Genomic DNA, 55,954 nt, shown 5'->3' with positions numbered 1-55,954 from the left:
TGAGATTCCGGGATTGAGCATCGTCAGCGTCGGGCATCGCAGCAGCCTGAAGCGCTTCCATCCACGGCATGTTCGTATCGAGAATGGCCATCTGGTGGATCAAACAGTGACCGCCTGAACACTTCTGTTGGTTTTACGATTAACCAAAACTCACATCGTTGTCAGCACCAGCTCAGATAGAGAATTCTCTATCTGAGCCGGTATTGGCTTGGTCAAGGGTTGATTTTCAGACCACGGATAGCTGATACGCCTAACGACACGGTGCCTCTCTTGACTTCATATAAAACTTTCACGGACTTATCCAGGTGATCTTGAAAAACCTGTTTGAGAACTTCGATGGTGATGGTTTTTCCAACGTTTTCGTTGGTGATTACGTGTTCAAAATGCTCGCTGTCGTCAGGGTAGGGAAACTCTAAACTCAACCTGATCAGGTCTCCGGCAGTCATATCTCGGTATGACGGAATTAAAACACCAACAGATTTTCCAACTTCGCTTAAGTAGAGGTCAGAACTTTGGGTTTCTCTAATGCCAGGTCTTTCAAAAATTAGTTGTTGGCTTTTCATGGCTTAAGTCCTTTGGATTCTGCACACCTGATTGAGAAGTGATTGACGTCTAGAAGAGTCGGCGGCTTAACTCCTGATAAGTAGATCTTCCGCATGCACAAGCGGCTACTGTCATAAATGACAGTTCAGACAAGTGGTAGTTTGAAGGTTGGCTGCTGTCTTATGTTGCCGGGGTGATCGTACAACCGCGTTGAGCTATGATGCGGTTTCAGCCGCAACTTTCGAGAAAGACGTTCACCATGGAAAACCCGATCGACGCACCACGCCTCCCTCGCAAGCGCCGCAGCCTCGCTCAGGAACTGGTGACGGTGCTGTCCGAGCAGATCCGCGACGGTCACCTCAAGCGTGGCGACAAGTTGCCCACCGAGTCGGCGATCATGGATGCCCATGGCGTCAGCCGCACCGTGGTGCGTGAAGCGATTTCCCGTTTGCAGGCGGCAGGCCAGGTTGAAACCCGCCACGGCATCGGTACCTTCGTGCTCGACACCCCGAGCCCGAGCGGTTTCCGTATCGACCCGGCGACCGTGGTCACGCTGCGGGATGTACTGGCGATTCTGGAACTGCGCATCAGCCTTGAAGTGGAATCCGCCGGCCTCGCCGCGCAACGCCGCAGCCCCGAGCAACTGGCATTGATGCGAGCGGCGCTGGATGCATTGAATGAAAGTGTTTCCCATGCCAGCGATGCGGTGGCGTCCGACTTCCAGTTCCACCTGCAAATCGCCCTGGCGACCGGCAACCGCTATTTCACCGACATCATGACCCACCTGGGTACCAGCATCATTCCGCGCACGCGCCTCAACTCCGCGCGCCTGGCCCATGACGACCAACAGCACTACATGAATCGCCTGAGTCGTGAGCACGAAGAGATTTACGACGCGATTGCGCGTCAGGATTCGGATGCGGCGCGGGCGGCGATGCGGTTGCATCTGACGAACAGTCGCGAGCGGCTGCGTCATGCGCATGAAGAGGCTGAAGCTCAGCGAGGATAAGTTTTCTGTCTGCGGATGATTTATTGCCTGACAGACCGCTTTCGTCGGAACGCCGCCCGGACCAAGCCCGCTCCCACACTAGATCGTCTGTGAACACAAAATGAGTGAACACTAGACATCAAATGTGGGAGCGGGCTTGCTCGCGAAGGGGCCAGCAGCCGTTACGCTATGGCTTCAGCCTGACCTGAGAATCGAGCGATCCACCCTCACGGCCCACTCAGAAACCCCAGCCTTGGCATCGAATGCCACATGCCCATGCTCATCCACCACCGCCCGAGCAATCGGCACTCCCTTGGCCAACAACTCCAACGGCGCACCCTTCAGCGATTGGCCCGAGGCCAGTTCCAGTTTCAATTTGATAGTCATCATCGATCTCCTTATCAGGCAACGTTGCCGGTGGGTTTGTAATCCTTGAGCAGCAAATAAGTGCTCCAGCCCCACCAGTCATCCACGGTGGCGGTGTCGTTCAGGTTGTTGACGTCCTTGCGTCGCAGCACCTTGTTGCCCTCGACCCTGAACAGCGGTGAGAAGTTGGTCGCCAGGTTCAGTACGGCTTGCAGATCAGGCAGCTTTTTCAAGGCGGCGAAATTGGCGGCCGACGGGGCGATTCCGCTGAGATAAGCCGCGAACACTTCATCCGCAGACACCTGAACCGCCTGATTCACTTGGGTGCGATTGGCGCTGGAAAGGTCGTCGAAGTAGCGTTTGTCCCCATACGCGCGCCATTGATCGCCGTTGCCATTGCGCACGTTGAGGCCGAATTTGCTGTCTTCGTCGTGCATGAACCGCGTGATCAACGAACCCAGATCGCTCGGCGTGACCACCGCTGCCAATTGTTTGCGCGGCACTCGCAGGTGGCCGGTGGAAAACAGGTCGGTCAGGTAGTGATCGGCAAAAGCGTTCATCGCATAGGCCAACTCCAACTGCTTTTCATTGCCGCTGGCGTGGGCCAGCACCGCTTGTTGCACCGCCGCGGTGTGCCCGGCGATATAGGCCAGCAGCGCCCATTCGGCGAAGTGATCGGCATTGTTGGCAGCCAGTTTCAGGTAGCGGCCAAATGGGAACAACGCCGAAACGACACTGCCGCCGCCGGTGATCTTGTTCCACTCTTCTGACAACGTATCACCGAGGGCGTCATAAGCCTCGTGAGGTTGTTTACCGTCCTTGATCGCCTGCTTGATCGCGGCGATTTCCTTTTGCATCACACCGAGGATCAGCTTGGCTTCAGCGTTAGCAGCAGGCAGCACGGCCAGCGAGTTGAAGGCATTGGTAAAACGCTGGATTCGGTCGGCGGCTGTTGCGCCTTCGCTGATCGGTTGATCGGGAATTCCATAGAAATCACCCCCCAGCGCAATGACCTGGCCATAGGTCAGCGCCAGCCCGTTGGGCAGATGCAGTTCCACCTGCGAAGCGGGAATAGCTGGTGCGTCCTTGATGAAGCGCAGCAGCGTGCTGTCGCCGATGGCGGTGTGTTCGCCACCCTCGAACCTCAGCTGTGGCTTGCCATTCAGGGCATTGCCGGAGGTTGTGGGCAGAGGCGCGGGAAGAGGAATCGTAGAGCTGTGATGATCAGCAATCTGCAAGATCACATGTGGGTTATTCCCGATGAGAGGAATGCCATGCTCGGTAAAAAGATCATCCAGTTCGGCAATGACCTGTTTCGGTTTTTCCTTCGGTTGTGCGTGTAGACCTGACATTTCTATCTCCTTGATATGTCGTCGGTACGATCAAAAAATAACTGTATGCATATACAGTCATCTGGATCATAGGTGAGAATTTTCCTACGTCAAGAAAATACCTTTCCGACTCAAAATCTGCGGTTGGCGATGAAATGCAGTTGACGGTTATTATTTAAGTTGTACGATGACCTACAACTTCGGCGAAGGCTGAACGGTTTTCTCACACACATACGTCGCTATCCAGGGTGTTCGAATAATGAATCCACAAGAACTGAAGTCCATCCTCTCTTCCGGTCTGCTGTCTTTCCCGGTTACCGATTTCAATGCTCAGGGCGATTTCCATCGCGCGGGCTACATCAAACGTCTCGAATGGCTGGCCCCATACGGCGCCTCGGCATTGTTCGCCGCGGGCGGCACCGGTGAGTTCTTCTCTCTGGCGGCCAGCGAATATTCGGAAATCATCAAGACCGCCGTCGACACCTGCGAAACCAGCGTGCCGATTCTGGCCGGCGTTGGCGGTTCGACTCGTCAAGCCATCGAATACGCACAGGAAGCCGAGCGCCTGGGCGCCAAAGGCCTGTTGCTGTTGCCGCACTACCTGACCGAAGCCAGCCAGGACGGCGTTGCCGCCCACGTTGAAGCCGTGTGCAAATCGGTGAAAATCGGCGTGGTGGTTTACAACCGCAACGTCTGCCGCCTGACCGCGCCGTTGCTGGAACGTCTGGCCGAGCGCTGCCCGAACCTGATCGGCTACAAGGATGGCCTGGGCGATATCGAGTTGATGGTGTCGATCCGTCGCCGCCTCGGTGATCGCTTCAGCTACCTGGGCGGTTTGCCGACCGCCGAAGTCTACGCCGCAGCCTACAAGGCACTGGGCGTACCGGTTTACTCCTCGGCGGTGTTCAACTTCATCCCGAAAACCGCGATGGATTTCTACCACGCCATTGCCCGCGAAGATCACGCCACCGTCGGCAAGATCATCGACGACTTCTTCCTACCGTACCTGGACATCCGTAACCGCAAAGCCGGTTACGCGGTGAGCATCGTCAAGGCCGGGGCAAAAATTGTCGGCTATGACGCAGGTCCTGTGCGTGCGCCGCTGACCGATCTGACGGGCGAAGAGTACGAAATGCTCGCCGCGCTGATCGACAAGCAAGGTGCGCAGTAACACATCCGATTAAACAAGGCCGCTGAGTATTCAGCGGCCTTTTGCGTGAGGAGAACATTCCGTGGCAAATGCAAAGCGTTTTGATAACTACATCAATGGTGAATGGGTTGCGGGTAGCGAATACTCCAACAACATCAACCCGTCCGAACTGACCGATACCATCGGCGAGTACGCCAAGGCTGATCTGGCTCAGGTTCACGCCGCCATCGACGCTGCTCGCGCCGCGTTCCCGGCCTGGTCCACGTCGGGCATTCAGGCACGTCACGATTCGCTGGATAAAGTCGGCAGCGAAATACTCGCCCGTCGCGAAGAGCTCGGCACCTTGCTGGCCCGGGAAGAGGGCAAGACCCTGCCTGAAGCTATCGGCGAAGTGACCCGCGCCGGCAACATCTTCAAGTTCTTCGCCGGTGAATGCCTACGTCTGTCCGGCGACTATCTGCCGTCGGTGCGTCCGGGTGTGAACGTCGAAGTGACTCGCGAAGCGCTGGGTGTGGTTGGTCTGATCACACCATGGAACTTCCCGATCGCAATTCCTGCGTGGAAAATCGCCCCGGCGCTGGCCTACGGTAACTGCGTCGTGCTGAAACCGGCGGATCTGGTGCCGGGTTGCGCTTGGGCGCTGGCCGAAATCATCTCCCGCGCAGGCTTCCCGGCCGGTGTGTTCAACCTGGTGATGGGCAGCGGTCGAGTGGTGGGCGATGCGCTGGTGCAGAGCCCGAAAGTCGACGGCATCAGCTTCACCGGTTCCGTGGGCGTCGGTCGTCAGATCGCGGTCAACTGCGTGTCGCGCCAGGCCAAGGTTCAGCTGGAAATGGGCGGCAAGAACCCGCAGATCATTCTCGACGACGCCGACCTCAAGCAAGCGGTCGAGCTGTCGGTACAGAGCGCGTTCTACTCCACCGGCCAGCGTTGCACTGCTTCGAGCCGCTTCATTGTCACCGCCGGGATTCACGACAAGTTCGTTGAAGCCGTGGCTGAGCGCATGAAGTCGATCAAGGTCGGTCACGCGTTGAAAGCCGGCACCGACATTGGTCCGGTGGTCTCGCAAGCGCAGCTTGAACAGGACATGAAGTACATCGACATCGGCCAGTCCGAAGGTGCACGTCTGGTCAGCGGCGGTGGTCTGGTGACTTGCGACACCGAAGGCTACTACCTCGCGCCAACCCTGTTTGCCGACAGCGAAGCCGCGATGCGCATCAGCCGCGAAGAGATCTTCGGCCCGGTGGCCAACGTGGTTCGCGTAGCGGATTACGAGGCTGCGCTGGCCATGGCCAACGACACCGAATTCGGTCTGTCGGCGGGCATCGCCACCACGTCGCTGAAGTACGCCAACCACTTCAAGCGCCACTCCCAGGCCGGGATGGTGATGGTCAACCTGCCGACGGCGGGCGTGGATTACCACGTTCCATTCGGTGGGCGTAAAGGTTCATCCTATGGCTCACGTGAGCAAGGTCGCTACGCGCAAGAGTTCTACACCGTGGTGAAGACCTCTTATATCGGTTCCTGATACACCGCAATACCTGTGGGAGCTGGCCTGTCGGGTCGCCGCATGGCAGCGATGGCATCACCGCGGTATGACTGACATACCGAGGTGCCCGCATCGCCGGCAGGCCAGCTCCCACAAAAACAACACCGTTATTACCCGCATAAAAATAATCAGTGGGAGTACATCTACATGCAAGCGACCAAGCCGACCCACGTCCGCTATTTGATTTTGCTCATGCTTTTTCTGGTGACCACGATCAACTACGCCGACCGGGCTACCATCGCCATCGCGGGCTCCAGCCTGCAAAAAGACCTCGGCATCGACGCGGTCACTCTCGGTTATATCTTCTCCGCATTCGGTTGGGCCTACGTGGCCGGGCAAATTCCAGGTGGCTGGCTGCTGGACCGTTTCGGCTCGAAAAAAGTGTATGCGCTCAGCATCTTCACCTGGTCGCTGTTCACCGTGCTGCAGGGCTATGTCGGTGAGTTCGGCATGTCCACGGCGGTGGTTGCGCTGTTCATGCTGCGCTTCCTGGTGGGCCTGGCCGAAGCGCCATCCTTCCCCGGTAACGCGCGCATCGTAGCCGCCTGGTTCCCGACGGCTGAACGCGGCACCGCCTCGGCGATCTTCAACTCGGCGCAATACTTCGCCACGGTACTGTTTGCGCCGCTGATGGGTTGGATCGTCTACAGCTTTGGCTGGCAGCACGTGTTTATCGTCATGGGTGTGATCGGCATCATCTTCTCGGGGATCTGGCTGAAGGTTATCCACAGCCCGCGTCAGCATCCGATGATCAACGACGCCGAGTTCAAGCACATCGCCGACAACGGCGGCATGGTCGACATGGACCAGGACAAGGGCAAAGGCAAAAAAGTCGACGGTCCAAAGTGGGACTACATCCGCCAGTTGCTGACCAACCGCATGATGCTCGGCGTGTACCTGGGCCAATACTGCATCAACGGCATCACCTACTTCTTCCTGACCTGGTTCCCGGTGTACCTGGTGCAAGAACGCGGCATGACCATCCTCAAAGCCGGTTTCATCGCCTCGTTGCCGGCGATCTGCGGCTTCATCGGTGGTGTGCTCGGCGGGGTGATTTCCGACTACCTGCTGCGCAAAGGCCACTCGCTGACCTTCGCCCGCAAGGCACCCATCATTGCTGGCTTGCTGGTCTCCAGCAGCATCGTCGCGTGTAACTACGTGGACATCGAATGGATGGTGGTTGGTTTCATGGCCTTGGCGTTCTTTGGCAAAGGCGTCGGCGCATTGGGTTGGGCCGTGGTGTCCGACACCTCGCCGAAACAGATTGCCGGTTTGAGTGGCGGCCTGTTCAACATGTTCGGCAACATCGCCTCGATCACCACCCCGATTGTCATCGGCTACATCATCAGCTCCACCGGTTCGTTCAAATGGGCGCTGGTGTTTGTCGGTTGCAACGCCCTGGTCGCGGTGTTCAGCTATCTGGTGATCGTCGGTCCGATCAAACGTGTGGTACTCAAGGAACCGCCCGTCAGCGGTCCTGAAGCCAATAACAAATTGTCTCAAGCGCATTCCTGAGGAGCGGCGTCATGCAGTTGATTGAACATTCCGACTCGCCGCGCTACATCCGCCTGCACGAGCGGGACAACGTAGTGATCGTGGTCAATGATCAAGGCGTGCCGGCCGGTACCGAGTTTCCGGACGGCCTGGTCACCGTGGATTTCGTGCCACAGAGCCACAAGGTCACCCTGGAAGACATTCCCGTGGGTGGCCAGGTGATTCGTTACGGACAGACCATCGGCTACGCGTTGCAGCCGATTCCGCGCGGCAGTTGGGTCAAGGAAGATCAACTGCGCATGCCCACCGCGCCACCGCTGGACAGCTTGCCGCTGTCCACCGAAGTGCCGGCGGCGCAGGCACCGCTGGAAGGCTTCACGTTCGAAGGTTATCGCAACGCCGACGGCACCGTCGGCACGCGCAATATTCTCGGGATTACCACGACGGTTCAGTGCGTCACTGGCGTTCTGGACCATGCGGTCAAACGCATCAAGGACGAGTTGCTGCCCAAGTATCCGCACGTCGATGACGTGGTCGCGCTGACTCACAGCTACGGCTGTGGTGTAGCGATTACCGCGACTGACGCGTACATCCCGATCCGTACCGTGCGCAACCTGGCGCGTAACCCGAACCTGGGTGGCGAAGCGTTGGTGGTCAGTCTGGGCTGCGAGAAACTGCAGGCCGGGCAGGTGATGCACGAGAACGACAGCTCGGTGGATTTGAGCGATCCGTGGTTGTACCGCTTGCAGGATTCCAGTCACGGTTTCACCGAGATGATCGAGCAGATCATGGCGTTGGCCGAGACCCGTTTGAAGAAGCTCGATCAACGTCGCCGAGAAACCGTGCCGGCGTCCGAGCTGATTCTGGGCATGCAGTGCGGCGGCAGCGATGCGTTTTCCGGGATCACCGCCAACCCGGCGCTGGGTTATGCCTCGGACCTGTTATTGCGGGCCGGTGCGACGGTGATGTTTTCCGAAGTCACCGAAGTGCGCGATGCGATTTACCTGCTGACTTCCCGTGCGGAAACCGAGGAAGTCGCTCAGGAACTGGTGCGCGAGATGGACTGGTACGACCGTTACCTGGCCAAGGGCGAAGCGGATCGCAGCGCCAACACCACGCCGGGCAACAAGAAGGGTGGGTTGTCGAACATTGTCGAGAAGTCGCTTGGGTCGATCGTCAAATCCGGCAGCAGCGCGATTAACGGGGTGCTGGGTCCTGGCGAGCGCTTCAAGCGCAAAGGCCTGATTTTCTGTGCGACCCCGGCCAGTGACTTTGTCTGCGGGACGTTGCAATTGGCGGCGGGGATGAACCTGCACGTGTTCACTACCGGGCGTGGTACGCCATATGGTTTGGCGATGGCACCGGTGGTGAAGGTGTCGACCCGAACCGAGCTGGCGCAGCGTTGGCCGGACCTGATCGACATCGATGCCGGGCGGATCGCGACCGGGCGGGCGTCGATTGAGGACCTTGGCTGGGAGTTGTTCCACTACTACCTGGATGTGGCCAGCGGCAAGAAGCAAACCTGGGCCGAGAAGCACAAGCTGCATAACGACATCACCTTGTTCAACCCTGCCCCCATCACCTGAGACCGCGTCGCCTGTTTCGCGAGCAAGCCCGCTCCCACAGTGATCTTCAGTGTTCACGCAATTTGTGCAACAAAGAAGATCCCCTGTGGGAGAGGGCTTGCTCGCGAAGACGGTCTACCAGACGCCGGGGGACTTGCTGGCTTATCATTAGCCCCCTAACGACGCTCACCCAAGGTTATCCCCGGCATGCTGGCTATCTTCCTCGAAACCCTGAACATCACCGCGCCGGTGTTTGCCATGCTGTTTCTGGGGGTGCTGCTCAAGCGCATCGACTGGATCAACGACAACTTCATCCACACTGCGTCGGCCCTGGTGTTTAACGTCACCATGCCGGCGTTGCTGTTTCTGGGCATCCTGCATGCCGACCTGCACGCCGCGTTGCAACCGGCGCTGCTGATCTACTTCTCGCTCGCCACTCTGGTGTGTTTCGCCATCGCCTGGGGCTGGGCGATCTGGAAGTGTCCGCGGGAGGACCGGGGGATTTACACCCAGGGCGCCTTTCGCGGCAATAACGGGGTGATTGGCCTCGCACTGGCTGCGAGCATGTACGGCGACTACGGGATTTCCCTCGGAGCGATTCTCGCGGCGTTGGTGATCCTGTTTTACAACACGCTCTCGACCATTGTGCTGGCGGTGTACAGCCCGGTAATCAAGTCCGACCCCTGGAGCATCTGCAAAAGCGTGATGGCCAATCCGCTGATCATCAGCGTGTTTGCCGCGGCGCCGTTTGCCTACTTCAAGATCAGCTTGCCAGGATGGCTGGAGACGTCCGGCCAATACCTGGCGCAAACCACCCTGCCGTTGGCGTTGATCTGCATCGGCGGCACGCTGTCGCTGGCGGCACTGCGTAAAAGCGGCAGCATGGCGCTCAGCTCAAGCCTGGTGAAGATGATCGGCCTGCCGGTTCTGGCGACGCTGGGTGCATGGCTCTGGGGCTTTCGTGGTGCGGAGTTGGGGATTTTGTTTCTGTACTTCGGCAGCCCGACCGCCGCGGCCAGTTTTGTCATGGCCCGTCAGGCCAATGGCAATCATGAACTGGCGGCGGCGATCATCGTGATCACCACGTTGATGGCGGCGGTCACCACCAACATCGGGATCTTCCTGTTGCAGTGGGGCGGGTGGATTTAGCCTCGGGTTTTGCGGTGGTTTATAGGGCCTCTTCGCGAGCAAGCCCGCTCCCACATTTGGAATGCATTCCCCTGTGGGAGCGGGCTTGCTCGCGAAAGCAATCTCACTGTCACTGCCAAAGCCAGGCTGTTACTCGGGCTTCTGATAAGTATCAATTACTTCCTGTGCCGCCCGAAACGCATCGATTGCCGCCGGCACACCGGCATACACCGCGCAATGCAGCAGCGCTTCACGAATCTCTTCCACGGTGCAGCCATTGTTCAGCGCACCACGTACGTGGCCTTTCAATTCCTGCGGGCACTTCAACGCGGTCAGCGCGGCGAGGGTGATCAGGCTACGGGTTTTCAATGGCAAACCTTCGCGGTTCCAGACGCCGCCCCAGGCGTGCTCGTTGACGAAATCCTGCAGCGGTTGAGTGAACTCGGTGGCATTGCCCAGCGCGCGGTCGACGAAGGCGTCGCCCATTACTTGGCGCCGGACTTCAACCCCAGGCTTTTTATCATCGGTCATGGCAATTCCTTATTGTGGTGTTGGCGACGCCAGGCGCGCAGCGACGTGAGCAGCAAAAACGCCATCAGCGCCGGCAGGACAAAAAACAGCATCAGGTGTTCAAGCTTGTCGGCCAGCGGCATGCCGGTGGTGAATGACACCACGTGCAGACCGTAAGCCAGATACAAACCCAAAAACAGCAGACCTTCGGCGCGGGTCACCCGGTAACCGGAATAGAACACCGGCAGGCACAACACCGCGACGCCGAGCATGACCGGCAAGTCGAAATCCAGGGCGTTGGGCGACACCGACAGCGGCGATGGCGCGACCAACGCGGTGAAGCCCAGCACGCCCAAGAGGTTGAACAGGTTGCTGCCAATCACGTTGCCCACGGCGATGTCGCGCTGACCGCGCAACGCGGCGATCAACGAGGTGGCCAGTTCCGGCAGGGATGTGCCGACAGCGACGATGGTCAAGCCGATGATCCGCTCCGACAACCCCAGATCAGTCGCGACCGAAACCGCCGCGCCCAACAGCAGGTGCCCGGCGTAGACCAGCATCGCCAAACCCACGACGATCATCAGCAGGCTGCTGATCCATGGTGCTTGCGGGACTTCGTGGGTCGTCGATTGCGGGCGGGTCGAGTGCCGCGACTGGCGCAGCAGCAGGCCCAGATACAGCGCCAGCGCCGCCAGCAGCATCACGCCATCGGTGCGGGTCAGTTCTTCGTTCCACGCCAATACGAACACCAACAGACTGGCGCCGATCATCAGCGGGATATCCAGGCGCACCAGTTGCCGTGAAACCCGCAGCGGGATGATCAGCGCCGAAAGCCCGAGGGTGACGAGGATGTTGAAGATGCCACTGCCGATCACGCTGCCGACGGCGATGTCGGCGTTCTGCGTCAGGGTTGCTTGCAGGCTGACCGCCATCTGCGGTGCGCTGCTGCCGAGGGCTACGATGGTCAAGCCGATAATCAGCGGTCGTACATGCAAGCGTGCGGCGAGGCGCACGGCGGCGCGCACCATCAGCTCGGCGCCGGCGATCAGCAACAGCAAGCCGCTGAGCAATTCAATCACGCTGATCAGGGGTAAATCGGCAAGTCCGAAAATGGTCGGCGCTCCATCGGTCAGTCGTCGAGGGCTTGCACGCGAACCCGTGCAGTGCCGCTTCTGAGCATACCCAGTTGTTCGGCGGCTTCGTGTGAAACATCAATCAGACGCCCACGGGTATGTGGCCCGCGATCGTTGATGCGAACCACACAGGACTTGTCGTTGTTCAGATTGGTGACCTTCACCCGCGTGCCAAAGGGCAACTGGCGATGGGCGGCGGTCAGGGAATTCTTGTTGAAACGCTCGCCACTGGCGGTGCGTTTACCTTGGTGTTTGGCGCCGTAATACGAGGCAACGCCGGTTTTGTCATAGCCGTGCGGATCGATGACATCGTTGCTGGCGCAACCGGCCAGCAGGGAGAGCAGGGCGCAGGCACTGAGGAAGCGTTTCATTCGAAGGTTTCCACATACAAATGTGGGAGCGGGCTTGCTCGCGAAGGGGGCATCACATCCAACATCAATGTTGACTGATACACCGCTTTCGCGAGCAAGCCCGCTCCCACAAGGGGTAGAGCCAGGCTTTAAAACTGGCTCCATTGCGATCAGCCTTCGAGCTTGCTTTTCAGCAGTTCGTTAACCTGTTGCGGGTTGGCCTTGCCTTTGGAAGCTTTCATGGCTTGGCCGACGAAGAAGCCGAACATCTTGCCGCGTTTGGCTTCGTCTGCCGCGCGGTACTGTTCAACCTGTTCGGCGTTGGCCGCGAGCATTTCGTCCAACACTGCCGAGATCGCACCGGTGTCGGTCACTTGCTTCAGGCCGCGCTTGTCGATGATCTCGTCCGCGCTGCCTTCGCCGTTGGCCATGGCTTCAAACACCACTTTGGCGATTTTGCCGGAGATGGTGTTGTCGGTGATGCGCAGCAGCATGCCGCCCAGTTGTTCGGCCGAGACCGGCGACTGATCGATGTCCAGGCCCTGTTTGTTCAACAGGCTGCCCAATTCAACCATCACCCAGTTGGCCGCCAGCTTGGCGTCGCCGCCAATGCTCACGACTTTCTCGAAGTAATCGGCTTGCTCGCGGCTGGTGGCCAGGACGCTGGCGTCGTAGACCGACAGACCGAACTGCGCCTGGAAGCGCTCGCGTTTCTGCGGTGGCAATTCCGGCAGGGTAGCGCGCACGTCGTCGAGGAACGAGTCTTCGATGACCACCGGCAGCAGGTCCGGATCGGGGAAGTAACGGTAGTCGTTGGCTTCCTCTTTGCTGCGCATCGGACGGGTTTCGTCCTTGTTCGGATCGTACAGACGGGTCTGCTGGATCACCCGGCCGCCGTCTTCGATCAGCTCGATCTGACGTTGCACTTCGGTGTTGATCGCCTTCTCGATGAAACGGAACGAGTTGACGTTCTTGATCTCGCAGCGAGTGCCGAATTCAACCTGGCCTTTCGGACGGATCGACACGTTGCAGTCGCAACGCAACGAGCCTTCGGCCATGTTGCCGTCGCAGATGCCGAGGTAACGCACCAGCGCGTGGACAGCCTTGACGTAAGCCACGGCTTCCTTGGCGCTGCGCATGTCCGGCTCGGACACGATTTCCAGCAGCGGCGTGCCGGCACGGTTCAGGTCGATGCCGGTGGCGCCGCTGAATTCTTCGTGCAGGCTTTTACCGGCGTCTTCTTCCAGGTGCGCGCGGGTGATGCCGACGCGCTTGACCGTGCCGTCTTCCAGCGCGATGTCCAGGTGGCCTTTGCCAACGATCGGCAATTCCATCTGGCTGATCTGGTAGCCCTTGGGCAGGTCCGGGTAGAAATAGTTTTTACGGGCGAACACGTTGTGCTGGCCGATCTCGGCATCAATCGCCAGACCGAACATTACCGCCATGCGCACCGCTTCCTGGTTCAGCACCGGCAATACGCCAGGCATACCGAGGTCAACCAGGCTGGCCTGGGTATTCGGCTCGGAACCGAATGTGGTGGAGCTACCGGAAAAGATTTTCGACCGGGTGGTGAGCTGGGTGTGAATCTCCAGCCCGATCACGACTTCCCATTGCATGTGTTTCTCCTCAGAAGCCGGTTGGGGTGCGGGTGTGCCAGTCAGTGTTCAACTGATACTGGTGCGCAACGTTGAGCAAACGGCCTTCCTGGAAATACGGAGCGAGCAATTGCACGCCGACCGGCAGACCATCGACAAAACCGGCTGGCATGGACAAGCCCGGCAGACCGGCGAGGTTGGCGGTGATGGTGTAGACGTCTTCCAGGTACGCAGCAACCGGGTCGCTGCTCTTGGCGCCAAGCTTCCAGGCCGGGTTTGGCGTGGTTGGGCCGAGGATGATGTCGACCTCATTAAAGGCTGCCATGAAGTCGTTCTTGATCAGGCGACGAATTTTCTGCGCCTTCAGGTAGTAGGCGTCGTAGTAACCGGCCGACAACGCGTAGGCACCGACCATGATCCGGCGCTGCACTTCCGGGCCGAAACCTTCGCCACGGGAACGCTTGTACAGGTCGATCAGGTTTTTCGGGTCTTCGCAGCGATAGCCGAAACGTACGCCATCGAAACGCGACAGGTTGGAAGACGCCTCTGCCGGGGCGATCACGTAGTACGCAGGGATCGCGTGCTGCATGTTCGGCAGGCTGATTTCCTTGACCACGGCACCGAGCTTTTCCAGCTCCTTGACGCTGTTGTGGATCAGCTCGGCAATGCGCGGGTCGAGACCGGCGCTGAAATATTCTTTAGGAACGCCGATGCGCAGGCCTTGCAGCGAACCGTTGAGGCCGGCGCTGTAATCCGGCACGGGCTCGTCGATGCTGGTGGAGTCTTGCGGGTCGAAACCGGCCATGCCTTGCAGCAGGATCGCGCAGTCTTCGGCTGTGCGGGCCAATGGGCCGCCCTGATCGAGACTGGATGCGTAGGCGATCATGCCCCAGCGCGAAACGCGACCGTACGTCGGTTTCAGGCCGGTCAGGTTGGTCAGCGCGGCGGGTTGACGGATCGAACCGCCGGTGTCGGTGCCCGTTGCCGCTGGCAACAGACGAGCGGCAACCGCAGCAGCCGAACCACCAGACGAGCCGCCGGGCACGTATTCCAGGTTCCACGGGTTTTTCACTGCGCCGTAGTAGCTCGACTCGTTGGCCGACCCCATGGCGAATTCGTCCATGTTGGTCTTGCCCAGGGTCACGGCCCCGGCAGCAGCCAGTTTGGCGACCACGGTGGCGTCGTACGGTGCTTTAAAGTTGTCGAGCATCTTCGAGCCGCAACTGGTGCGGATGCCTTGGGTGCAGAACAGGTCTTTGTGGGCGATCGGCGCACCGAGCAGGGCGCCGCTCTCACCATTGGCCCGGCGTGCGTCAGCGGCTTTCGCCTGCTGGAGCGCCAGGTCTTCGGTGAGGCTGATGAAACTGTTGAGCTGCGGATCGAGCTGGGCGATACGCGCCAGCAGGGTTTTGGTCAGCTCTTCGGAAGAAAACTTTTTATCGGCGAGACCGCGGGCGATCTCGGCCAGAGTCAATTGATGCATTGCAGGCTCTTTCCCTTTAGTCGATGACTTTCGGAACCAGGTACAGGCCGTTTTCGACCGCTGGTGCGATGGACTGATAGGCCTCGCGATGATTGGTCTCGGTCACGACGTCTGCGCGCAGGCGCTGGCTGGCTTCCAGTGGGTGGGCGAGCGGCTCGATACCGTCGGTATTGACCGCCTGCATTTCGTCGACCAGTCCCAGAATGCTGTTCAGGGCCGAAGTGATGTGTGGAAGATCGGCATCATTAAGGCCCAGACAGGCCAGATGAGCGATTTTTTCCACGTCGGAGCGTTCAAGCGTCATGGGATTCTCCAGTGGAAGGAAAACAGAACGGATGCTATCCGTGTGTTAGATTGTCGGAACACTACCGCATTTCTACGGTCATAAGGCCGCGATTGTGGGGGTTGGTGCACAGAAAAGCGGCCAATTTAACATATTGGCGCCTTGCCCAAAATCCCTGTCGTTGTTAGAGTTTGCCGCACTTTTTTACCCACGCGTTGCCTAGGGTCCTTTCCCCATGTTCAAGAAACTGCGTGGCATGTTTTCCAGCGATCTCTCCATTGACCTGGGCACTGCCAACACCCTTATTTACGTGCGCGAGCGCGGTATCGTCCTGAATGAGCCCTCGGTTGTGGCTATTCGGACACACGGTAACCAGAAAAGTGTCGTTGCTGTCGGCACCGAGGCCAAGCGCATGCTCGGCCGTACGCCGGGCAACATTGCTGCCATTCGTCCGATGAAGGATGGCGTGATCGCCGACTTCAGCGTTTGCGAAAAGATGCTGCAATACTTTATCAACAAGGTTCACGAAAACAGCTTCCTGCAGCCTAGTCCTCGTGTGTTGATCTGCGTTCCATGCAAATCCACCCAGGTTGAGCGTCGTGCCATCCGTGAGTCGGCCCTCGGTGCCGGTGCCCGTGAAGTGTTCCTGATCGAAGAGCCAATGGCGGCTGCGATCGGTGCCGGCCTGCCGGTTGAAGAAGCTCGCGGCTCGATGGTTGTCGATATCGGTGGTGGTACCACTGAAATCGCGCTGATCTCCCTGAACGGTGTGGTTTACGCTGAATCCGTGCGGGTTGGCGGCGACCGCTTCGACGAAGCGATCATCACTTACGTGCGTCGCAACTACGGCAGCCTGATCGGCGAATCCACTGCCGAGCGCATCAAGCAGGAAATCGGTACTGCCTACCCGGGCGGCGAAGTGCGTGAAGTCGACGTTCGTGGCCGTAACCTGGCCGAAGGCGTTCCGCGCGCATTCACCCTGAACTCCAATGAAGTGCTGGAAGCTCTGCAAGAGTCCCTGGCCACCATCGTTCAGGCTGTGAAAAGTGCACTGGAGCAATCGCCTCCGGAACTGGCTTCCGACATCGCCGAGCGTGGCCTGGTACTGACCGGTGGTGGCGCCTTGCTGCGTGACCTCGACAAGTTGCTGGCCCAGGAAACCGGTCTGCCGGTAATCGTTGCCGAAGACCCGCTGACCTGCGTTGCTCGCGGCGGTGGCCGTGCGTTGGAAATGATGGATAAACACACCATGGACCTGCTCTCCAGCGAGTGATCTCGCCGGTTGCATCTATGCTGTTGGCGCGCAGGCAGCACTTTGCAGTGCTGCCTGTTGGCGTTTATCTTCTGTCAGTCTGCATCCAGGCCGGTTTGATGCCGTATGAATAAAGAGAACATTTGCCTGGGAGGAGCGGCTTATTAAACCGCTTTTCACCAAAGGGCCTTCACTGGGCGTGCGCTTGTTGGTGCTGGTCGTGCTATCGGTCGCGCTGATGGTGGTCGATGCCCGCTTCACACTGCTCAAGCCAGTGCGTAGCCAAATGTCGCTGGTGCTGATGCAGTCTTACTGGATCACCGACCTGCCGCAGCGGCTATGGCAGGGTGTGGCCAGCCAATTTGGCAGCCGTACCGAGCTCGTCGCCGAAAACGAAAAACTCAAAACCGAGAACCTGCTGTTGCAGGGCCGCATGCAAAAGCTTGCCGCCCTCACCGAGCAGAACGTTCGGCTGCGCGAGTTGCTCAACTCCTCGGCGCTGGTCAACGAGAAAGTCGAAGTGGCCGAGCTGATAGGCATGGACCCCAATCCCTTCACCCACCGCATCATCATCAATAAAGGTGAGCGCGACGGTGTGATCCTCGGTCAGCCGGTGCTCGATGCCCGTGGCTTGATGGGCCAGGTGGTCGAGTTGATGCCGTATACCTCTCGTGTGCTGTTGTTGACCGACACCACTCACAGCATTCCGGTGCAGGTGAACCGCAACGGCCTGCGGGCGATTGCCAGCGGCACCGGCAACCCGGAACGCCTGGAGCTGCGTCACGTAGCCGATACCGCCGATATCAAGGAAGGCGATCTGCTGGTCAGCTCGGGTCTGGGGCAGCGGTTCCCGGCGGGTTACCCGGTAGCGACGGTCAAGGAAGTGATTCACGATTCCGGTCAGCCGTTCGCGATTGTGCGCGCCGTGCCGACCGCCGCCTTGAACCGCAGCCGTTACCTGTTGCTGGTGTTCACCGACGGCCGCACAGCCGAAGAGCGCGCCAACGAAGCTGCCCAGGCTCAAGAAGCCTTGGACCAGCACGGTGGTGGCCCGATCATTCCAGCGACAGTACCGAAAACAGGCATCGTCCCGGCTGCTGTTGCTGCACCCGTGACTCCGGTTGCACCGACGGTTGCCCCTGCTGCCACAACCCCGCCCAAGCCTGCGGTAACTCATCCTGCTGCTGCGAAACCTGCCGCCAGCAAGCCGCCCGCGGCGCAACCTGCTGCCGCTAAACCGCCGGCCACGCAACCTGCTGCCGTGAAGCCTGCTGCCAAGCCGCCTGTCTCTGCGCCGGCTACCACTGGGGGACGAGAATAATGGTTGGTGCTACTGCCTCCCGAAACGGCTGGATGGTCTGGCTGACATTCGCCATAGGCATGCTGCTCAGCGTTTCGCCGCTGCCACAATTCATGGAAATCCTGCGTCCACTGTGGCTGGCCTTGCTGCTGGCATTCTGGGCGTTAGCCATGCCGCAGCAAGTCGGGATGGTCACCGCGTGGTGCCTGGGCCTGGCCGAAGACGTGCTCTACGGCACGCTGCTGGGGCAGAACGCATTGATCCTGACGCTGATCACGTACCTGGTGCTGGCGCTGCAACAGCGTCTGCGCATGTTTCCGATGTGGCAACAGAGCCTGGTGATCCTGGTGATCTTTGGCCTCGCGCAGCTTGTTCAACTATGGCTCAGCGCCCTGACCGGCAATCGTCAGCCGACACTGGCGCTGGTCTTGCCGGCACTGGTCAGCGCATTGCTCTGGCCATGGATCAGCTACGGTTTGCGCGGCTTGCGTCGACGCTACAAAATCAATTAATTCGGTCAGGCATTTGCCCGCACCTCGACAGGGAGATGTCTTGATGAAACAGCTGTACCTCGCCTCAGGCTCGCCGCGTCGACGTGAACTGCTCACGCAGATCGGCGTGCCGTTCACCGCCATCAGCGCGGACATCGATGAAACCCCTTTAAACAATGAATCCCCGTCGGCCTATGTCGAACGCCTGGCGCGCGGCAAAGCCGAGGCCGGACGCGGCGCGGTCGTGTCCGACGCAGACTCTTGCGTGCTGGGTGCCGATACCGCCGTGGTGCTGGACGGGAAAATTCTCGGCAAGCCGGTGGACGAAGCCGAGGCGTGCGCCATGCTTATGATGTTGTCCGGGTGTGAACATGAAGTCCTGACGGCGATTGCGGTGCGAGACGGTGAGCGTTGCGAGTCTCGGGTGGTGCGCAGTCTGGTGCGCTTTCGCCACATCAGTCGCGAAGAAGCGGTGGCCTACTGGGCCAGCGGCGAGCCGCAGGACAAGGCCGGCGGCTATGGCATTCAAGGGCTCGGCGCGGTGTTTGTCGCCGGACTCAATGGCAGTTACTCGGCGGTGGTCGGGTTACCGCTGTGCGAAACCGCTGAGCTGCTCGGCCATTTCGGCATACCCTGTTGGCAAACCCTTAACGCGCGTTGAGCGTCGTACTGACAAGATGCGGCCATTATCGTGAACATGCCTGAACGAGACCCTGCCATGAGTGAAGAGATCCTGATCAACATCACGCCGATGGAATCGCGCGTGGCGGTGGTTGAAAACGGTGTTCTGCAAGAGGTCCACGTCGAGCGCACGCAAAAGCGCGGGATCGTCGGCAACATCTATAAAGGCAAGGTCGTGCGGGTATTGCCCGGCATGCAGGCGGCCTTCGTCGACATCGGTCTGGACCGCGCCGCGTTCATTCATGCCTCGGAAATCTCCCTGCGCGAAGGCCCGGCGGTCGAGAGCATCAGCGCGCTGGTTCACGAAGGTCAGAGCCTGGTGGTGCAAGTCACCAAGGACCCGATCGGCTCAAAAGGCGCACGCCTGACGACTCAGTTGTCGATTCCATCGCGTTATCTGGTGTACATGCCGCGCACCGCACACGTTGGCATTTCGTTGAAGATCGAAGACGAAGCCGAGCGCGAACGTCTCAAACAAGTGGTCACTGATTGCGTGGCCAAAGAAGGCATTCAAGAGGCGGGTGGCTTCATCCTGCGTACCGCTGCCGAAGGTGCCGGTGCCGATGAAATCCTCATGGACATTCGCTACCTGCGTCGTCTCTGGGATCAGATCAACGAGCAGATCAAAACCATCAGCGCGCCGAGTGTGATCTACGAAGACCTCGGCCTGGCACTGCGCACCTTGCGGGACCTGGTGAGCCCGAAGATCGAGAAGATCCGGATCGACTCCCGGGAAACCTTCCAGAAAACCACGCAGTTCGTCGCCGAGCTGATGCCGGAAATCGCCGATCGTCTTGAGCATTACCCGGGCGAGCGGCCTATCTTCGATCTGTACGGCGTCGAAGACGAAATCCAGAAAGCCCTGGAACGTAAAGTCCCGCTGAAATCCGGCGGTTACCTGGTGGTCGATCCGGCGGAAGCCATGAGCACCATCGACGTCAACACCGGGGCGTTCGTCGGTCATCGCAACCTCGAAGAAACCATTTTCAAGACCAACCTCGAAGCCGCGACCGCCATTGCTCGCCAGCTGCGCCTGCGCAACCTGGGCGGGATCATCATCATCGACTTCATCGACATGGAAGATGAAGAGCACCAGCGTCAGGTGCTGCGCACGCTCGAGAAGCAACTGGAGCGCGATCACGCCAAGACCAATATCATCGGCATCACCGAATTGGGCCTGGTGCAGATGACTCGCAAGCGCACCCGCGAAAGTCTTGAACAAGTACTGTGCGAACCGTGCAGCAGCTGTCAGGGGCGCGGCAAGCTCAAGACGCCGGAAACCGTTTGCTACGAGATTTTCCGCGAAATCCTCCGAGAAGCTCGCGCCTATCAGGCCGAAGGCTATCGTGTATTGGCAAACCAGAAAGTGGTCGACCGATTGCTCGATGAAGAATCGGGCAACGTCGCCGAGCTCGAAGGTTTTATCGGACGCACCATCCGATTCCAGGTGGAAACCATGTATTCCCAGGAACAATACGACGTGGTGCTGCTCTGAATCGGTATGTTTCAACCCTGTTAGAACGGCTGGCCTCAGCTTTTTGCAGTATTTTTGCCATGGGAGCCAACTGACATGGAACGTCTGACACGCATTTTGGCCGCACTGACCCGCTGGGGGCTGGGGCTGTGTGCGTTGGTGTTGGTGTTGTTGGCGTTATACGTCAGCCTCGGCCGAGAGCTGACCCCGCTGGTAGCCGAGTACCGTGCCGAAGTCGAAGCCAAAGCCAGTGCTGCCTTGGGTATGCCGCTGAATATCGGTGAACTGGAAGGTAACTGGAGCGGATTTGCTCCAATCATGCTGGCTCACGACGTGATGGTCGGCGAGGGCGCCAATGCCTTGCGTCTGGATCAGGTGCGCGCAGTGCCGGATCTTTGGGCCAGTCTGATGGCGCGTGAAGTGCGCATCGCTCACCTGGAACTCAGCGGCCTGAAGATCAGCCTCAAGGAGAGCGAGGACGGCCATTGGGCGCTGGAAGGTTTGCCGGTGCAGCAGGATCAGCCGCTGGATCCTGAGCAATTGCTCAATCGCATGCAGATGGTTCAGCAACTGTCGGTACTCGATAGCCAAGTCACTTTGCAGCCACTGCAAGAGCAGCCGCTGACCCTGACTTACGTCGGCTTGAATCTGAAAACCGGGGCCTCCCGTCAGCGACTCGACGCCCGTTTGACCCTGCCCGATGGACAACCGGTGGCCCTCAGTCTGCGTACCCGCCTGCGTGCCAGCGAATGGAAAGACGGCGAGGCTGAAGCTTATTTGAGCCTGCCGCAAAGCGACTGGTCGAAATGGTTGCCTGAGCGCCTGACCCAACAATGGAATTTTTCCGAGCTCAAGGCTGGCGGCGAGCTGTGGGTGAACTGGAACAAGGGCGACCTGCAGAGTGCTGCGATTCGCTTGAACGCGCCGCAACTCAAGGGTGCGTACGCCGAGCGCAAGCCGATCCAGATCAACAATCTGGCGCTCAATGGCTATTTCCAGCGCAGTTCCGAAGGCGCCCTGATCACCCTGGATTCGCTGGCCATGAGCCTTGGCGAGACCCGCTGGGAATCGCATCTGCAACTCAAACAAAACGCGGCGACCGACAAGACTGAAGAGCTTTGGCATCTGCAAGCCGACCGTCTCGACCTCACCCCGATCACCCCGATACTGAATGCCTTGGGGCCGCTGCCCGAAGGCGTTGCTACGGCCGTCGATCGACTCAAAGTGACCGGTGGCCTGCGCAATGTGCTGATCGATTTCCGGCCTAATGCCACCGACGACAGCAAGTTCAGCTTTGCCGCCAATCTGGATCGGGTCGGCTTCGATGCCTATCACGGCGCTCCGGCGGCGCGAAATGTCAGTGGCAGCATCAGCGGTGATCTGGGCGGTGGTGAGCTGCGCATGGACAGCAAGGATTTTTCCCTGCACCTGGACCCGATCTTCGCCAAGCCATGGCAGTACATTCAGGCCAATGCCCGGCTGACCTGGAAACTCGATAAAGAAGCCTTCACTTTGATCGCGCCGTACCTGAAGGTGCTGGGCGAGGAGGGCAAGATTGCTGGCGACTTCCTGATCCGACTGCATTTCGACCACACCCAGGAAGACTACATGGACCTACGGGTCGGTCTGGTGGACGGCGACGGTCGTTACACCGCCAAGTATTTGCCGACAATGCTCAGCCCGGGGCTGGACGAGTGGCTGCGTACGGCGATTCTCAAAGGTGCGGTGGACGAAGGCTTCTTCCAGTACCAGGGTTCGCTGAACCATGGGGCCGACGAGACAGCCCGCAGCATCAGCCTGTTCTTCAAGGTTCACGATGCCGAACTGGCCTTCCAGCCAGGCTGGCCACATGTCAGTAATGTCACCGGTGACGTGTTTGTTGAAGACAGCGGTGTACGGATCCTGGCCAGCAAGGGTCAACTGCTCAATACCCAGGTCAGCGACATTTACGTCAATATTCCCCATGTGCCAGCGGGGCAAAGCGTCCATCTGTTCCTTGACGGCGGATTCGCCGGCGGGTTGGGCGATGGCCTGAAGATTCTCCAGGAAGCGCCGATCGGCACCGCCGCCACCTTTGCCGATTGGGAAGGCGAGGGCGATCTGCGGGGCAAACTGAAACTGGACATTCCATTGGTCAAAGGCGAGCAGCCCAAGATCCTCGTCGACTTCAATACCGCCAAGGCTCGTCTGAAACTGGCCGAGCCAACGCTGGAGCTGACTCAGCTCAAGGGCGATTTCCGTTTCGACAGCACCAAGGGGTTGAGCGGGCAAAACATCACCGCGCGCGCCTTTGATAAACCGGTTACCGCACAGATTTTCGCCGATGGCGGCCCCGGCAACCTCAAGACTCGCGTCGTCGGCTCCGGCCTGGTCGAGGTCAAGAAACTGACTGACTGGCTGAATGTTACTCAGCCGTTGCCAGTGTCCGGTGTGATCCCTTATCAGCTGCAACTGAACCTTTATGGGGCCGACAGTCAATTGATGGTCAGCTCCAACCTCAAGGGTGTAGCAATCGATTTGCCGGCACCGTTCGGCATGGCGGCCGACGTTGGCCGCGACACCACGTTCCGCATGACCCTGCAGGGGTCCGAGCGGCGCTACTGGGTCAACTACGGTGAGCTGGCGAACTTCACGTTTGCGGCGCCACCCGGTAACTTTGCCGACGGTCGTGGCGAGTTGTTCCTGGGGGGCGGCAATGCCGTGCTACCCGGTGCCAAAGGCCTGCGGGTACGCGGTGTGCTGTCGGAACTGGATGTCGGCCCCTGGAAGGACCTGGTAGACAAGTACGCCGGCCAGGATCCGGGCGGCAACGCCAAGCAGTTGCTCAGCAGCGCGGACCTCCAGGTCGGCAAACTCAGCGGTGTCGGCACCACGCTCGATCAGGCCTCGGTGCAGTTGAACCGCAAGCCTGCTGCATGGGCCTTGCAACTCGACAGTCAGCAGGTCAAGGGCAATGCCAGCATCCCCGATGCGAAAGCCGCTCCGATTGCGATCAATCTGCAATACGTGCGTTTGCCGGCGCCAGACCCGACGGTCCTGGCCGACGAAAACTCGCCGGATCCGCTGGCCTCGGTGGATCCGACGAAGATCCCGGCACTGGATATCACCATCAATCAGCTGTTCCAGGGCAAGGACCTCGTCGGGGCCTGGTATCTGAAAGTCCGTCCGACCGCCAAGGGCATTGCGCTTAATATGCTGGATCTGGGCCTCAAGGGCATTCTCCTGCAGGGCAACGGCGGTTGGGAAGGTGTGCCCGGTTCCAGCAGCAGTTGGTACAAGGGCCGGATCAGCGGCAAGAATCTCGCCGATGTACTGAAGGGCTGGGGCTTTGCGCCGAGTGTCACCAGTGAAAATTTTCATATGGATGTCGATGGTCGCTGGCCGGGTTCTCCGGCCTGGCTGGCCAGCAAGCGGTTCTCCGGCACCCTCGATGCGTCGCTCAATAAAGGCCAGTTTGTTGAAGTCGAGGGCAGCGCCCAGGCCCTGCGGGTATTTGGCCTGCTCAACTTCAACTCCATCGGTCGCCGTCTGCGTCTGGACTTCTCTGACTTGTTTGGCAAAGGCCTGAGTTATGACCGGGTCAAGGGTTTGTTGGTCGCGACCAACGGCGTTTACGTGACCAAGGAGCCGATCCAGATGACCGGCCCGTCGAGCAATGTTGAGCTCAACGGCACTCTGAACCTGGTGGGTGACCAGATCGATGCCAAGTTGCTGGTGACGTTGCCTGTGACCAACAACCTGCCGATTGCCGCGCTGATCGTCGGTGCTCCGGCTATTGGCGGCGCGCTGTTCCTGATCGATAAGCTGATCGGTGACCGTGTGGCGCGTTACGCCAGCGTCCAATACACCGTCAAGGGGCCGTGGAAAGAGCCGAAAATCACCTTCGACAAGCCTTTTTGACAACGCCACGCCTCAGGCCGATGGAGTAGCATGGCCGTAAGTCCCCTGTATATGTTGATTCCAGATCAGGAAAAGGCCATGTCTTTTGCGGTAATTCAAATGGTCAGCCAGAGCGATGTACTGGTCAATCTGGCCCAGGCCCGCCGGCTGCTTGAGCAAGCGGCAGCCCGTGGCGCGCAGCTGGCTGTGCTTCCAGAAAACTTCGCCGCCATGGGCCGTCGCGACATCGCCGACATCGGTCGCGCCGAGGCGTTGGGCGAAGGTCCGATCCTGCCATGGTTGAAACAGACCGCCCGCGACCTCAAGTTATGGATAGTGGCCGGCACGTTGCCGTTGCCACCGGTGGATCAGCCGACGGCGAAAGTGCATGCCTGCTCGCTGCTGGTGGATGACCACGGCGAAACCGTTGCACGGTATGACAAGTTGCACCTCTTCGACGTCGATGTGGCGGACAATCGCGGGCGTTATCGCGAATCCGATGACTATGCTTATGGCAGTGGGGTCGTTGTGGCGGACACGCCCGTCGGTCGAGTCGGATTGACGGTGTGTTACGACCTGCGCTTCCCGGAGCTGTACAGTGAATTACGCGCTGCCGGTGCCGAGTTGATTACCGCGCCGTCGGCCTTTACCGCGGTGACCGGTGCGGCGCATTGGGAGGTGTTGATTCGCGCGCGGGCCATCGAAACCCAATGTTATGTGCTCGCGGCTGCCCAGGGTGGGACGCATCCGGGGCCGCGAGAAACCTTTGGCCATGCCGCGATTATCGACCCGTGGGGACGTGTGCTGGCGCAACAGGATCAAGGCGAGGCCGTGCTGCTGGCCGAACGCGATAGCAGCGAACAGGCGTCCATCAGGGCGCGGATGCCGGTGTCCAGTCACCGGCGCTTTTTCTCGCAGGGCGCACAGCGACCTGCCTCAGAACGATGAATTTAAGGCGTAAAGCATATGAGCGAGTTGTTGTCCTCAGTCAGTGAACACCTCCTGGCGCCCGGCGGCGTAACAATCGAGAGCCTGCAAGGTGTGCTCGGCGATCTGGCCGGCCCGGGCATCGATGCCGCCGACCTGTATTTCCAGGGGCAGATTTCCGAGTCCTGGGCGCTGGAGGACGGGATCGTCAAGGAAGGCAGCTTCAATCTCGACCAAGGTGTGGGCGTGCGAGCGCAATCGGGTGAGAAAACCGGTTTTGCCTACAGCAATGCCATTACCCTTGAAGCCCTCGGCGCCGCGGCCCGCGCTGCACGCTCGATCTCCCGCGCTGGTCAGAACGGCACGGTGCAAGCCTTCACGACGCAGGATGTCGCACAGTTGTACGGGCCGGACAACCCGTTGGAAGTGATGACCCGTGCCGAGAAGGTCGAACTGCTCAAGCGTATCGACGTCGCGACTCGCGCCCTCGACCCGCGTATTCAGCAAGTCACCGTGAGCATGGCCGGCGTCTGGGAACGAATCCTTGTGGCCTCCACTGACGGCGGCCTGGCCGCCGATGTACGGCCGCTGGTACGTTTTAACGTCAGCGTGATCGTCGAGCAGAATGGTCGCCGTGAACGCGGCGGTCATGGCGGTGGCGGTCGTACCGATTACCGTTATTTCCTCAGCGATGACCGCGCCATGAGCTACGCCCGTGAGGCGCTGCGTCAGGCGTTGGTGAATCTGGAAGCCATTCCTGCGCCGGCCGGTACGTTGCCGGTGGTATTGGGTTCCGGCTGGTCCGGCGTGCTGCTGCACGAAGCGGTCGGCCACGGTCTGGAAGGCGACTTCAACCGCAAGGGCAGTTCGGCCTACAGCGGGCGCATGGGCGAGATGGTTGCGTCCAAACTTTGCACCATCGTCGATGATGGCACGCTGGCCGGTCGTCGCGGTTCCCTGAGCGTCGATGATGAAGGCACCCCGACCGAGTGCACGACACTGATCGAAAACGGCGTACTCAAAGGCTACATGCAGGACAAACTCAACGCCCGTCTGATGGGCGTGGCCCGTACCGGTAACGGTCGTCGCGAATCCTACGCGCACCTGCCAATGCCGCGCATGACCAACACCTACATGCTGGCGGGCGAAAGCGATCCGGCAGAAATCATCGCCTCGGTGAAACGCGGCATCTACTGCGCCAACCTCGGCGGCGGTCAGGTGGACATCACCAGTGGCAAGTTCGTGTTCTCCACCAGCGAGGCGTACCTGATCGAAGACGGCAAGATTACGGCCCCGGTCAAAGGCGCGACGTTGATCGGCAATGGCCCTGAAGCCATGAGCAAGGTGTCGATGGTCGGTAACGATCTGGCGCTGGACAGCGGCGTGGGGACGTGTGGCAAGGATGGGCAGTCGGTGCCGGTGGGTGTCGGCCAGCCAACGCTGAAAATCGATGCGATCACTGTGGGTGGCACAGGATCTTGAGGGATGGAGCTTCGGGTGAACCGCGTAGCGACTCACCCGATTCGAGATTTAACGCAAACCGCGTTGAGTCTCGTCCAGCTCACGGATGTACTTGAAGATTTTACGGCTCGATGCCGGTGGCTTGTTGGTCGCCAGTTCGTGCTGGGCCTGACGGATCAGGGAGCGCAATTGTTGACGATCAGCCTCCGGGAAGTCGACCACGAACTTCTCCAGGACCGCATCGTCGCCCGCGATCAAGCGATCGCGCCAGCGTTCCAGGCCATGGAAACGTTCGTTGTACTGCCGAGTGGAGGCATCGAGTTGATCGAGCAGCGTCAGAATGGCGTCAGTGTCCTGATCGCGCATCAGTTTGCCGATGAAGCCAAGGTGCCGTTTACGCGCGATATTCGCGGTGTGCTTGGGCGCATCAGCCAGTGCCCGGCGCATAGCGTCGGTCAACGGCAGTTTTGCCAGCAAGTCAGGCTTGAGCGTTGTAAGGCGCTCGCCGAGGTCAACCAGAGCATGAAGCTCGCGTTTAACCTGGGATTTGCTTTTTTCTCCCGTATCGAGGGAGTCGTCGTAAGAATCAACCATGGTGGCCGTCCGCAAAGAAACGCCGCCATGATAACCAGTCGGGGGCCGCTTGTCCGGCCCGGTCGCTCGAAGGCCCTAGCCGAAAGCAGAATTTGAGTGGAGAACAGCATGAGTGCAGTTGAAAGCGTCGGCCCACAAGCGTTGCCGGCACTGCAAGAACAAGTCGAGCAGATCATCGCTGAAGCCAAGCGCCAGGGCGCCAGTGCCTGTGAAGTGGCGGTGTCCCTGGAGCAGGGCCTTTCCACCTCCGTGCGTCAGCGTGAAGTCGAAACCGTCGAATTCAACCGCGATCAGGGTTTCGGCATCACCTTGTACGTTGGTCAGCGCAAGGGCTCGGCCAGCACGTCCGCCAGCGGTCCGGAGGCGATTCGCGAAACCGTCGCCGCCGCGCTGGCCATCGCCAAGCACACGTCTGAAGACGAAGCTTCGGGCCTGGCGGACGCTGCGCTGATGGCCAAGGATCTGCAGGATTTCGACCTGTTCCACGAATGGGACATTACCCCGGAACAAGCCATCGAGCAGGCCCTGGCCTGTGAAGCGGCGGCGTTTGCCACCGACAGCCGGATCAAGAACGCCGATGGCACCACCCTCAGCACCCATCAGGGCTGCCGTGTCTACGGTAACAGCCACGGTTTTATCGGCAGTTACGCGTCGACCCGGCACAGCTTGAGCTGCGTGATGATCGCCGAGGCCGATGGCCAGATGCAGCGCGATTACTGGTACGACGTGAACCGCCAGGGCAACTTGCTGGCCGATCCGGTGAGCATCGGCCAGCGTGCCGCGCAACGGGCGGCGAGCCGTCTGGGGGCGCGTCCGGTGCCGACCTGCGAAGTGCCGGTGCTGTTTTCCGCGGAACTGGCCGGTGGATTGTTCGGCAGTTTCCTCTCGGCGATTTCCGGCGGCAGCCTGTATCGCAAATCCTCGTTCCTTGAGGGCACGCTGGGGCAGAAACTGTTCCCGGAATGGCTGACCATCGATGAGCGCCCGCACCTGATGCGCGCGCTGGGCAGTTCGGCGTTCGATGGCGATGGTCTGGCCACTTACGCCAAACCATTCGTCGAAAAAGGCGAGTTGGTCTCATACATCCTCGGCACGTACTCCGGCCGTAAGCTCGGGATGCCGAGCACCGCCAACGCTGGCGGTGTGCACAACCTGTTTGTCACCCATGGTGACGAAGACCAGGCAGCCTTGCTACGCCGCATGGGTCGCGGCCTGCTGGTGACTGAATTGATGGGCCAGGGCCTGAACATGGTCACTGGCGATTACTCCCGCGGCGCGGCGGGGTACTGGGTCGAGAATGGCGAAATCCAGTTTGCGGTCCAGGAAGTGACCATCGCCGGCAACATGCGCGACATGTTCAAACAGATCGTTGCGGTCGGTAATGACCTGGAGCTGCGCAGCAACATTCGCACAGGTTCGGTGCTGATCGAGCGGATGACGGTGGCGGGTAGCTAAACCCTTACCGCTAAGCAAAAAAGGCGCGTCACCCACCAGGTGACGCGCCTTTTTTAATGCGCCATGCACCATCCCTGTAGGAGCACGGCTTGCCGGCGATGGCGTCCCTGAGGTCGTTCTACGGCGTGATTGATTGGCCTGAAGTCGCTACGCGCTATCAGGCTGCGCTGGTTTAAGACTTCTGCCAAAACCATCCAGGGCTGGCTATGGGCACTGGCTGGTGAGCCTGGCTGAATTGTTGCTGCCCTTGGGGTTGGCGCTGGCGGCCGGGGCAATGTTGCTGGTGGTCACCCAAGTCATTCCCGAGTCGCGCCGCAATGGTCACGACAAGCTTGCAAGTCTTGGGCTGCTGATCGGGTTTTGCTTGATGATGGTGATGGATACGGCGTTGGCTTAGCGACTGAACACGAACTTTGTAGCAGCCTTCGGCAGCTGCTACAGGGCGAGTGTTACTCGCCTTCGCCGAAGTAGTCATTGATCAAATTCACCAATGCCTGCAGCGCCTCATCAGCCTGTTCGCCTTCGGTGCTCAGGTAGATTTTGGTGCCCTTGCCCGCAGCGAGCATCATCATTGCCATGATGCTTTTTCCGTCGACCGTGGATTCCGGCGTGCGTCCTACTCTGATCGTGCAATCCTTGAACTCACCGGCGACGCCAACGAATTTTGCAGAAGCGCGGGCATGCAGGCCCAGCTTGTTGATGATTTCAATTTCCAGAGCAGGCATCGCGGTGTGAATCCTTTAGCTGAGGTCGCGGTGGCGAACCTGGACGTTCTTCAGGGATTTTTGCAGGGCCTGGCCCAGACGTTCGGTCAGGTAGACGGAGCGGTGATGGCCGCCGGTGCAGCCAATGGCAATGGTGACATAAGCGCGGTTGCTGGCGGCAAAACGGGGTAGCCATTTTAACAAGTAGGTGGAGATGTCCTGGAACATCTCTTCGACGTCCGGCTGTGCCGCCAGGTAATCGGCAACCGGTTGGTCGAGCCCGGATTGATCGCGCAACTCTGGCTTCCAGTAAGGGTTCGGCAGGCAGCGCACGTCGAACACCAGATCAGCGTCCACCGGCATGCCACGCTTGAAACCGAAAGACTCCACCAGGAACGCCGTACCGGATTCCGGCTGGTTCAACAGCCGCAGCTTGATGGTATCTCGCAGCTGATACAGGTTCAGGTTGGTGGTGTTTACTTTGAGATCGGCGAGGTCGGCAATCGGCCCGAGCAGGGCGGTCTCATCGTTGATGGCCTCGGCCAGCGAGCGATTGGCATTGCTCAGCGGGTGACGACGGCGGGTTTCCGAGAACCGTTTGAGCAAGGTTTCTTCGTCGGCGTCCAGATAAAGCACATCACACTGGATATGCCGGCTGCGCACTTCTTCCAGCAGTTCGGGAAACCGCGACAAGTGACTCGGCAAGTTACGCGCATCGATCGATACGGCAACCAGCGGTTGCGCCAGCTCAGTGTGGATTAACGCACGTTCGGCCAGTTCCGGCAGCAGACCGGCGGGCAGGTTGTCGATGCAGTAGTAGCCGTTGTCCTCGAGAACATCGAGTGCGGTACTTTTACCTGAGCCGGAGCGGCCACTGACGATGATCAAGCGCATGATTAATGACCGTTTTGCTCGTCCAGGACAACCTGATACAAGGCTTCATTGCTCGAGGCGCTGCGCAGTTTTTCGCGCACTTCCTTGCGGTCGAGCATGCTGGCGATCTGGCGCAGTAACTCCAGGTGCGCATCGGTAGCGGCTTGCGGGACCAGCAGAACGAACAGCAGGTCAACCGGGGCGCCGTCGATGGCGTCGAAATCGATGGGTGCATCAAGGTGCATCAGGGCACTGATGGGCGAGGTGCAGCCCTTCAGGCGGCAATGGGGAATGGCGATGCCGTTGCCAAAACCGGTTGAGCCGAGCTTTTCACGGGCAATCAGAGCCTCGAAGACATCTTGCATCTCCAGATCCGGCACTTCTTTGTGGATAAGGTTGGCAATTTGCTCAAGGGCTTTCTTTTTACTGCCGCCCGGCACGTTCACGAGGGAACGGCCGGGGGTCAGGATGCTTTCAAGTCGGATCATGGGTTGGGAGTGTTAACGACCGGTCGCGCCCTGGAGGAGGCTTTGGGTCTTTTCCTTATGCTTTTTGAGTTGTTTATCCAGCTTGTCGGTCAGTGCGTCGATCGCCGCGTACATATCGGTATGCTCCGCGTTTGCGACCACTTCATTGCCGGGAATATGCAGCGTGGCTTCGATTTTCTGCTTGAGCTTTTCGACCGTCATCGTGACCTGCACGTTGGTGATCTTGTCGAAATGCCTCTCTAATCGTTCGAGTTTTTCGCCGATGTAGGTGCGAAGAGGTTCGGTCACTTCCAGTTGGTGTCCACTGATGTTGACTTGCATACAGCTTCTCCTTCGTTGCCAGTGCATAAAGCGGCAGGCAGAAATGCCTGCCACTGGAACGCTGTGGCGTGGCTCTACATCAACCGCTTGCGTTCGCTCGAAGGCGCGATCCCGAGGGATTCGCGGTACTTGGCGACGGTGCGGCGAGCCACCTGAATGCCTTGTGCCTCCAGTAAACCAGCGATCTTGCTGTCACTCAACGGCTTTTTCTGATTTTCCGCGGCAACCAGTTTTTTGATGATCGCGCGGATCGCCGTGGATGAGCATTCCCCGCCCTCGGAGGTGCTGACGTGGCTGGAAAAAAAGTATTTCAGTTCATATATGCCCCGTGGGGTATGCATGAATTTCTGCGTGGTCACCCGTGAAATCGTCGACTCGTGCATGCCCACCGCTTCAGCGATGTCATGCAGGACCAGCGGTTTCATGGCTTCGTCGCCGTATTCAAGAAAACCACGCTGATGCTCGACGATCTGAGTGGCTACTTTCATCAGGGTTTCGTTGCGGCTTTGCAGGCTCTTGATGAACCAGCGGGCCTCTTGCAACTGATTGCGCATGAAGGTGTTGTCGGCGCTGGTGTCGGCGCGGCGCACGAAACCGGCGTATTGAGCGTTGACCCGCAGTCGTGGCACGGATTCCTGGTTCAGCTCCACCAGCCAGCGCTCGTTGTCCTTGCGTACGATCACGTCGGGAACGACGTATTCGGCTTCGCTGGACTCGATTTGCGAGCCTGGGCGCGGGTTGAGGCTCTGCACCAGTTCAATCACTTGGCGCAGTTCGTCTTCCTTGAGCTTCATGCGACGCATCAGCTGGCTGTAATCGCGGCTGCCGAGCAGGTCGATGTAATCGGTGACCAGGCGTTTGGCCTCGACCAGCCAAGGCGTCTTGGCGGGTAGCTGGCGCAATTGCAGCAGCAGGCATTCGCCCAGGTTGCGGGCGCCGATGCCAGCGGGTTCGAATTGCTGGATGCGGTGCAGGACGGCTTCGATTTCGTCCAGTTCGATGTCCAGTTCCGGGTCGAAGGCTTCGAGAATCTCCTCGAGGGTTTCGTCCAGATAGCCCTGATTGTTGATGCAGTCGATCAGGGTCACGGCGATCAGGCGATCGGTGTCGGACATCGGGGCCAGGTTCAGTTGCCACAGCAGGTGGCTTTGCAGGCTTTCGCCGGCCGATGTCCGGGTGGTGAAGTCCCACTCGTCGTCATCGTTGCTTGGCAGGCTGCTGGCGCTGGTCTGGTAGACGTCTTCCCACGCGGTATCGACGGGCAGTTCGTTGGGGATGCGCTCGTTCCAGTCGCCTTCCTCGAGGTTATCAACCGTCGGGGCGGTTTCCTGGTAGGAAGGTTCCTGAATGTCGGTGTTGGGTTGCTGTTCGGCTTTGTCGGCCAAGGGGTCGGCGTTATCGAAGTCGTCGCCTTCTTCCTGGCGTTCGAGCATCGGATTGGACTCCAGGGCCTCCTGGATTTCCTGTTGCAGGTCCAGGGTCGACAATTGGAGCAGGCGGATGGCCTGTTGCAGCTGCGGTGTCATCGTCAGCTGCTGGCCCATTCTCAAGACTAGCGATGGTTTCATGGCAGGGGCTTAACACCTTATTCGCCGGCGCACATGCGCCATCCACTACAGGGCGCCGGAGCGCCAACATAAGCAAATTATATGCCCGAAACTGCAGCGTTTGCCTAGAGCGCTGTAACAATAAAAAAATGTTGATTTTTTATCGAGACGAGCGCCCGGGCAACCAGCCAGACACCTCAGTGCTTACAGGCGGAACTCATGGCCCAGATACACTTCCTTGACCAGGTCGTTGGCCAGGATGGTGGCAGAGTCACCTTCGGCGATCAGCTGGCCATCGTTGACGATGTAGGCGGTTTCGCAGATATCCAGGGTTTCACGGACGTTGTGGTCAGTGATCAGCACACCAATGCCCTTGGCCTTGAGGTGATAGATGATTTGCTTGATGTCGCCCACCGAAATCGGGTCCACGCCGGCGAACGGTTCGTCGAGCAGGATGAATTTCGGGTTGGTAGCCAGTGCCCGGGCGATTTCCACACGGCGGCGTTCACCACCGGACAGGCTCATCCCGAGGTTGTCGCGGATGTGGCTGATGTGGAATTCCTGTAGCAGGCTTTCCAGCTCTTGGCGACGACCGGCCTTGTCGAGTTCCTTGCGGGTCTCGAGGATCGCCATGATGTTGTCGGCTACCGAGAGTTTGCGGAAGATCGACGCTTCTTGCGGAAGATAGCCGATGCCGGCCTTCGCACGACCATGCATAGGCTGGTGGCTGACATCAAGGTCGTCAATCAGTACGCGGCCCTGATCGGCCTGTACCAGGCCGACAATCATGTAAAAGCAGGTGGTCTTGCCGGCGCCGTTTGGGCCTAGGAGACCGACGATCTGACCGCTGTCGATCGACAGGCTGACGTCACGCACGACCTGGCGGCTCTTGTAGCTCTTGGCCAGATGCTGAGCTTTCAGAGTTGCCATTACTGGGCCTTTTGCTCGTCGGTTTTCTTCTTCGGCTGGATCACCATGTCGATGCGCGGACGCGACTCGGTGACCTTGTTGCCCGTCGCGCGACCGGCGCTCGCCAGCTTTTTGACCGTGTCATAGACGATTTTCTCGCCTTGGGTGACGTTGTTGTCCTTGTCGACCACTTTTGCCTTGTCGATCAGCACGACGCGGTTTTGCGCTGCGTGGTACTGGATGGTCACGCCCCAGCCCTGAACGGGTTTGGTGTCGCCTGCAGTTTGCAGTTGCTCGAAATAGGCGAGGTTGCCCACCGAAGTCACCACGTCAATGTCGCCGGTCGGCGTGCGGGTGATGGTCACGGTGTTGCCTTTAACGATCATCGAGCCCTGAGTGATGATCACGTCACCTTTATAGGTGGCAACGCCATTCTTGTCGTCCAGCTGGGCATCGTCGGCCTGAATGCGGATAGGCTGCGTTTGATCGGTCGGCAGTGCCCAGGCGCTCACGCTTCCCAGTGCTGCGCTCAGACCGAGCAAAATAGGGAGGGTTTTAACGAGCCTCATACTGTCCTCTTACGTTCGATAGCAGGTGTATCCTGCTTTCTTTCAAATACGCTTTCATTCCCTTGCCAGTCGACACACCACCAGCGCCGTCGATTCTAACGGGTTGCTCGGTCTGCGCATATTGCTGCTGCGGGAACACTGTCATGCGGGTGGTGGTAATCAGGGTCTTGCGGTTTTTCTCGTCGAAGCGCGTGATGCGCACCGAGTCAATCAGTTCGACCTGAGTGCCGTCGGGATTCACTTCGCCGTGCTCGCTCTGGACGTGCCACGGAAACTCGGTGCCGCGGAACATGTTCAGGTCGGGATTGGTCAGCAGCGTCACTTCGGTGGCTTTCAGGTGTTCAACCTTGTCGGACGTCATTTCGTATTGCAGTCTGCCATCCGGCAGATATTGCACGCTGTGGGCGTTGGTCGCGTAATAGTCGATCGCGGTTTCATCGATCTTTGCCACTGGCTTATCGAGGAAGCGTTCCGGGCTGATGTTCCAGTAGCCGACCGCTGCGAATATCGCGGCGATGCAACCGAACACCAGGAATTTGCGAATCTTTTTGCTCAGCATAGTTGGCTCACAGGTACGCGGCGTTTGCCGCATCAAGGCGGCCCTGCGCGCGCAGGATCAATTCGCAGAATTCGCGAGCGGCACCCTCGCCCCCGCGGGCCTGGGTGATGCCGTGGGCGTGTTCACGGACGAAACTGGCGGCGTTTGCCACCGCCATGCCCAGGCCGACGCGGCGAATCACCGGCAGGTCCGGCAGGTCGTCACCGAGATAGGCGACTTGCTCATAGCTTAGGTTGAGTTGGGCGAGAAGCTCGTCGAGCACCACCAGTTTGTCCTCGCGCCCTTGGTACACGTGTGGAATGCCGAGGTTCTTCGCGCGTCGCTCGACCACCGGGGTCTTGCGGCCACTGATGATAGCGGTCTGCACGCCGGCTGCCATCAACATCTTGATGCCTTGGCCGTCGAGGGTGTTGAACGTCTTGAATTCGCTGCCGTCTTCGAGGAAGTACAGGCGTCCGTCGGTCAGTACGCCATCGACGTCAAAAACCGCCAGTTTGATGTTCTTGCCGCGTTGCAGCAGGTCGGTGCTCATTACATTACTCCTGCACGCAGCAGATCGGACAGGTTGAAGGCGCCGATCGGACGGTCCTCCTTGTCCACCACTACCAGCGCGTTGATTCGATGGTCTTCCATGATTTTCAGGGCCTCGGCCGCGAGCATATCGGCCCGGGCGGTCTTGCCGTGTACGGTCATGACCTCGTCTATGGTCGTATGGTGGATGTCGATGGTCCGGTCAAGGGTGCGGCGCAAGTCGCCGTCGGTGAAGATCCCGGCCAGTTTGCCATTGGCCTCCACAATCGCGGTCATGCCCAGGCCCTTGCGGGTCATTTCCATCAAGGCGTCCTTGAGTAGCGTGCCACGTTGCACCTGGGGCAGTTCTGCTCCGGCGTGCATGACGGTTTCCACTTTCAGCAGCAGGCGTCGGCCAAGCGCGCCGCCGGGGTGGGAAAAGGCGAAATCTTCAGCGGTAAAACCGCGGGCTTCCAGCAACGCAACGGCCAGGGCATCGCCCATGACCAAGGCGGCAGTGGTCGACGAGGTCGGTGCCAGGTTGAGCGGACAGGCTTCGTGCTCGACGTGCACGTTGAGGTTGACCTCGGCAGCCTTCGCCAGAGGTGAATCAGGGTTGCCGGTCATGCTGATCAATTGAATGCCCAGGCGCTTGATCAGCGGCAGCAGGGTGACGATTTCATTGGTAGAGCCGGAGTTCGACAGCGCCAGGATGATGTCGTCGCGGGTGATCATGCCCATATCGCCGTGGCTGGCTTCGGCCGGGTGCACGAAAAAGGCTGTGGTGCCGGTGCTGGCCAGGGTGGCGGCGATCTTGTTGCCGATGTGCCCCGATTTGCCCATGCCGACCACGACCACGCGCCCTTTGCTGGCCAGAATCATTTCGCAAGCGCGTACGAAATCCGCGTCGATACGGGGCAACAAGCCTTGTACGGCTTCCAGTTCGAGGCGGATGGTGCGTTGTGCTGATTGAATCAGGTCGCTGGATTGGCTCATGTCAGAAATCGTATAGCCTGATGAAAAGGCGGCGATTATAACGGTAATGATCGAAACCCTCACGCAAGTTCGTCGCGCTTTGTCATTCCCGGTTACCGAATACCCCTAAATAGAAGCTTTTACCTCGTCATGTTGCTCAACATGGCCCGGCTTGGGCCTTGGGCGCTTGGCCTTTGCAGTGATATAGTTCGCCGCCAGTTCGGCCTGCCCGGGAGGTATGTGCTTTCGCCAGAAAGTCAGGCGTCCGAGTGAGAGGCTGCATCGCAAGGAGATTAGATGAGTGCCGATAAAGCCTACGCGATCGAGCTGAAGGGACTGACCTTCAAGCGCGGAACGCGCAGCATTTTCAATAACGTCGATATACGTATCCCGCGCGGCAAGGTCACCGGCATCATGGGGCCTTCCGGGTGTGGCAAGACTACGCTGTTGCGGCTGATGGGCGCACAGTTGCGGCCTACCAAAGGCGAAGTCTGGGTCAATGGACAGAACCTGCCGAAACTGTCGCGCGGTGATCTGTTCGATGCGCGAAAGCACATGGGCGTGCTGTTTCAGAGTGGTGCACTGTTCACCGATCTCGATGTGTTCGAGAACGTGGCCTTTCCGCTACGCGTTCATACTGAACTTCCGGAAGAAATAATCCGGGACATCGTCCTGCTCAAATTGCAGGCCGTGGGCTTGCGTGGTGCCATCGACCTGATGCCTGACGAGTTGTCCGGCGGCATGAAACGTCGCGTCGCTTTGGCGCGGGCGATTGCCCTCGATCCGCAGATCCTCATGTATGACGAGCCCTTCGTCGGCCAGGACCCCATCGCCATGGGGGTGCTGGTGCGTCTGATCCGTCTGCTCAACGATGCGCTGGGCATCACCAGTATCGTGGTCTCCCACGACCTGGCCGAGACCGCGAGCATCGCCGATTACATCTATGTCGTCGGCGAAGGCCAGGTGTTGGGGCAGGGCACTCCCGAGGAGCTGATGAACTCGCAGGAGCCACGCATCCGTCAATTCATGACAGGCGAGCCCGACGGTCCGGTTGCCTATCACTTTCCAGCGACGGATTACCGCGCAGATCTTCTGGGGCAGCGTTGATGCGCAAGATTTCACTAGTAGAACGGGTTCGCCGGTTCGGACACTCTGGCATCGACGCGCTGGGGGTGTTCGGCCGTTCGGCAATATTCCTGTTTCATGCCTTGTTCGGTCGTGGCGGCATTGGCGGCGGTTTTGGCTTGCTGATCAAGCAACTGCATTCGGTGGGCGTAATGTCCCTGGTGATCATCGTGGTCTCCGGGGTGTTCATCGGCATGGTGTTGGCGCTGCAAGGCTTCAATATTCTATCCAGCTATGGTTCGGAGCAGGCAGTCGGCCAGATGGTTGCGCTGACGCTGTTGCGTGAACTGGGGCCCGTGGTCACGGCATTGCTGTTCGCCGGACGCGCCGGTTCGGCATTGACTGCCGAAATCGGCAATATGAAGTCCACCGAGCAGTTGTCCAGTCTGGAAATGATTGGTGTCGACCCGCTCAAGTACATCATTGCCCCGCGCCTGTGGGCCGGCTTCATTTCCCTGCCGGTGCTGGCGATGATCTTCAGCGTGGTGGGCATCTGGGGTGGTTCGTGGGTGGCCGTCGACTGGCTGGGTGTCTATGAAGGTTCCTACTGGTCCAACATGCAGAACAGCGTGACCTTTGCAGACGATGTGCTCAACGGCATCATCAAAAGCATCGTTTTCGCCTTTGTCGTGACCTGGATCGCCGTATTCCAAGGCTATGACTGCGAGCCCACTTCCGAGGGGATCAGTCGTGCCACTACCAAAACCGTGGTGTATGCCTCTTTGGCTGTACTCGGCCTGGACTTTATTCTGACCGCCTTGATGTTTGGAGATTTCTGATGCAAAACCGCACCCTGGAAATCGGTGTCGGCCTTTTCTTGCTGGCTGGCATCCTGGCTTTGCTGTTGCTGGCGTTGCGGGTGAGTGGCCTGTCCCCGAGCGCAACCACCGATACTTATAAACTTTATGCGTATTTCGACAATATCGCCGGTTTGACTGTCAGAGCTAAAGTGACCATGGCCGGTGTGACCATCGGCAAGGTCACGGCGATCGATCTGGACCGCGACAGTTTCACCGGTCGAGTGACCATGCAGCTGGAAAAACGCGTAGATAACCTGCCGACTGACTCCACTGCATCTATCCTGACCGCTGGCCTGTTGGGCGAGAAGTACATCGGTCTCAGCGTGGGCGGCGAAGAAAGCTTGCTCAAGGATGGCTCAACCATCCACGACACGCAGTCGTCGCTGGTACTCGAAGACCTGATCGGTAAATTTCTGCTCAATACCGTTAGTAAAGACGCCAAATGAGGAGCTTTTGAATGATCTCTACCTTGCGACGTGGCCTGTTGGTATTACTCGCGGCCCTGCCGTTGATGGCTAACGCCGTGGCGGCGCCCTCAGCGCACGATATCGTGCAGGACACCACCAATCGGCTACTTGCCGATCTGTCGGCCAATAAAGAGAAGTACAAGCAAGACCCGCAAGACTTCTATACGGCGCTGAACACCATCGTCGGACCTGTTGTGGATGCCGAGGGCATTTCCAAGAGCATCATGACGGTCAAATATTCGCGCAAAGCCACGCCTGCGCAAATGAAGACCTTTGAAGAAAACTTCAAAAAGGGCCTGTTCCAGTTCTATGGCAACGCTTTGCTCGAGTACAACAATCAGGGGATCGTCGTCGACCCTGCCAAGGATGAGTCGGGAGACCGTACAAGCGTTGCCATGACGGTCAAAGGCGCCAACGGCGCGATCTATCCTGTGTCTTACACACTCGAAAAGATCAATGGCGAGTGGAAGCTGCGTAACGTGATCATCAACGGCATTAACATCGGCAAGCTGTTCCGTGATCAGTTCGCTGATGCCATGCAGCGCAATGGCAACGACCTGGACAAGACCATCAATGGTTGGGCCGGAGAAGTGGCCAAAGCCAAGGAAGCCAGCCAGAAGCAAACACCCGAGAAGCAAGCTCAATGAGTGTGTCGGCCATTCGCATGAGCGAATCCGGCGAGCTGACGCTCAGCGGCATGCTGGATTACCGCACCGGCCCCGGTTTGCGCAAGCAGGGGCAGGCGCTGATCAAATCCAGCAAGGCCGCTGCACTGGTGGTCGATTGCTCGGCAGTGTTGAAGTCCAGCAGTGTCGGCTTGTCACTGTTGCTGTGCTTCATGCGTGATGCAGAGGCGGCCGGCAAGGCGCTGAGCATCCGCGGGATGCCAGAAGACATGCGCGAAATCGCTCAGGTCAGCGAATTGACCGAGCTGTTGGCGCATCCATAACCGCATCTATTAAGAAGCCCCCCGTCAGAGTCCTGCTTCGCGGGGTTCGCAGGCGCGGGGCTTTTTTGTATGATGTCCGACCCGCGCGCACAGGGCGCCGATTGAGGTTGAGCATGCAGGCCGTAGAAGTGAAGAGCTTCCTTGAAGGAAAGCTGCCAGGAACCCTAGTAGAAGTCGAGGGCGAAGGCTGCAACTTTCAGCTGAACGTGATTAGCGATGAACTGGCGGCGTTGAGCCCGGTGAAGCGTCAGCAGCAGATCTATGCCCATTTGAACCCATGGATCACCGATGGCAGCATCCATGCGGTCACTATGAAATTTTTCAGCAGCGCGGCCTGGGCCGAGCGCACCTGAGCCCAAGGGCGTCGAGATTCTTATGGATAAATTGATAATTACCGGTGGCGTTCGTCTTGATGGCGAAATCCGCATCTCCGGGGCAAAGAACTCTGCCCTGCCGATCCTGGCTGCAACCTTGCTGTGCGATGGCCCGGTGACTGTTGCCAACCTGCCGCACCTGCACGACATCACCACCATGATCGAGCTGTTCGGTCGTATGGGCATCGAGCCGGTGATCGACGAGAAACTCAGCGTCGAAATCGACCCGCGCACCATCAAGACCCTGATCGCTCCGTACGAACTGGTGAAAACCATGCGTGCGTCGATCCTGGTGCTGGGCCCGATGGTTGCCCGTTTCGGTGAAGCCGAAGTCGCACTGCCTGGCGGTTGCGCCATTGGTTCGCGTCCGGTTGACCTGCACATTCGTGGCCTCGAAGCCATGGGCGCGGTCATCGACGTCGAAGGCGGCTACATCAAGGCCAAGGCACCTGAAGGTGGCCTGCGCGGTGCGCACTTCTTCTTCGACACCGTCAGTGTGACCGGTACCGAAAACATCATGATGGCGGCCGCTCTGGCCAAGGGCCGCAGCGTTCTGGCAAACGCCGCTCGCGAGCCTGAAGTCATCGACCTGGCGAACTTCCTGATCGCCATGGGCGCCAAGATCACTGGCGCCGGCACTGACACCATCACCATCGATGGCGTCGAGCGTCTGCACCCGACCACTTACAAAGTGATGCCTGACCGTATCGAGACCGGCACCTACCTGGTCGCCGCTGCTGTGACTGGCGGTCGTGTGAAGGTCAAGGACACCGATCCGACCATCCTCGAAGCCGTTCTTGAGAAACTCAAGGAATCGGGTGCCGAAATCACCTGCGGCGAAGACTGGATCGAGCTGAACATGCACGGCAAGCGGCCAAAAGCCGTTAACGTGCGCACCGCTCCGTACCCGGCATTCCCGACCGATATGCAGGCGCAGTTCATTTCCCTCAACGCCATTGCCGAAGGCACGGGCGCTGTGATCGAGACGATCTTCGAAAACCGCTTCATGCACGTGTACGAACTGCACCGCATGGGCGCCAAGATCCAGGTTGAAGGCAACACCGCCATCGTCACTGGCACCGAAACGCTGAAGGGCGCGCCAGTCATGGCCACCGACCTGCGTGCTTCGGCCAGTCTGGTGATCTCGGCGTTGATCGCTGAAGGTGACACCTTGATCGACCGCATCTACCACATCGACCGTGGTTACGAGTGCATCGAAGAGAAACTGCAGATGCTCGGCGCCAAGATCCGCCGCGTACCGGGCTAGTTTCTGCTGCATGGGCGCAAGGACGTGCCCGTTGATTTCGTTTCAAGTCGAGCCTGTTTCAGGCTCGATGTGTGTCCGGCGCCATTTGCGACCGGGCATGAGTACCTTGATAAGGACTGACGTTTCCCATGTTGACCATCGCACTGTCCAAGGGCCGTATCCTTGACGACACCCTGCCGCTTCTGGCTGAAGCGGGCATCGTGCCGACCGAGAATCCGGACAAGAGCCGCAAGCTGATCATCCCCACGACCCAGGCCGATGTACGTCTGCTGATCGTGCGCGCCACCGATGTGCCGACTTACGTCGAACATGGTGCCGCTGACCTGGGCGTCGCCGGTAAAGATGTGCTGATGGAATATGGCGGCCAGGGTTTGTACGAGCCGTTGGACCTGCGAATTGCCCTGTGCAAGCTGATGACGGCTGGCCGTGTCGGCGATGTCGAGCCCAAGGGCCGCCTGCGTGTGGCGACCAAATTCGTCAACGTTGCCAAGCGCTACTACGCCGAACAGGGCCGTCAGGTCGACATCATCAAGCTCTATGGCTCGATGGAACTGGCGCCGCTGATCGGTCTGGCAGACAAGATCATCGACGTGGTCGACACCGGCAACACCCTGCGCGCCAATGGCCTGGAACCCCAGGATTTCATTGCCGACATCAGCTCCCGGCTGATCGTGAACAAAGCATCGATGAAAATGCAGCACGCCCGTATCCAGGCGTTGATCGACACCCTGCGCAAGGCAGTGGAGTCTCGACACCGCGGCTGATTTACCTGCGCGACGTTAAGTCGCGCCCGTCTATCCGCCTCATAGCCAGAATTCTCAGGTGCCCAAGCGGATCGATGGTAGCTTCGGGTACCTGAGTTTTTTGCCATTCCTATGAGGCTCTCGCTATGACCGCACCGACTGCAATTCGCCGACTCAACGCTGCTGACCCGGATTTCGCACATCATCTGGATCATCTGCTGAGCTGGGAAAGTGTGTCTGACGACTCGGTCAATCAGCGGGTGCTGGACATCATCAAGGCCGTGCGCGAGCGTGGCGATGCGGCGCTGGTGGAATTCACCCAGAAGTTCGACGGCCTGCAGGTCGCGTCCATGGCGGACTTGATTCTGCCTCGTGAGCGCCTGGAACTGGCCCTGACCCGAATCACCGTGCCACAGCGTGAAGCGCTGGAAAAAGCCGCGTCCCGAGTACGCAGCTACCACGAGAAACAGAAACAGGATTCCTGGAGCTACACCGAAGCCGACGGCACGGTGCTGGGCCAGAAGGTCACGCCGCTGGATCGCGCCGGCCTGTACGTACCGGGCGGTAAGGCGTCTTATCCGTCCTCGGTACTGATGAATGCAATTCCGGCCAAGGTGGCCGGCGTGACTGAAGTGGTCATGGTAGTGCCGACGCCTCGTGGCGAAATCAACGAGCTGGTGCTGGCCGCAGCCTGCATCGCCGGCGTCGACCGCGTGTTCACCATCGGCGGCGCTCAAGCGGTTGCTGCGCTGGCTTACGGCACCGAAAGCGTGCCGAAGGTCGACAAGGTGGTCGGTCCGGGCAACATCTATGTCGCCACCGCCAAGCGCCACGTGTTCGGCCAGGTCGGCATCGACATGATCGCCGGCCCATCCGAAATCCTCGTGGTCTGCGACGGCCAGACGGATCCGGACTGGATCGCCATGGACCTGTTCTCCCAGGCCGAGCACGACGAAGACGCCCAGGCGATTCTGGTCAGCCCGGACGCCGAGTTCCTCGACAAGGTCGCCGCCAGCATCGCCAAACTGCTGCCGACCATGGAGCGCGCCGAGATCATCGAAACGTCGATCAATGGCCGTGGTGCGCTGATCAAGGTCCGCGACATGGATCAAGCCATCGAAGTGGCCAACCGCATCGCACCGGAACACCTTGAGTTGTCCGTTGCTGATCCGCAGGCCTGGCTGCCGAAGATTCGCCACGCTGGCGCGATCTTCATGGGCCGTCACACCTCCGAGGCCTTGGGCGACTACTGCGCCGGCCCGAACCACGTGTTGCCTACCTCCGGCACCGCGCGTTTCTCCTCGCCGCTGGGTGTGTACGACTTCCAGAAGCGCTCGTCGATCATCTACTGCTCCGAGCAGGGGGCGTCGGAACTGGGCAAAACCGCTTCCGTGCTGGCCCGTGGCGAGTCGTTGACCGCTCACGCGCGCAGTGCCGAGTACCGCATCGTTGACGAAGACTCTCTACAAGGGCAGGGCAACTGAGCATGAGTAAATTCTGGAGTCCCTTCGTCAAGAGCCTGGTGCCTTACGTGCCGGGCGAGCAGCCGAAACTGGCGAAACTGGTGAAGCTCAACACCAACGAAAACCCGTACGGACCATCGCCAAAAGCCTTGGCGGCGATGCAGACCGAACTGAACGACAATTTGCGTCTGTACCCGGACCCGAACAGCGATCTGCTGAAGAACGCGGTGGCCAGGTACTACGGCGTGCAGAGCAATCAGGTGTTCCTCGGCAACGGTTCCGACGAAGTCCTGGCGCACATTTTTCACGGCTTGCTGCAACACGATAATCCAGTGCTGTTCCCGGATATCAGCTACAGCTTCTATCCGGTTTACTGCGGGTTGTATGGCATCGCCTTCGACGCGGTGGCGCTGGACGAGCAGTTCCAGATCAACCCGGCGGACTACGCCAAGCCGAACGGCGGGATCATCTTCCCGAATCCGAACGCACCGACCGGCTGCCTGTTGGCGCTGGATGCGGTGGAGAAAATCCTCAAGGCCAGCCCGGATTCGGTGGTCGTGGTGGATGAGGCTTACATCGATTTCGGCGGTGAGACGGCGATCAGCCTGGTGGATCGTTATCCGAACCTGCTGGTGACCCAGACCCTGTCCAAGTCCCGTTCACTGGCGGGCCTGAGGGTGGGGCTGGCGGTGGGGCACCCGGACCTGATCGAGGCGCTGGAGCGGATCAAGAACAGCTTCAACTCCTATCCGCTGGATCGTCTGGCGAATGTCGGTGCAGCCGCAGCGTTCGAAGATCGTGAGTACTTCGACAAGACTTGCCGGTTGGTCATCGAGAATCGTGAAAACGTCGTTGCGCAACTGCAAGCGAAAGGTTTTGAAGTGTTGCCGTCGGCGGCGAACTTCATCTTCGCCCGTCATCCGCAACACGATGCGGCAGGGCTGGCGGCGAAGTTGCGTGAGCAAGGCGTGATCGTTCGGCACTTCAAGCAGGAACGGATTGCCCAGTTCCTGCGGATCTCGATTGGCACACCGGAGCAGAATCAGGCGTTGATCGACAGCCTCGGCGACCTCTGACTCAACACTGACCCTGTGGGAGCGAGCAGGCTCGCTCCCACAGGGTTTGGTATCGACTGCTTACTCTTCTTCTTTTTCCTTGATCGGCGCAGGCGGCGGACGCAGACCGATTTCTGCCGTGAGCTTCAGCTCTTTGCCATTGCGCATCACCTGAATCGTCACCTTGTCGGTCGGCTTGATGCGCGCCACCTGGTTCATTGACTTGCGACCATCGCCCGCCGGTTCGCCGTCGATGCTGAGGATCACGTCACCCAGTTGCAGGCCGGCCTTCTGTGCCGGGCCGTCACGGAAAATCCCCGCGACCACAATGCCCGGCCGCCCCGACAGGCCAAACGATTCCGCCAGTTCCTGGCTCAACGGCTGCACTTCGATACCGAGCCAGCCGCGAATCACCTGGCCGTGCTCGATAATCGACTTCATCACTTCCATGGCCAGCTTCACCGGGATTGCGAAACCGATGCCCTGCGAACCGCCGGACTTGGAGAAGATCGCCGTGTTGATGCCGGTCAGGTTGCCGTTGGCATCCACCAGCGCACCGCCGGAGTTGCCGGGGTTGATCGCCGCGTCGGTCTGGATGAAGTCTTCGTAGTTGTTCAAGCCCAGCTGATTGCGCCCGGTGGCGCTGATGATGCCCATGGTCACGGTCTGGCCGACGCCGAACGGGTTGCCGATGGCCAGGGCCACGTCGCCGATGCGGATGTTGTCGGAGCGCCCGACGGTGATCGATGGAAGATTCTTCAAGTCGATCTTCAGGACCGCGAGGTCGGTTTCCGGGTCGCTGCCGATCACTCGGGCCAGGGTTTCACGCCCGTCCTTGAGCGCTACCACAATCTGGTCGGCGCCGCTGGTCACGTGGTTGTTGGTCAGCAGGTAACCTTCCGGGCTCATGATCACGCCCGAGCCGAGGCTCGATTCCATGCGCTTCTGCTTGGGCGAGTTGTCGCCGAAGAAACGACGGAACTGCGGATCTTCGAACAGCGGATGGTTCGGCTTGTTGATGACTTTGGTGGTGTACAGGTTGACCACCGAAGGTGCGGCCGTGGTCACTGCGTCGGCATAGGACACCGGACCTTGTTGCATGGTGGTGGTTTGCGGGGCTTGCTGCATGTTGACGTCGAGGCTCGGGAGTCCGACCCACTGCGGGTAACGCTGGATGATTAACAGGGCAATAAGCACGCCGGCCAACAGCGGCCAGCCAGAAAAACGCAGCGCTTTGAGCATTAAGCACGTCCTGAGAGGTTGCAGGCGGTATGAGACCGCCCATAATGTCGCGCATTATACGAGGCGAAGCGTGCCTCTGAACGGGATATTTAGGAGTCTTTTATGGCCGTCGCCTTGAGCACCCTGGTCGAAGAAGCCGACCGTTACCTTAACAGTGCAAAGATTGCCGATTACTGCCCCAACGGGTTGCAGGTCGAAGGCCGGCCGCAGGTCATGCGCATCGTCAGTGGCGTCACCGCCAGCCAGGCGTTGCTCGACGCCGCTGTGGAAGCCAGCGCCGACCTGGTACTGGTGCATCACGGCTATTTCTGGAAAGGCGAGAGTCCGTGCATCACCGGCATGAAGCAGCGTCGGTTGAAAACCCTGCTCAAGCACGATATCAGCCTGTTGTCCTACCATCTGCCGCTGGATCTGCACCCGGAAGTCGGCAATAACGTTCAGCTGGCACGTCAGCTCGATATCACAGTGGAAGGCCCATTGGATCCGGACAATCTCAAAGTTGTCGGGCTGGTCGGTTCATTGAACGAGCCGGTGACGGCCCGCGATTTTGCCCGCCGCGTACAAGAAGTCATGGGCCGCGAGCCGTTGCTGATCGAAGGCAGCGAGATGATTCGCCGCGTTGGCTGGTGCACCGGTGGCGGTCAGGGGTACATCGATCAGGCCGTGCTGGCTGGCGTCGACTTGTACCTCAGCGGTGAGGCGTCCGAGCAGACCTTCCACAGCGCCCGGGAAAACGACATCAGCTTCATCGCCGCCGGCCATCACGCCACCGAGCGTTATGGCGTGCAGGCGTTGGGCGATTATCTGGCGCGGCGCTTTGCCCTCGAGCACATCTTCATCGATTGCCCGAATCCGATCTGAATCACCCATACCCACTGTGGGAGCGAGCCTGCTCGCGATAGCTGCGTCACATTCGATATTGATGTGACTGACACACCGCTATCGCGAGCAGGCTCACTCCCACAGGACCCAGTACACCCGAACAGGCAGGTATATTCATATACCCTTTCGATCTAGCTTGCGTCCTGATTAGAAGAGGTCGCTGTGCTAGGATTCCTCGCTCGAACACGGCCCGCTGGCCGTCCATAAGATCGTTTTCGTGAGTAGCCATGGTCGACAAACTGACGCATCTGAAACAGCTGGAGGCCGAAAGCATCCACATCATCCGCGAGGTCGCCGCCGAGTTCGATAACCCGGTGATGCTGTACTCCGTCGGTAAAGACTCCGCCGTGATGCTGCACCTTGCGCGCAAGGCATTCTTCCCGGGCAAACTGCCGTTCCCGGTGATGCACGTCGACACCCGGTGGAAGTTCAAGGAAATGTACGCGTTCCGCGACCGCATGGTCGAAGAGCTCGGCCTTGACCTGCTGGTGCACGTGAATCCCGAGGGTGTTGCGCAGGGTATCAACCCGCTCACCCACGGCAGCGCCAAGCACACCGATATCATGAAAACCGAAGGCCTCAAGCAGGCCCTCGACAAGTACGGTTTCGATGCCGCTTTCGGTGGTGCCCGTCGTGACGAAGAGAAATCCCGTGCCAAAGAGCGCGTGTATTCCTTCCGCGATACCAAGCACCGCTGGGACCCGAAAAACCAGCGTCCCGAGTTGTGGAACGTCTACAACGGCAAGGTCAACAAGGGCGAATCGATCCGTGTTTTCCCGTTGTCGAACTGGACCGAACTGGACATCTGGCAGTACATCTACCTCGAAGGCATCCCGATTGTGCCGCTGTATTTCGCCGCCGAGCGCGACGTCATCGAGATGAATGGCACCTGGATCATGATCGACGACGAACGCCTGCTCAATCACCTGAGCGATGAAGACAAGGCGCGCATCGTCAAGAAGAAGGTCCGCTTCCGTACACTCGGCGACTACCCGTTGACCGGTGCGGTCGAGTCCGAGGCCACCAGCCTGACCGACATCATTCAGGAAATGCTCCTGACGCGAACTTCCGAACGCCAGGGCCGGGTCATCGATCACGATGGCGCAGGCTCGATGGAAGAAAAGAAACGTCAGGGTTATTTCTAAGGGGTTGTCATGTCGCACGCATCTGATTTGATCAGCGAGGACATCCTCGCCTACCTGGGCCAGCACGAACGCAAGGAAATGCTGCGCTTTCTGACCTGTGGCAACGTCGACGACGGCAAGAGCACTCTGATCGGGCGCCTGCTGCACGACTCCAAAATGATCTACGAAGATCACCTGGAAGCCATTACCCGCGACTCGAAAAAAGTCGGCACCACTGGCGACGACATCGACCTGGCATTGCTGGTCGACGGCCTGCAGGCCGAGCGTGAGCAGGGCATCACCATCGATGTCGCTTACCGCTACTTCTCCACCGCCAAACGCAAATTCATCATTGCCGACACCCCTGGCCATGAGCAGTACACCCGCAACATGGCCACCGGTGCGTCCACCTGTGACCTGGCGATCATCCTGGTCGACGCCCGTTACGGCGTGCAGACCCAGACCCGTCGCCACAGCTTCATTGCCTCGTTGCTGGGCATCAAACACATCGTTGTCGCCATCAACAAGATGGACCTCAACGGTTTCGACGAAACTGTCTTCGAGTCGATCAAGGCCGATTACCTGAAGTTCGCCGAAGGCATCGCGTTCAAGCCGACCACCATGGCCTTCGTGCCGATGTCGGCGCTGAAAGGCGACAACGTGGTGAACAAGTCCGAGCGCTCGCCGTGGTACACCGGCCAGTCGCTGATGGAAATCCTTGAAACCGTCGAGATTGCCAACGACCGCAACTACACCGACCTGCGTTTCCCGGTGCAGTACGTCAACCGTCCGAACCTGAACTTCCGTGGTTTCGCCGGTACGCTGGCCAGCGGCGTCGTGCACAAGGGCGACGAAGTCGTGGTGCTGCCGTCGGGCAAGAGCAGCCGTGTGAAATCCATCGTCACCTTCGAAGGTGAGCTGGAGCACGCCGGTCCTGGTCAAGCGGTGACGCTGACCATGGAAGACGAGATCGACATCTCCCGCGGCGACTTGCTGGTGCACGCTGACAACCAGCCGCAAGTGACCGACGCCTTCGACGCCATGCTGGTATGGATGGCCGAAGAGCCGATGCTGCCGGGCAAGAAATACGACATCAAGCGCGCCACCACCTACGTGCCGGGTTCGATCACCAGCATCGTCAACCGCGTTGACGTGAACACCCTGGAAGAAGGTCCGGCCAGTTCGTTGCACTTGAACGAGATCGGTCGGGTCAAGATCAGCCTCGACGCGGCCATCGCGCTGGACGGTTACGCGAGCAACCGCACCACCGGTTCGTTCATCGTCATCGATCGTTTGACCAATGGCACCGTTGCGGCCGGCATGATCATCGCTCAGCCGTTGAGCCATGGCACCAGCACGCATCACGGCAAACTGGCGCACGTTGCCACCGAAGAACGCGCCCAACGCTTCGGCCAGCAACCGGCCACCGTGTTGTTCAGCGGCTTGTCGGGCGCCGGCAAAAGCACTTTGGCTTACGCCGTTGAACGCAAGCTGTTCGACATGGGCCGCGCGGTGTTTGTACTCGATGGCCAGAACCTGCGTCACGACCTGAACAAAGGTCTGCCACAGGATCGCGCCGGGCGTACCGAGAACTGGCGTCGTGCGGCGCACGTTGCGCGTCAGTTCAACGAAGCCGGTCTGCTGACGCTGGCGGCCTTCGTTGCGCCGAGTGCCGAAGGCCGGGAGCAAGCCCGGGAGCTGATCGGCAAGGAACGTCTGCTGACGGTCTACGTCCAGGCTTCGCCGACGGTCTGTGCCGAGCGTGACCCACAAGGCCTGTACGCGGCGGCCGGGGATAACATCCCGGGCGATTCCTTCCCGTACGACGTGCCACTGGACGCCGACCTTGTGGTCGACACCCAGTCGCTGTCGCTGGAAGAAAGCGTCAAGCAAGTGCTGGATCTGCTGCGCAAGCGTGGTGCGATCTAAGCGTTAGCCGCTAATAAAAAACCCGCCGATGAGTGATCATCGGCGGGTTTTTTTATGCTTGGTGATTTCCAAATGTGGGAGCGGGCTTGCTCGCGAAAGCGGTGTATCAGTCGACATCAATGTTGAATGTCAGTCCGCTTTCGCGAGCAAGCCCGCTCCCACAGGGGGTCAGTGTTTGGCGGGATACTCGCGGTGCATCTGCCCCAGCAGCGCATCCTTGTCTTCCCACAACTGATTGATCCAGCCCTGAAACTGCAAGCGATACTCGCCGTCCTGGTCGTAGTTCTTGCCGATGAACTGCGGCGGAATCTTCAGCTCCTGAAAGTGCACCACCACATCCTTCACGTTCCCACAGAGCAAATCCCAGTAACCGGGACGGCCGGCCGGATAGTGAATGGTCACGTTGACGATCGCTTCCAGCTGCTCCCCCATGGCATCCAGCACAAACGCAATGCCGCCAGCCTTGGGCTTGAGTAGATGCTTGAACGGCGATTTCTGCTGGGCATGCTTGCCGTCGGTGAAACGCGTGCCTTCGACGAAATTGAAAATCCCCACCGGGTTTTGGCGGAACTTGTCGCAGGTCTTGCGGGTGGTTTCCAGGTCTTTGCCTTTCTTATCCGGGTGCTTCTCCAGGTAGGCCTTGGAGTAGCGCTTCATGAACGGAAAGCCCAAGGTCCACCAGGCCAGACCGATCACTGGCACCCAGATCAGCTCTTGCTTGAGAAAGAACTTCAGCGGCTGGATACGCCGGTTGAGCACGTATTGCAGCACCATGATGTCGACCCAGCTCTGATGGTTGCTGGTGATCAGGTACGAGTGCCGATAGTCCAGCCCTTCAAGGCCGCTGAGGTGCCAGCGGGTGCGGCAGACAAGGTTCATCCAGGCCTTGTTGTTGCTGATCCAGGCTTCATGGGTATGGCTCATCAACCAGCGCGTGAAGCGCTGGGTGAGGGCGAAGGGCAACACTTTGAAGATCGCCACGCAGAACAGAAACGAGCAAAGCAAAATCGTGTTCAGCGCCAACAGCAGCGAGGCAATGACGCCTCGCAGCGGTGCAGGTAGGGAGTCCAGCATTTAAAGATCCAAAGGTCGGTTGGCAGCTTGAATCGCGGTCAACGCGATGGTGTAGACGATGTCATCGACCTGCGCGCCGCGCGGCAGGTCGTTCACCGGTTTGCGCAGGCCTTGCAGCATCGGCCCGAGGCTGACGCAATCGGCGCTGCGTTGCACGGCTTTGTGGGTGGTGTTGCCGGTGTTCAGGTCGGGGAACACGAACACTGTGGCGCGACCGGCGACCTGGCTGTTCGGCGCCAGTTGCCGGGCAACGGTTTCGTTGGCGGCGGCGTCGTATTGCAATGGGCCGTCGATCAACAGCGAGTTTTGTTGCTCGTGGGCGAGCAACGTCGCTTCGCGCACCTTCTCGACTTCTTCGCCGCTGGCCGATTCACCGCTGGAGTAGCTGATCATCGCCACGCGCGGGGTGATGCCGAAGGCGGCTGCCGAGTCGGCGCTTTGCAGGGCGATCTCGGCCAGTTCGCTAGCGCTCGGGTGCGGGTTCATCACGCAGTCGCCGTAGACCAGAACCTCTTCGGGGAAGAGCATGAAGAACACTGATGACACCAGCGTGCAGCCCTGCGCGGTCTTGATCAGTTGCAGGGCCGGGCGGATGGTGTTGGCGGTGGAATGAATGACCCCGGACACGAGGCCGTCCACTTCATCCAGCGCCAGCATCATGGTGCCGATCACCACGGTGTCTTCCAGTTGCTGTTCAGCCATCGGCGCGTTGAGGCTTTTGGTTTTGCGCAGGGCGACCATCGGCTCGACGTAACGCTCGCGGATCAGGTCCGGGTCGAGGATTTCCAGCCCCGGCGGCAGCTCGATGCCTTGGGCGCGAGCCACGGCTTCGACGTCCGCCGGTTTCGCCAGCAACACGCAACGGGCAATGCCGCGCGCCTGACAGATCGCTGCGGCTTGCACGGTCAGCGGCTCGCTGCCTTCGGGCAGGACGATGCGTTTGTTGGCAGCCTGGGCGCGCTGGATCAGTTGATAACGGAACACCGCCGGCGACAGGCGCATTTCCCGTGGCGTGCCGCAGCGTTGGTGCAGCCACTTGGCGTCGAGGTGGCTGGCAACGAAATCGGTGATGATCTCCGCGCGCTCGCGGTCGTCGATCGGGATTTCCTTGTTCAAACCGTTCAACTGGTTGGCGGTGTCGTAGGAACCGGTGCTCACCGACAACACCGGCAGGCCCGCCTGCAACGCACCACGACAGAGGTCCATGATGCGCGGGTCGGGCAGGGTGTCACTGGTCAGCAACAGGCCGGCCAGCGGCACGCCGTTCATGGCGGCGAGGCTGACGGCGAGGATGATGTCGTCGCGATCACCGGGCGTCACCACCAACACGCCGGGCTTGAGCAGCTCCACGGTGTTACGCACCGTGCGGGCGCAGATGATGATGTTGGTCATGCGCCGGGTTTCGTAATCACCGGCATTGAGAATCTGCGCGCCCATCAGATCGGCGACGTCGCGGGTGCGCGGGGCGTTCAATTCCGGCTGGAACGGGATGCAGCCCAGCAGACGGAAATCGCCACTGCGCAGCAACGGCGAATGCTCTTTCAAGCGCGAGGCGAAGGCCTCCATGCTCTCGTCGGTTTTGACCTTGTTGAGGATCACGCCGAGGACTTTCGGGTCTTTGGGGCCGCCGAACAATTGCGCCTGCAATTCCACTCGGCCGGACAGTTCGGTCAGCACCTCGTTTTCCGGTGCCGAGACCAGGATCACTTCGGCGTCGAGGCTTTTCGCCAAATGCAGATTGACCCGTGCGGCGTAACTGGCGCTGCGGGTCGGGACCATGCCTTCGACGATCAGCACATCCTTACCGACTGCCGCCTGCTGATAGAGGGTGATGATTTCTTCGAGCAACTCGTCCAGCTGACCGTCGCCGAGCATGCGCTCGACGTGCGCCAGCCCGAGCGGCTGAGGCGGTTTCAAACCGTGAGTGCGCGCCACCAGCTCGGTGGACCGTTCAGGCCCGGTGTCACCCGGATGCGGCTGTGCAATCGGTTTGAAAAAGCCGACCTTGAGGCCGGCCCGCTCAAGGGTACGTACCAGCCCGAGGCTGATGGAGGTCAGACCCACACCAAAATCGGTGGGCGCGATAAAAAAAGTTTGCATGCGGATTCTCTGGAGGTGCATGGCAATGGTGAACGCCTATGACTGGCCTTCTACCGAAATTCAGTCGCCAAGGTTAGCGCTAACCGAGCCTTGTGCGCACCAACCGCAATCAAAGGGCTGGCCTATTTTTTCATTACGCAGCAAAGGGTCCAGCACCCAGGCTCGGGATTGCCACGGTGGCTGGTGCCGCAGGTGCTGGGTGTGACCGCAGGAAAGCTCGGCCACCCAGTGCCCGTCCTCATCTTGATGGAAGCCTGTGACCGTCGAGCCTTTCGCCGTCATCCGTCTGTCCGGGTTGTGTTCGCTTTCGGGCGATTGCTTCGCTAAACTTGGCCATTCTTCATTCTTATGCAAAAGGTCTCGCCCCATGCTGATCGCCGCCAATAAGGCTGTCTCCATCGACTATACCCTGACCAACGACGCTGGTGAGGTCATCGACAGCTCCGCCGGCGGCGCGCCGCTGGTCTACCTGCAAGGCGCAGGTAACATCATCCCGGGCCTGGAAAAGGCACTGGAAGGCAAAACAGTCGGCGACGAGCTGACCGTAGCCGTTGAACCTGAAGATGCCTACGGCGAATACGCTGCCGAACTGGTCAGCACCTTGAGCCGCAGCATGTTCGAAGGCGTCGACGAGCTGGAAGTGGGCATGCAGTTCCACGCATCCGCTCCGGACGGCCAGATGCAGATCGTCACCATTCGCGATCTGGACGGCGACGATGTCACCGTCGACGGCAACCACCCGTTGGCGGGTCAGCGCCTGAACTTCCAGGTCAAGATCATCGACATCCGTGATGCCAGCCAGGAAGAAATCGCTCATGGTCACGTCCATGGCGAAGGTGGCCATCACCACTGATTTTCTGCGCTAAGCTTTCGAGAACTGGAGAGGCGCCCGAGGGGCGCCTTTTTTAGTCCGCGGCTGTCCCTGGTGACACCGCCAAGTGGCTGTTTCGAGAAGAACACGGGAATCTGGAGTTCGTCATGAGTGCTTTTCACGACCTTAAATTGACAGGCCTGGATGGTCAGGAGCTACCTCTGGCGCCCTTCAAGGGGCATGTCGTGCTGGTGGTCAACGTCGCCTCCAAATGTGGCTTGACCCCACAGTACGCGGCGCTGGAAAACCTCTACCAGCAATACAAGGACAAAGGCTTCAGCGTACTGGGCCTGCCGTGCAACCAGTTTGCCGGGCAGGAACCGGGTACCGAGCAAGAGATCCAGGCGTTTTGCAGCCTCAACTACGGCGTGAGTTTTCCGTTGTCCAGCAAGCTGGAAGTCAACGGTCACGATCGTCATCAGCTGTACCGTCTGCTGGCGGGCGAGGGTGCTGAATTTCCTGGTGACATTACCTGGAACTTCGAAAAATTCCTGCTGGGCAAGGATGGTCGCGTGCTGGCGCGATTCTCGCCGCGCACGGCGCCGGATGATCCGACTGTCATTCATGCGATCGAAAAAGCCCTGAGCTGAACCAAAAAATCGCAGCCACTGAGCTGCGATTTTTTATGCCTGCCTTTTGAACCTTAATCACCGCAATCAATAGTGCTGTGCTTCGCTTGCCGCTCCGCATATTATCGCCGTCATAAAATATCTGTCCCGTCGATACCGTTTCCGTGGAGCGTCCCATGCCCGTCAAAGCCCTGTTCAAACCGTTCCACCTCGGCACCCTCGAATTGCCGACCCGCGTCGTCATGGCGCCGATGACCCGTTCGTTTTCACCAGGTGGCGTTCCCAATTCCAAAGTGATCGAGTACTACCGTCGTCGCGCCGCTGCGGGTGTGGGCCTGATCATCACCGAAGGCACTACCGTCGGCCACAAGGCTTCCAACGGTTACCCGAACGTGCCGCATTTCTACGGTGAAGCGGCATTGGCCGGTTGGAAGAAAGTGGTCGACGCGGTGCATGCCGAAGGCGGCAAGATCGTTCCTCAGCTGTGGCATGTCGGCAGCGTGCGCCGCATCGGCACCGAGCCGGACGCCAGCGTGCCGGGTTACGGTCCGTCGGAGAAATTGAAGGACGGTCAGGTCGTGGTTCACGGCATGACCCAGCAAGACATCCAGGACGTGATCGCCGCATTTGCCCAGGCCGCCAAAGACGCCCAGAGCATCGGCATGGACGGCGTGGAAATTCACGGTGCCCACGGCTACCTCGTGGACCAGTTCTTCTGGGAAGGCAGCAACCAGCGTACCGACGAATACGGCGGCAGCCTGGCTAACCGTTCGCGTTTTGCCATCGAATTGATTCAAGCCGTGCGTGCCGCGGTCGGCGAAGGCTTCCCGATTATCTTCCGCTTCTCGCAGTGGAAACAGCAGGATTACACCGCGCGCCTGGTGCAAACACCCGAAGCGTTGGGCGAATTCCTCAAGCCGTTGTCCGACGCCGGCGTGGATATTTTCCACTGCTCGACACGTCGTTTCTGGGAGCCGGAGTTCGACGGTTCCGAGCTGAACCTGGCCGGCTGGACCCGTAAGCTCACCGGTAAACCGACCATCACCGTGGGCAGTGTCGGCCTGGATGGCGAGTTCCTGCAGTTCATGGTCAACACTGACAAGATCGCGCAGCCGGCCAGCCTGGAAAAACTGCTGGAGCGTTTGAACAATGATGAGTTCGACTTGGTGGCGGTAGGTCGTGCGCTGCTGGTGGACCCGGACTGGGCGCAGAAAGTGCGCGACGGCCGTGAAGAAGACATTCTGCCGTTCAGCCGTGAGGCGTTGATGACGCTGGTTTAAGCGGCGCTTGGCAGGGCCCTTTCGCGAGCAGGCTCGCTCCCACTTTCAACCGAGTTCTACCTGAAGAATGCGGTCAACTGTGGGAGATTCTATGGTTGAGGGAAAGCCCTCAACTGGCTTTTGGCTGATATTCGCTTTGCCCTTTCAGCAAGGCGAATACCACCCGAGCAAGCTTGCGAGCCAGCATCACCAGCGCCTGAGTG

General features: G+C 59.5%; 56 protein-coding genes and 2 pseudogenes (1 of these 58 cut by a window edge). 33 read left to right on the top strand and 25 right to left on the bottom strand.

What is annotated here, in order from left to right; translation table 11 throughout:
• A protein-coding gene (locus KW848_RS22075) for an ABC transporter ATP-binding protein/permease (protein WP_111450427.1) crosses the window boundary here: on the top strand, window positions 1-118 show its 3' portion. 1,610 nt of this gene lie to the left of the window's left edge; the window shows 118 of its 1,728 coding nt (coding positions 1,611-1,728); its start codon lies beyond the left edge, outside the window; the stop codon is at window positions 116-118.
• A gap of 94 nt (window positions 119-212) precedes the next feature.
• Here KW848_RS22075 and KW848_RS22070 read toward each other — a convergent pair whose 3' ends face one another.
• On the bottom strand, window positions 213-563 hold the full coding sequence (locus KW848_RS22070; RefSeq protein ID WP_218538040.1) for a hypothetical protein: 351 nt from the start codon (window positions 561-563) through the stop codon (window positions 213-215).
• A 239-nt stretch (window positions 564-802) separates the two neighbouring features.
• Here KW848_RS22070 and KW848_RS22065 point away from each other — a divergent pair, with 239 nt between their 5' ends.
• Window positions 803-1,552 (top strand): FadR/GntR family transcriptional regulator, encoded by a 750-nt coding sequence (locus KW848_RS22065; protein WP_046045828.1) that lies wholly within the window; start codon window positions 803-805, stop codon window positions 1,550-1,552.
• Between the two features lie 174 nt (window positions 1,553-1,726).
• On the opposite strand, the gene KW848_RS22060 is transcribed toward KW848_RS22065, so the two are convergent.
• Both KW848_RS22060 and KW848_RS22055 read right to left on the bottom strand, forming a co-directional pair.
• Window positions 1,727-1,918 carry a hypothetical protein gene (locus tag KW848_RS22060; RefSeq protein ID WP_046045829.1) on the bottom strand — a complete coding sequence of 64 codons (192 nt, stop codon included), beginning with the start codon at window positions 1,916-1,918 and terminating at the stop codon, window positions 1,727-1,729.
• 14 nt (window positions 1,919-1,932) lie between these two features.
• A complete protein-coding gene (locus KW848_RS22055; RefSeq protein ID WP_218538039.1) occupies window positions 1,933-3,249 on the bottom strand; it encodes a phospholipase in 1,317 nt (438 codons plus the stop codon).
• Between the two features lie 238 nt (window positions 3,250-3,487).
• Between KW848_RS22055 and kdgD the strand changes: the two genes are divergently transcribed.
• The 5 genes from kdgD to KW848_RS22030 all read left to right on the top strand — a co-directional run bounded on the left by kdgD (window position 3,488) and on the right by KW848_RS22030 (window position 10,135).
• Window positions 3,488-4,399 carry a 5-dehydro-4-deoxyglucarate dehydratase gene (gene kdgD, locus KW848_RS22050; RefSeq protein ID WP_046045831.1) on the top strand — a complete coding sequence of 304 codons (912 nt, stop codon included), beginning with the start codon at window positions 3,488-3,490 and terminating at the stop codon, window positions 4,397-4,399.
• Between the two features lie 61 nt (window positions 4,400-4,460).
• Window positions 4,461-5,906 (top strand): aldehyde dehydrogenase family protein, encoded by a 1,446-nt coding sequence (locus KW848_RS22045; protein WP_218538038.1) that lies wholly within the window; start codon window positions 4,461-4,463, stop codon window positions 5,904-5,906.
• A gap of 168 nt (window positions 5,907-6,074) precedes the next feature.
• Window positions 6,075-7,442: an MFS transporter gene (locus tag KW848_RS22040; protein ID WP_111450421.1), complete on the top strand. Its 1,368-nt coding sequence runs from the start codon at window positions 6,075-6,077 to the stop codon at window positions 7,440-7,442.
• Between the two features lie 11 nt (window positions 7,443-7,453).
• Window positions 7,454-9,007 carry a galactarate dehydratase gene (gene garD, locus KW848_RS22035; protein ID WP_192410148.1) on the top strand — a complete coding sequence of 518 codons (1,554 nt, stop codon included), beginning with the start codon at window positions 7,454-7,456 and terminating at the stop codon, window positions 9,005-9,007.
• Window positions 9,008-9,193: 186 nt separating this feature from the next.
• Window positions 9,194-10,135: an AEC family transporter gene (locus KW848_RS22030; protein ID WP_218538037.1), complete on the top strand. Its 942-nt coding sequence runs from the start codon at window positions 9,194-9,196 to the stop codon at window positions 10,133-10,135.
• Window positions 10,136-10,264: 129 nt separating this feature from the next.
• Here KW848_RS22030 and KW848_RS22025 read toward each other — a convergent pair whose 3' ends face one another.
• From KW848_RS22025 to gatC, 6 genes are all read right to left on the bottom strand, one after another.
• Window positions 10,265-10,645, bottom strand: a complete 381-nt coding sequence (locus tag KW848_RS22025; RefSeq protein ID WP_008148900.1) for a carboxymuconolactone decarboxylase family protein — start codon at window positions 10,643-10,645, stop codon at window positions 10,265-10,267.
• A complete protein-coding gene (locus tag KW848_RS22020) occupies window positions 10,642-11,703 on the bottom strand; it encodes a calcium/sodium antiporter (RefSeq protein WP_111450417.1) in 1,062 nt (353 codons plus the stop codon). The genes KW848_RS22025 and KW848_RS22020 overlap by 4 nt, the downstream gene beginning before the upstream one ends.
• A 50-nt stretch (window positions 11,704-11,753) precedes the next feature.
• Window positions 11,754-12,128: a septal ring lytic transglycosylase RlpA family protein gene (locus tag KW848_RS22015; RefSeq protein ID WP_192410150.1), complete on the bottom strand. Its 375-nt coding sequence runs from the start codon at window positions 12,126-12,128 to the stop codon at window positions 11,754-11,756.
• 149 nt (window positions 12,129-12,277) lie between these two features.
• Window positions 12,278-13,723, bottom strand: a complete 1,446-nt coding sequence (gatB, locus tag KW848_RS22010) for an Asp-tRNA(Asn)/Glu-tRNA(Gln) amidotransferase subunit GatB (RefSeq protein WP_111450415.1) — start codon at window positions 13,721-13,723, stop codon at window positions 12,278-12,280.
• Between the two features lie 10 nt (window positions 13,724-13,733).
• Entirely contained in the window at window positions 13,734-15,185 is a 1,452-nt protein-coding gene (gene gatA, locus KW848_RS22005; protein WP_111450414.1) for an Asp-tRNA(Asn)/Glu-tRNA(Gln) amidotransferase subunit GatA, read from the bottom strand.
• Between the two features lie 16 nt (window positions 15,186-15,201).
• Window positions 15,202-15,489: an Asp-tRNA(Asn)/Glu-tRNA(Gln) amidotransferase subunit GatC gene (gatC, locus tag KW848_RS22000; RefSeq protein ID WP_008026876.1), complete on the bottom strand. Its 288-nt coding sequence runs from the start codon at window positions 15,487-15,489 to the stop codon at window positions 15,202-15,204.
• A gap of 214 nt (window positions 15,490-15,703) precedes the next feature.
• Here gatC and mreB point away from each other — a divergent pair, with 214 nt between their 5' ends.
• From mreB to tldD, 8 genes are all read left to right on the top strand, one after another.
• Window positions 15,704-16,741 carry a rod shape-determining protein MreB gene (gene mreB / locus KW848_RS21995; protein ID WP_002555108.1) on the top strand — a complete coding sequence of 346 codons (1,038 nt, stop codon included), beginning with the start codon at window positions 15,704-15,706 and terminating at the stop codon, window positions 16,739-16,741.
• Window positions 16,742-16,883: 142 nt separating this feature from the next.
• Window positions 16,884-18,041, top strand: coding sequence for a rod shape-determining protein MreC (mreC, locus tag KW848_RS21990; protein WP_192410374.1), 1,158 nt, complete (start codon window positions 16,884-16,886; stop codon window positions 18,039-18,041).
• Window positions 18,041-18,532: a rod shape-determining protein MreD gene (gene mreD, locus KW848_RS21985; RefSeq protein ID WP_111450412.1), complete on the top strand. Its 492-nt coding sequence runs from the start codon at window positions 18,041-18,043 to the stop codon at window positions 18,530-18,532. The genes mreC and mreD overlap by 1 nt, the downstream gene beginning before the upstream one ends.
• Before the next feature lie 43 nt (window positions 18,533-18,575).
• Window positions 18,576-19,172, top strand: coding sequence for a nucleoside triphosphate pyrophosphatase (locus KW848_RS21980; protein WP_218538036.1), 597 nt, complete (start codon window positions 18,576-18,578; stop codon window positions 19,170-19,172).
• Window positions 19,173-19,229: 57 nt separating this feature from the next.
• Entirely contained in the window at window positions 19,230-20,687 is a 1,458-nt protein-coding gene (gene rng, locus KW848_RS21975; protein WP_033058026.1) for a ribonuclease G, read from the top strand.
• Between the two features lie 75 nt (window positions 20,688-20,762).
• Window positions 20,763-24,566 (top strand): YhdP family protein, encoded by a 3,804-nt coding sequence (locus KW848_RS21970; protein WP_218538035.1) that lies wholly within the window; start codon window positions 20,763-20,765, stop codon window positions 24,564-24,566.
• Window positions 24,567-24,644: 78 nt separating this feature from the next.
• Complete coding sequence (locus KW848_RS21965) at window positions 24,645-25,493, top strand: carbon-nitrogen hydrolase family protein (protein WP_218538034.1); 849 nt, start codon at window positions 24,645-24,647, stop codon at window positions 25,491-25,493.
• An 18-nt stretch (window positions 25,494-25,511) separates the two neighbouring features.
• Window positions 25,512-26,954, top strand: coding sequence for a metalloprotease TldD (tldD, locus tag KW848_RS21960; protein WP_008148876.1), 1,443 nt, complete (start codon window positions 25,512-25,514; stop codon window positions 26,952-26,954).
• Window positions 26,955-27,002: 48 nt separating this feature from the next.
• On the opposite strand, the gene yjgA is transcribed toward tldD, so the two are convergent.
• Entirely contained in the window at window positions 27,003-27,527 is a 525-nt protein-coding gene (gene yjgA / locus KW848_RS21955; protein WP_192410153.1) for a ribosome biogenesis factor YjgA, read from the bottom strand.
• A gap of 108 nt (window positions 27,528-27,635) precedes the next feature.
• Between yjgA and pmbA the strand changes: the two genes are divergently transcribed.
• Both pmbA and KW848_RS21945 read left to right on the top strand, forming a co-directional pair.
• Window positions 27,636-28,982, top strand: a complete 1,347-nt coding sequence (gene pmbA, locus KW848_RS21950; protein ID WP_111450409.1) for a metalloprotease PmbA — start codon at window positions 27,636-27,638, stop codon at window positions 28,980-28,982.
• 214 nt (window positions 28,983-29,196) lie between these two features.
• Window positions 29,197-29,379: pseudogene (locus tag KW848_RS21945) on the top strand (ZIP family metal transporter); the annotation flags it as partial.
• A gap of 52 nt (window positions 29,380-29,431) precedes the next feature.
• Here the strand turns inward: KW848_RS21945 and KW848_RS21940 are convergent.
• The 10 genes from KW848_RS21940 to KW848_RS21895 all read right to left on the bottom strand — a co-directional run bounded on the left by KW848_RS21940 (window position 29,432) and on the right by KW848_RS21895 (window position 36,458).
• Window positions 29,432-29,707 (bottom strand): HPr family phosphocarrier protein, encoded by a 276-nt coding sequence (locus KW848_RS21940; RefSeq protein ID WP_111450408.1) that lies wholly within the window; start codon window positions 29,705-29,707, stop codon window positions 29,432-29,434.
• 15 nt (window positions 29,708-29,722) lie between these two features.
• On the bottom strand, window positions 29,723-30,580 hold the full coding sequence (gene rapZ, locus KW848_RS21935; protein ID WP_192410155.1) for an RNase adapter RapZ: 858 nt from the start codon (window positions 30,578-30,580) through the stop codon (window positions 29,723-29,725).
• A 2-nt stretch (window positions 30,581-30,582) separates the two neighbouring features.
• Window positions 30,583-31,047: a PTS IIA-like nitrogen regulatory protein PtsN gene (gene ptsN / locus KW848_RS21930; protein ID WP_111450406.1), complete on the bottom strand. Its 465-nt coding sequence runs from the start codon at window positions 31,045-31,047 to the stop codon at window positions 30,583-30,585.
• A gap of 12 nt (window positions 31,048-31,059) precedes the next feature.
• Window positions 31,060-31,368, bottom strand: coding sequence for a ribosome hibernation-promoting factor, HPF/YfiA family (gene hpf, locus KW848_RS21925; RefSeq protein ID WP_007941242.1), 309 nt, complete (start codon window positions 31,366-31,368; stop codon window positions 31,060-31,062).
• Window positions 31,369-31,442: 74 nt separating this feature from the next.
• Window positions 31,443-32,936, bottom strand: coding sequence for an RNA polymerase factor sigma-54 (locus KW848_RS21920; RefSeq protein ID WP_218538033.1), 1,494 nt, complete (start codon window positions 32,934-32,936; stop codon window positions 31,443-31,445).
• Window positions 32,937-33,119: 183 nt separating this feature from the next.
• Window positions 33,120-33,845, bottom strand: a complete 726-nt coding sequence (lptB, locus tag KW848_RS21915; protein WP_008150757.1) for an LPS export ABC transporter ATP-binding protein — start codon at window positions 33,843-33,845, stop codon at window positions 33,120-33,122.
• Complete coding sequence (lptA, locus tag KW848_RS21910) at window positions 33,845-34,393, bottom strand: lipopolysaccharide transport periplasmic protein LptA (protein ID WP_111450405.1); 549 nt, start codon at window positions 34,391-34,393, stop codon at window positions 33,845-33,847. Before lptA ends, lptB begins: the two co-directional genes overlap by 1 nt.
• A complete protein-coding gene (lptC, locus tag KW848_RS21905) occupies window positions 34,380-34,952 on the bottom strand; it encodes an LPS export ABC transporter periplasmic protein LptC (protein ID WP_218538032.1) in 573 nt (190 codons plus the stop codon). The genes lptA and lptC overlap by 14 nt, the downstream gene beginning before the upstream one ends.
• Before the next feature lie 7 nt (window positions 34,953-34,959).
• On the bottom strand, window positions 34,960-35,484 hold the full coding sequence (locus KW848_RS21900; protein WP_033057989.1) for an HAD family hydrolase: 525 nt from the start codon (window positions 35,482-35,484) through the stop codon (window positions 34,960-34,962).
• Entirely contained in the window at window positions 35,484-36,458 is a 975-nt protein-coding gene (locus KW848_RS21895) for a KpsF/GutQ family sugar-phosphate isomerase (protein WP_218538031.1), read from the bottom strand. The genes KW848_RS21900 and KW848_RS21895 overlap by 1 nt, the downstream gene beginning before the upstream one ends.
• 276 nt (window positions 36,459-36,734) lie before the next feature.
• Between KW848_RS21895 and KW848_RS21890 the strand changes: the two genes are divergently transcribed.
• From KW848_RS21890 to hisC, 10 genes are all read left to right on the top strand, one after another.
• On the top strand, window positions 36,735-37,544 hold the full coding sequence (locus KW848_RS21890) for an ATP-binding cassette domain-containing protein (RefSeq protein WP_218538030.1): 810 nt from the start codon (window positions 36,735-36,737) through the stop codon (window positions 37,542-37,544).
• Window positions 37,544-38,341: a lipid asymmetry maintenance ABC transporter permease subunit MlaE gene (gene mlaE, locus KW848_RS21885; RefSeq protein WP_192410158.1), complete on the top strand. Its 798-nt coding sequence runs from the start codon at window positions 37,544-37,546 to the stop codon at window positions 38,339-38,341. Before KW848_RS21890 ends, mlaE begins: the two co-directional genes overlap by 1 nt.
• The gene (mlaD, locus tag KW848_RS21880) at window positions 38,341-38,808 is read left to right on the top strand and encodes an outer membrane lipid asymmetry maintenance protein MlaD (RefSeq protein ID WP_111450402.1); all 468 of its coding nucleotides are present in this window, start codon (window positions 38,341-38,343) and stop codon (window positions 38,806-38,808) included. The genes mlaE and mlaD overlap by 1 nt, the downstream gene beginning before the upstream one ends.
• 11 nt (window positions 38,809-38,819) lie before the next feature.
• Window positions 38,820-39,476 carry a phospholipid-binding protein MlaC gene (locus tag KW848_RS21875; RefSeq protein WP_218538029.1) on the top strand — a complete coding sequence of 219 codons (657 nt, stop codon included), beginning with the start codon at window positions 38,820-38,822 and terminating at the stop codon, window positions 39,474-39,476.
• Window positions 39,473-39,778, top strand: a complete 306-nt coding sequence (locus KW848_RS21870) for a lipid asymmetry maintenance protein MlaB (RefSeq protein WP_008150739.1) — start codon at window positions 39,473-39,475, stop codon at window positions 39,776-39,778. The genes KW848_RS21875 and KW848_RS21870 overlap by 4 nt, the downstream gene beginning before the upstream one ends.
• Before the next feature lie 113 nt (window positions 39,779-39,891).
• On the top strand, window positions 39,892-40,131 hold the full coding sequence (locus KW848_RS21865) for a BolA family protein (protein ID WP_007912386.1): 240 nt from the start codon (window positions 39,892-39,894) through the stop codon (window positions 40,129-40,131).
• 22 nt (window positions 40,132-40,153) lie between these two features.
• Window positions 40,154-41,419 carry a UDP-N-acetylglucosamine 1-carboxyvinyltransferase gene (gene murA, locus KW848_RS21860; protein ID WP_111450400.1) on the top strand — a complete coding sequence of 422 codons (1,266 nt, stop codon included), beginning with the start codon at window positions 40,154-40,156 and terminating at the stop codon, window positions 41,417-41,419.
• Window positions 41,420-41,547: 128 nt separating this feature from the next.
• Window positions 41,548-42,183 (top strand): ATP phosphoribosyltransferase, encoded by a 636-nt coding sequence (gene hisG / locus KW848_RS21855; RefSeq protein WP_007901570.1) that lies wholly within the window; start codon window positions 41,548-41,550, stop codon window positions 42,181-42,183.
• A 125-nt stretch (window positions 42,184-42,308) separates the two neighbouring features.
• Window positions 42,309-43,646 carry a histidinol dehydrogenase gene (hisD, locus tag KW848_RS21850; protein ID WP_218538028.1) on the top strand — a complete coding sequence of 446 codons (1,338 nt, stop codon included), beginning with the start codon at window positions 42,309-42,311 and terminating at the stop codon, window positions 43,644-43,646.
• Window positions 43,647-43,648: 2 nt separating this feature from the next.
• On the top strand, window positions 43,649-44,701 hold the full coding sequence (hisC, locus tag KW848_RS21845; protein WP_218538027.1) for a histidinol-phosphate transaminase: 1,053 nt from the start codon (window positions 43,649-43,651) through the stop codon (window positions 44,699-44,701).
• 60 nt (window positions 44,702-44,761) lie between these two features.
• Here the strand turns inward: hisC and algW are convergent, their stop codons facing one another.
• A complete protein-coding gene (gene algW, locus KW848_RS21840) occupies window positions 44,762-45,922 on the bottom strand; it encodes a Do family serine endopeptidase AlgW (protein ID WP_192410161.1) in 1,161 nt (386 codons plus the stop codon).
• A gap of 102 nt (window positions 45,923-46,024) precedes the next feature.
• On the opposite strand from algW, the gene KW848_RS21835 reads away from it, so the two are divergent.
• From KW848_RS21835 to cysN, 3 genes are all read left to right on the top strand, one after another.
• Complete coding sequence (locus KW848_RS21835; RefSeq protein WP_218538026.1) at window positions 46,025-46,783, top strand: Nif3-like dinuclear metal center hexameric protein; 759 nt, start codon at window positions 46,025-46,027, stop codon at window positions 46,781-46,783.
• Between the two features lie 248 nt (window positions 46,784-47,031).
• Window positions 47,032-47,949 (top strand): sulfate adenylyltransferase subunit CysD, encoded by a 918-nt coding sequence (gene cysD, locus KW848_RS21830; protein WP_030128620.1) that lies wholly within the window; start codon window positions 47,032-47,034, stop codon window positions 47,947-47,949.
• A gap of 9 nt (window positions 47,950-47,958) precedes the next feature.
• On the top strand, window positions 47,959-49,857 hold the full coding sequence (cysN, locus tag KW848_RS21825) for a sulfate adenylyltransferase subunit CysN (RefSeq protein WP_046045871.1): 1,899 nt from the start codon (window positions 47,959-47,961) through the stop codon (window positions 49,855-49,857).
• Between the two features lie 168 nt (window positions 49,858-50,025).
• Here the strand turns inward: cysN and KW848_RS21820 are convergent, their stop codons facing one another.
• From KW848_RS21820 to KW848_RS21810, 3 genes are read right to left on the bottom strand one after another with little or no spacing between them, the layout of a single operon-like run.
• Window positions 50,026-50,931, bottom strand: a complete 906-nt coding sequence (locus KW848_RS21820; protein ID WP_218538025.1) for an acyltransferase — start codon at window positions 50,929-50,931, stop codon at window positions 50,026-50,028.
• Complete coding sequence (gene pta / locus KW848_RS21815; RefSeq protein WP_218538024.1) at window positions 50,932-53,031, bottom strand: phosphate acetyltransferase; 2,100 nt, start codon at window positions 53,029-53,031, stop codon at window positions 50,932-50,934.
• A gap of 60 nt (window positions 53,032-53,091) precedes the next feature.
• Window positions 53,092-53,430, bottom strand: coding sequence for a DUF3565 domain-containing protein (locus KW848_RS21810; protein WP_192410162.1), 339 nt, complete (start codon window positions 53,428-53,430; stop codon window positions 53,092-53,094).
• Here KW848_RS21810 and KW848_RS21805 point away from each other — a divergent pair.
• The 3 genes from KW848_RS21805 (at window position 53,399) to KW848_RS21795 (ending at window position 55,751) form a co-directional block, all read left to right on the top strand.
• Complete coding sequence (locus KW848_RS21805; RefSeq protein WP_008150718.1) at window positions 53,399-53,884, top strand: peptidylprolyl isomerase; 486 nt, start codon at window positions 53,399-53,401, stop codon at window positions 53,882-53,884. The two genes, KW848_RS21810 and KW848_RS21805, sit on opposite strands and share 32 nt — an antisense overlap.
• A gap of 125 nt (window positions 53,885-54,009) precedes the next feature.
• Window positions 54,010-54,492, top strand: a complete 483-nt coding sequence (locus KW848_RS21800) for a glutathione peroxidase (protein ID WP_218538023.1) — start codon at window positions 54,010-54,012, stop codon at window positions 54,490-54,492.
• A gap of 155 nt (window positions 54,493-54,647) precedes the next feature.
• Window positions 54,648-55,751, top strand: coding sequence for an NADH:flavin oxidoreductase (locus KW848_RS21795; RefSeq protein WP_076028629.1), 1,104 nt, complete (start codon window positions 54,648-54,650; stop codon window positions 55,749-55,751).
• A gap of 109 nt (window positions 55,752-55,860) precedes the next feature.
• Here KW848_RS21795 and KW848_RS31895 read toward each other — a convergent pair.
• Window positions 55,861-55,954 (bottom strand): annotated as a pseudogene (locus KW848_RS31895) (IS110 family transposase); the annotation flags it as partial.

This window comes from Pseudomonas sp. PDM25, assembly GCF_019219045.1.
Taxonomy (GTDB): Bacteria; Pseudomonadota; Gammaproteobacteria; order Pseudomonadales; family Pseudomonadaceae; genus Aquipseudomonas.
This window is presented reverse-complemented; position numbering and strand designations above follow the sequence as displayed.

Excerpts from the sequence above, each read along its gene's own strand:
- KW848_RS22070 (WP_218538040.1), bottom strand. The coding sequence starts at position 563 with ATGAAAAGCCAACAACTAATTTTTGAAAGACCTGGCATTAGAGAAACC.
- KW848_RS22065 (WP_046045828.1), top strand. The coding sequence starts at position 803 with ATGGAAAACCCGATCGACGCACCACGCCTCCCTCGCAAGCGCCGCAGC.
- KW848_RS22060 (WP_046045829.1), bottom strand. The coding sequence starts at position 1,918 with ATGACTATCAAATTGAAACTGGAACTGGCCTCGGGCCAATCGCTGAAG.
- KW848_RS22055 (WP_218538039.1), bottom strand. The coding sequence starts at position 3,249 with ATGTCAGGTCTACACGCACAACCGAAGGAAAAACCGAAACAGGTCATT.
- kdgD (WP_046045831.1), top strand. The coding sequence starts at position 3,488 with ATGAATCCACAAGAACTGAAGTCCATCCTCTCTTCCGGTCTGCTGTCT.
- KW848_RS22040 (WP_111450421.1), top strand. The coding sequence starts at position 6,075 with ATGCAAGCGACCAAGCCGACCCACGTCCGCTATTTGATTTTGCTCATG.
- garD (WP_192410148.1), top strand. The coding sequence starts at position 7,454 with ATGCAGTTGATTGAACATTCCGACTCGCCGCGCTACATCCGCCTGCAC.
- KW848_RS22030 (WP_218538037.1), top strand. The coding sequence starts at position 9,194 with ATGCTGGCTATCTTCCTCGAAACCCTGAACATCACCGCGCCGGTGTTT.
- KW848_RS22025 (WP_008148900.1), bottom strand. The coding sequence starts at position 10,645 with ATGACCGATGATAAAAAGCCTGGGGTTGAAGTCCGGCGCCAAGTAATG.
- KW848_RS22015 (WP_192410150.1), bottom strand. The coding sequence starts at position 12,128 with ATGAAACGCTTCCTCAGTGCCTGCGCCCTGCTCTCCCTGCTGGCCGGT.
- gatB (WP_111450415.1), bottom strand. The coding sequence starts at position 13,723 with ATGCAATGGGAAGTCGTGATCGGGCTGGAGATTCACACCCAGCTCACC.
- gatA (WP_111450414.1), bottom strand. The coding sequence starts at position 15,185 with ATGCATCAATTGACTCTGGCCGAGATCGCCCGCGGTCTCGCCGATAAA.
- gatC (WP_008026876.1), bottom strand. The coding sequence starts at position 15,489 with ATGACGCTTGAACGCTCCGACGTGGAAAAAATCGCTCATCTGGCCTGT.
- mreB (WP_002555108.1), top strand. The coding sequence starts at position 15,704 with ATGTTCAAGAAACTGCGTGGCATGTTTTCCAGCGATCTCTCCATTGAC.
- mreD (WP_111450412.1), top strand. The coding sequence starts at position 18,041 with ATGGTTGGTGCTACTGCCTCCCGAAACGGCTGGATGGTCTGGCTGACA.
- KW848_RS21980 (WP_218538036.1), top strand. The coding sequence starts at position 18,576 with ATGAAACAGCTGTACCTCGCCTCAGGCTCGCCGCGTCGACGTGAACTG.
- rng (WP_033058026.1), top strand. The coding sequence starts at position 19,230 with ATGAGTGAAGAGATCCTGATCAACATCACGCCGATGGAATCGCGCGTG.
- KW848_RS21970 (WP_218538035.1), top strand. The coding sequence starts at position 20,763 with ATGGAACGTCTGACACGCATTTTGGCCGCACTGACCCGCTGGGGGCTG.
- KW848_RS21965 (WP_218538034.1), top strand. The coding sequence starts at position 24,645 with ATGTCTTTTGCGGTAATTCAAATGGTCAGCCAGAGCGATGTACTGGTC.
- tldD (WP_008148876.1), top strand. The coding sequence starts at position 25,512 with ATGAGCGAGTTGTTGTCCTCAGTCAGTGAACACCTCCTGGCGCCCGGC.
- yjgA (WP_192410153.1), bottom strand. The coding sequence starts at position 27,527 with ATGGTTGATTCTTACGACGACTCCCTCGATACGGGAGAAAAAAGCAAA.
- pmbA (WP_111450409.1), top strand. The coding sequence starts at position 27,636 with ATGAGTGCAGTTGAAAGCGTCGGCCCACAAGCGTTGCCGGCACTGCAA.
- KW848_RS21940 (WP_111450408.1), bottom strand. The coding sequence starts at position 29,707 with ATGCCTGCTCTGGAAATTGAAATCATCAACAAGCTGGGCCTGCATGCC.
- rapZ (WP_192410155.1), bottom strand. The coding sequence starts at position 30,580 with ATGCGCTTGATCATCGTCAGTGGCCGCTCCGGCTCAGGTAAAAGTACC.
- ptsN (WP_111450406.1), bottom strand. The coding sequence starts at position 31,047 with ATGATCCGACTTGAAAGCATCCTGACCCCCGGCCGTTCCCTCGTGAAC.
- hpf (WP_007941242.1), bottom strand. The coding sequence starts at position 31,368 with ATGCAAGTCAACATCAGTGGACACCAACTGGAAGTGACCGAACCTCTT.
- KW848_RS21920 (WP_218538033.1), bottom strand. The coding sequence starts at position 32,936 with ATGAAACCATCGCTAGTCTTGAGAATGGGCCAGCAGCTGACGATGACA.
- lptB (WP_008150757.1), bottom strand. The coding sequence starts at position 33,845 with ATGGCAACTCTGAAAGCTCAGCATCTGGCCAAGAGCTACAAGAGCCGC.
- lptA (WP_111450405.1), bottom strand. The coding sequence starts at position 34,393 with ATGAGGCTCGTTAAAACCCTCCCTATTTTGCTCGGTCTGAGCGCAGCA.
- lptC (WP_218538032.1), bottom strand. The coding sequence starts at position 34,952 with ATGCTGAGCAAAAAGATTCGCAAATTCCTGGTGTTCGGTTGCATCGCC.
- KW848_RS21900 (WP_033057989.1), bottom strand. The coding sequence starts at position 35,484 with ATGAGCACCGACCTGCTGCAACGCGGCAAGAACATCAAACTGGCGGTT.
- KW848_RS21895 (WP_218538031.1), bottom strand. The coding sequence starts at position 36,458 with ATGAGCCAATCCAGCGACCTGATTCAATCAGCACAACGCACCATCCGC.
- KW848_RS21890 (WP_218538030.1), top strand. The coding sequence starts at position 36,735 with ATGAGTGCCGATAAAGCCTACGCGATCGAGCTGAAGGGACTGACCTTC.
- mlaE (WP_192410158.1), top strand. The coding sequence starts at position 37,544 with ATGCGCAAGATTTCACTAGTAGAACGGGTTCGCCGGTTCGGACACTCT.
- mlaD (WP_111450402.1), top strand. The coding sequence starts at position 38,341 with ATGCAAAACCGCACCCTGGAAATCGGTGTCGGCCTTTTCTTGCTGGCT.
- KW848_RS21875 (WP_218538029.1), top strand. The coding sequence starts at position 38,820 with ATGATCTCTACCTTGCGACGTGGCCTGTTGGTATTACTCGCGGCCCTG.
- KW848_RS21870 (WP_008150739.1), top strand. The coding sequence starts at position 39,473 with ATGAGTGTGTCGGCCATTCGCATGAGCGAATCCGGCGAGCTGACGCTC.
- KW848_RS21865 (WP_007912386.1), top strand. The coding sequence starts at position 39,892 with ATGCAGGCCGTAGAAGTGAAGAGCTTCCTTGAAGGAAAGCTGCCAGGA.
- murA (WP_111450400.1), top strand. The coding sequence starts at position 40,154 with ATGGATAAATTGATAATTACCGGTGGCGTTCGTCTTGATGGCGAAATC.
- hisG (WP_007901570.1), top strand. The coding sequence starts at position 41,548 with ATGTTGACCATCGCACTGTCCAAGGGCCGTATCCTTGACGACACCCTG.
- hisD (WP_218538028.1), top strand. The coding sequence starts at position 42,309 with ATGACCGCACCGACTGCAATTCGCCGACTCAACGCTGCTGACCCGGAT.
- hisC (WP_218538027.1), top strand. The coding sequence starts at position 43,649 with ATGAGTAAATTCTGGAGTCCCTTCGTCAAGAGCCTGGTGCCTTACGTG.
- algW (WP_192410161.1), bottom strand. The coding sequence starts at position 45,922 with ATGCTCAAAGCGCTGCGTTTTTCTGGCTGGCCGCTGTTGGCCGGCGTG.
- KW848_RS21835 (WP_218538026.1), top strand. The coding sequence starts at position 46,025 with ATGGCCGTCGCCTTGAGCACCCTGGTCGAAGAAGCCGACCGTTACCTT.
- cysD (WP_030128620.1), top strand. The coding sequence starts at position 47,032 with ATGGTCGACAAACTGACGCATCTGAAACAGCTGGAGGCCGAAAGCATC.
- cysN (WP_046045871.1), top strand. The coding sequence starts at position 47,959 with ATGTCGCACGCATCTGATTTGATCAGCGAGGACATCCTCGCCTACCTG.
- KW848_RS21820 (WP_218538025.1), bottom strand. The coding sequence starts at position 50,931 with ATGCTGGACTCCCTACCTGCACCGCTGCGAGGCGTCATTGCCTCGCTG.
- pta (WP_218538024.1), bottom strand. The coding sequence starts at position 53,031 with ATGCAAACTTTTTTTATCGCGCCCACCGATTTTGGTGTGGGTCTGACC.
- KW848_RS21805 (WP_008150718.1), top strand. The coding sequence starts at position 53,399 with ATGCTGATCGCCGCCAATAAGGCTGTCTCCATCGACTATACCCTGACC.
- KW848_RS21810 (WP_192410162.1), bottom strand. The coding sequence starts at position 53,430 with ATGGAGACAGCCTTATTGGCGGCGATCAGCATGGGGCGAGACCTTTTG.
- KW848_RS21800 (WP_218538023.1), top strand. The coding sequence starts at position 54,010 with ATGAGTGCTTTTCACGACCTTAAATTGACAGGCCTGGATGGTCAGGAG.
- KW848_RS21795 (WP_076028629.1), top strand. The coding sequence starts at position 54,648 with ATGCCCGTCAAAGCCCTGTTCAAACCGTTCCACCTCGGCACCCTCGAA.